Genomic DNA, 57359 nt, shown 5'->3' with positions numbered 1-57359 from the left:
GGGGCCCTGGCAGGCTGTTGCGCTCGTCCTCCATCAGGTCCCGCAGCCGGGCCTCCGCGGCCTGGGAGGCGGCGTTCTGCGCCTGCGCCTCGGCCAGCGTCTGCTCCTGGGCGTCCCTGCCCGGCAGTTTCAGGACCCCGATCAGCCACGGCAGCGACAGGCCCTGCACCACCAGCGTCCCGATGACCGTGGTGAAGGTCAGGAAGAGCACGAGGTTGTGCGCGGGGAAGGGCTCGTCGTGCTCGGTCACCAGCGGGATCGAGAACGCGATCGCCAGCGACACCACACCGCGCATCCCGGCCCAGCCGACGATCAGCGGCCGCCGCCAGTCCAGGTCGCCCTCGCGCTCCCGGATCCGGGCCGACATCGCGCGCGGAAGGTACGTCGCGGGATACGACCACACGAAGCGCACCAGCACGACGCACACGAACACCGCGACGGCGTACCAGACCGCCTGTCCCACGCTGTACTCGCCGAGCTCCCCGAGCACGACCGGCAACTGGAGGCCGATGAGCGCGAACACCGCCGACTCCAGGAGGAACCCCACGACCTTCCACACCGCGGCCTCCTGGAGCCGCGTCTCGAAGTCGACCTGCCAGGAACGGTGCCCCAAGTAGAGGGCCACCACGACCACGGCGAGCACTCCGGAGGCATGCACCTGTTCGGCGGCCGCGTACGCGACGAAGGGGATCAGGAGCGACAGGGTGTTCTGCAGCAGCGCCTCCTTCAGGTGGGTGCGCAGCCAGTGGAGGGGCACCATCAGGAGGAGCCCCACCCCGACCCCGCCCACGGCCGCCACGAGGAACTCCTCGATGCCGCCGGCCCAGCTCGCGCCCTCGCCGACGGCCGCCGCGAGCGCCACCTTGTAGGCGGTGATCGCCGTCGCGTCGTTCACCAGGGACTCGCCCTGGAGGATCGTGGTGATGCGTGAGGGCAGTCCCACGCGGCGCGCGATGGCGGTCGCCGCGACGGCGTCCGGCGGCGCGATCACCGCCCCCAGGACGAGGGCCGCGGTCAGCGGGAGGTCGGGGATCAGCAGATAGGCGAGCCAGCCGACGACCAGCGTCGCGAACAGAACGTAACCGACCGACAGGAGCGCGACGGGCCTGACGTTGGCCCGCAGGTCCAGATACGAGCTCTCCAGGGCGGCCGTGTGCAGCAGCGGCGGCAGGATCAGCGGCAGCACCACGTGCGGGTCGAGGTGGTAGTCCGGCACCCCCGGCACGTACGCGGCGATCAGCCCGGCGCCGACAAGGAGCAGGGGCGCCGGCACCGGAGTGCGCCGCGCGGCACCGGCCACGGCGGCGCTCGCGGCGATCAGCGCCACCAGGGGCAATACGTCCATCGGCAAGGTCCTCCGCCGTCCGCTCTCCCGTCGTAACCTGGCCATCATGAACGAGTGCTCGCACGTCAGCGCGCTGCCCCACCCCGAACCAGCACCCCTGAGCGAAACGTGCCGGGAGTGCCTCGCGGCCGGGAGCCACCCCGTACAACTGCGGTTGTGCCTCAGTTGCGGGCACGTCGGCTGCTGCGACTCCTCGCCCTTCCGGCACGCGACGGCGCACTTCGAGGAGACCGGGCATCCGGTGATGCGAACTTTCGAACCCGGCGAGGACTGGCGTTGGTGTTTTGTCGACGGTTCGATCGTCTGAGGCGTGGGTACGTCAACCCGACGCTCGTTCTTTCCAATTGGGCCCGCAAAACCCCTAGCCACTGTCCGTACCCGTAGGCTTACTATGAGTGACAGCAACGGGGCGGGGTCCCCGGGACACGGAACTGAGCAGCGAGGTAGCGTCACCGCTTGAATACGTGGGGCGTCACCCGTGTGACCCAGTCCGGACCACCGTGACACGGCGGCCGGAGCCCCGAAAATGCTTGTACCACCTTGGAGGTGAGGGTGTCCCAGATCGCAGGCGAGCCCGGGAATCAGGACTTCGTGGAGGTCCGCCTTCCGGCTGCGGGTGCCTACCTGTCGGTGCTGCGTACGGCCACGGCCGGCCTCGCGGCGCGCTTGGACTTCACCCTGGACGAGATCGAGGACCTCCGCATCGCTGTCGACGAGGCCTGCGCGATCCTGCTCCAGCAGGCCGTGCCCGGCTCGGTGCTCAGCTGCGTCTTCCGGCTCGTGGACGACTCCCTGGAGGTGACCGTTTCGGCACCCACCACGGACGGCCGTGCCCCGGAGCGCGACACCTTTGCCTGGACTGTCCTGTCAGCGCTCGCAGGCATGGTCGACTCCTCGGTCGCCGACGACAAGACCGTTTCGATCAGCCTCTACAAAAAGCGCGGCGCGGGACCCGGGCCGGCGTGAGGAACGGGGACGGGCCGGTGCGGGACGACGAGCGCGGCACACGTGACACACACGGTCTGCCCGCCCGCGGCAGGGGCGGCACGCGTCCGGCCACCGGGCGCGGTCCGATGCAGCCGGGGCCTGCCGCCCCGGGCGGCATCCCCGAGCAGCAGGCGAGGCCGCACCCACAGGATCCGGAGCAGCCGGGTCCACCGACGGGCGGGACGATGAGCGAGCACGAGCAGCACAGCCGGCACGATCCACGGGACCGCAGCGGCGCGCGAGCGATGTTCGTGAACCTGCGCTCGCTGAATGACGGCAGCCCGGAGTACGCGGAGCTGCGCAATCAGCTCGTCCGCATGCATCTGCCGCTCGTGGAGCACCTGGCGCGCCGCTTCCGCAACAGAGGCGAGCCTCTGGACGATCTGACCCAGGTCGCCACGATCGGCCTGATCAAGTCGGTGGACCGCTTCGACCCGGACCGTGGCGTGGAGTTCTCCACGTACGCCACCCCGACGGTCGTCGGTGAGATCAAGCGCCACTTCCGCGACAAGGGCTGGGCGGTGCGGGTGCCGCGGCGTCTTCAGGAGCTGCGCCTGGCCCTGACCACGGCGACGGCCGAGCTTTCCCAGTTGCACGGCCGCTCCCCCACGGTGCACGAGCTGGCGGAGAAACTGGCGATCTCCGAAGAGGAGGTCCTGGAGGGCCTGGAGTCGGCCAACGCCTACTCCACGCTGTCGCTCGACGTCCCGGACACGGACGACGAGTCACCGGCCGTCGCGGACACCCTCGGCGCCGAGGACGAGGCCCTGGAGGGCGTCGAGTACCGCGAGTCCCTCAAACCGCTCCTGGAGGACCTGCCGCCGCGCGAGAAGCGGATCCTGCTGCTGCGGTTCTTCGGGAACATGACGCAGTCGCAGATCGCGCAGGAGGTCGGCATCTCGCAGATGCACGTGTCGCGGCTGCTGGCCCGCACCCTCGCGCAGTTGCGCGAGAAGCTCCTTGTGGAGGAGTGAGCGCCTCCCGAGCGGGTCGGCTTCCCGAACAGGTTGCCGCCGCAGAGCGGCGCTGAGGGCGGCGAGGTCTTCCTCGCCGCCCTCAGCCGTTCGTCACCCCCGCACGCGGAGGCGACACCACCGCACGCCTTTTCGATGGGAGCTACTTGCCGCCCTCTTGTGCACTGCCGGGGCCGGTGATGCCGAGCGCCTCGGTCGTCGCGGGGTTGACGAGCAGGACGAGCGTGGCGACCGCGACCCCGGCGAGCGCGATGCCGCCGGGGATCATCGCGCTGTCCGCCTGGAGCAACTGCCAGGCCACGGGCAGCGCCATGATCTGCGTGATGATGGCCGGCCCCCGCGCCCAGCGGCGCAGCCGGAGCAGCCCGCGCGCGGCGAGCAGCGGAAGGAGCGCGAGGACGAGCAGCGTGATGCCGCCCGTCGTCGCCTGCCGCGGGTTGTCGGGTTCGCCCGCGAGGCCCATCACGAGCATGTAGGCACCGCCGACGACGAGGGCCAGGCCCTCCAGCGCGGTGAGCGCCGCGGCGGCCGTGAGGCGCCCGGGGCGGGGGCCCGACGCGGGGGCTTCGGGGGTGGTCTTCGGCTCAGTGCTCACGCATCGAGGGTAGCCCCGGGCATCCGGAGCCCGGCACCTCGGTGGGGTCCGCGCAAGACCTCGGTCTGGGCCAGGTACAGACCGCTAGGTAGTCTGCTGCGCATGCGTGCACTTCTCGTGGTCAACCCGGCGGCTACTACTACCAGTGCGCGCACCCGTGACGTACTGATCCACGCCCTCGCGAGCGAGATGAAGCTGGAAGCGGTCACTACGGAGTACCGCGGTCACGCCCGCGACCTCGGCAGGCAGGCCGCGGAGAGCGAGGACATCGAGCTGGTCGTGGCCCTCGGCGGCGACGGCACCGTCAACGAAGTCGTCAACGGTCTGCTGCACAACGGCCCCTCTCCGGAGAACCTGCCCCGCCTCGCCGTGGTCCCCGGGGGTTCGACCAATGTGTTCGCCCGCGCCCTGGGGCTGCCGAACGACGCCGTCGAGGCGACCGGCGCCATTCTGGACGCGCTGCGTGAGGGAAGCGGACGGACAGTGAGCCTCGGCCGGGTCTCGGGCACCCCGGGCACGGAGGACGAAGCGGTGCCGCCGCGCTGGTTCACGTTCGCGGCGGGGCTGGGATTCGACGCCGGCGTGGTGGGCCGGGTCGAGCAGCACCGGGAGCGCGGCAAGCGCTCGACGCACGCCCTCTACGTGCGCCAGGTAGTACGCCAATTCCTCGGCGAGAGCGACCGCCGGCACGGTTCGATCACGCTGGAGCGGGCAGGCGAACAGCCGGTCACCGACCTCGTGATGTCCATAGTCTGCAACACCTCCCCCTGGTCCTACCTGGGCAATCGTCCGTTGTACGCGTCTCCGAAGGCGTCCTTCGACACGGGCCTGGACGTGCTCGGTCTCAAGCGGCTCTCGACCGCTTCGGTGGCCCGGTACGGCACGCAGTTGCTGCGCTCGACGCCCGAGCGCGGACCGCACGGAAAGAACGCGGTGGCGCTGCACGACCTGACGGACTTCACCTTGCATTCGAAGGTGCCCCTGCCCCTTCAGATGGACGGCGACCACCTGGGGCTGCGGACGAGCGTGACGTTCACAGGCGTACGCCGTGCACTGCGTGTGATTGTGTGAGTGGAAGGGCCTAAAGTCCTTTCACTCGAACGTTTAGGCCAGGATCCACCCCATGGAAGTACGGCTGTGACTCAGTCGACACCGAGGAATCAAAAAAAACTTTCCGGAAGGGGTTGTATCCGTCGCCGAGGTTTGCGAATCTCTACATGGCGATCGGGACGGCCCGCAACACCGGCCTCTACAAATCGCCAGAACCCCTCCTCTCACCACAAGGTCCACACCAGGCAACTGGGAGTCGGCCCTTCCCGCGCGGGGGGATTCGTGAAAGCGTTCACATTCACAAGCAATCTTCATGTATGACCAAGGAGAGGTAGCAGCCATGGACTGGCGTCACAACGCCGTTTGCCGCGAGGAAGACCCCGAGCTGTTCTTCCCCATCGGCAACACCGGTCCTGCGCTGCTGCAGATCGAGGAAGCCAAGGCCGTATGCCGTCGCTGCCCCGTCATGGAGCAGTGCCTGCAGTGGGCGCTCGAGTCCGGCCAGGACTCCGGCGTCTGGGGTGGCCTCAGCGAGGACGAGCGCCGCGCAATGAAGCGCCGCGCCGCCCGCAACCGGGCGCGCCAGGCCAGCGCCTGACGCCCACGCCCCCTTACGAGCCCGAGCTTGGCGGCGCGTGTGCCTGACGGTGTTCATCCGTAGACAGCGCGTACGCAACCCCCGCCCCCGAGCCGCAGCCGCGCAGTACCCCCCGATGCGCATCGCAACGTGAGCAAGAAGCCCCTGACCTACCCGGTCCGGGGCTTCTTGCTGTGCTGACTGCTGCGCTCCCTGTGTGCCTTTCGCAGTGCGTATTGCCGTGGGTTCTACTGCGCGCGTGGCCGGGACGTTCACATACCGTCACCGTGGCGGCCGTTTGCGACCGCCACCATCTGCTCCTCAAAAGGCCCCGAGGGGTCGGTGTCGGCTACTTGTCGCCGCGCACCGGAATGTCGAGAACCACCCGAGTGCCCCGTTCCGGCGCCCTGACCATGTCGAACGTGCCGCCCAGCTCGCCCTCGACGAGGGTGCGCACGATTTGCAGGCCCAGGTTGCCCGAGCGATGCGGGTCGAAGCCGGCGGGCAGGCCGACCCCGTCGTCATGGACGGTGATCAGGAGCCGGGCCTCCTTCGCGGTGCCGCCGCGGACCGCGGAGACCTCGACGCTGCCCGTGTCCCCCTGCGCGAAGCCGTGCTCCAGGGCGTTCTGCAGGATCTCCGTAAGCACCATCGACAGCGGCGTCGCGACTTCGGCGTCGAGAATGCCGAAGCGTCCGGTGCGCCGGCCCGTCACCGTACCGGGCGAGATCTCCGCGACCATGGCGAGGACGCGGTCGGCGATCTCGTCGAACTCCACCCGCTCGTCCAGGTTCTGGGACAGTGTCTCGTGGACGATCGCGATCGAGCCCACCCGGCGCACCGCCTCCTCCAGGGCCTCGCGCCCGGAGACGGAGTCGATGCGGCGCGCCTGAAGCCTCAGCAGTGCCGCGACCGTCTGGAGGTTGTTCTTCACCCGGTGGTGGATCTCCCGGATGGTGGCGTCCTTGGTGATCAACTCACGCTCTCGGCGGCGTAGTTCCGTAACGTCCCGCAGCAGCACCAGCGAACCGATCCGCGGCCCCTTGGGCTTGAGCGGGATGGCACGCAACTGGATCACGCCGTCGCCGCCCTCGATCTCGAACTCGCGGGGTGCCCAGCCGCTGGCGAGCTTGGTCAGGGCCTCGTCCACCGGGCCCCTGGAGGGAGCGAGTTCGGCGGTGGCCGTGCCGAGGTGGTGCCCCACGAGGTCGGCGGCGAGTCCGAGACGGTGGTACGCGGACAGGGCGTTCGGCGATGCGTACTGGACGACGCCGTCCGCGTCCAGGCGCAGCAGACCGTCGCCCACGCGCGGGGACGCGTCCATGTCGACCTGCTGCCCCTCGAACGGAAACGATCCTGCGGCGATCATCTGCGCCAGGTCGGAGGCCGACTGCAAATAGGTGAGTTCGAGCCGCGAAGGGGTGCGCACCGTGAGGAGGTTGGTGTTGCGGGCGATGACTCCGAGGACGCGCCCCTCCCTGCGCACGGGGATGGACTCGACGCGCACCGGGACCTCTTCGCGCCACTCCGGGTCGCCCTCGCGCACGATGCGGCCCTCGTCGAGCGCCGCGTCGAGCAGCGGCCGGCGGCCGCGCGGGACCAGGTGGCCGACCATGTCGTCCTGGTAGGAGGTCGGTCCGGTGTTGGGCCGCATCTGCGCGACGGAGACATAGCGCGTGCCGTCGCGCGTGGGCACCCACAGCACGAGGTCGGCGAAGGAGAGATCGGAGAGCAGTTGCCACTCCGAGACCAGCAGATGCAGCCACTCGAGGTCGGAGTCGCCGAGGGCCGTGTGCTGGCGTACGAGGTCGTTCATGGAGGGCACGTCTGCGAGCGTACCCGGCGTTTCCGGCCGTACCCGGCGGCCCCGACTGTACCTGCCTGCGCTTGGCGGCTCCGCTGTATCCGCCTGTGCCCAGCTCTGCTCGACTGTGCCCGCCCGTCCTGGCTGTGCCTTCATCTACTGGCGGCCCCGGACGGACCTCGCGGCGCCGGACGGACCTGGCAGTCCCGGACGGACCACTGTGGCCCCGGGAGTCCCGACAGGCCGCGGCGCCGGGGCGGGACCCTCAACCCGACCCCAACACCGCAGCCCTTCAGGTGCATCGACGACCGGAATGTGCGGTACCAGCCGCCGATTCGGGAGAACCCGGCGCGGTCAGGGCAGAGAGCGCCGGCTCCTCGATCCGCTCTTCTGTGCGGGAAGAGCGGGGCTTTACTCCCGCATTGTGGACTAGACCATTCTCCCATGTCTATGTGCGGGGAGCGGTTTGTTGTCGGATCTTCCTCCAGTCGGGTTTCCGGTCCCCGCTTCGGGCTGCGCCGCCGCGAAGTCCGTTTTCCGGAGCCGGTCGGCGGCGGTCGGCGGCGACCGGAAGCCGCCCCGAAGCTGCCCCGGGGCCGACTTCTGGGCCAACCCCGTGCCGATCCTGTACTGACCCGAGGGTGACCCGGTCAGACCGTCGGCCAGCCCCGCATCGCCAGGTCGACGACGGCGTCCAGGTCCTGTCTGCTGGCGCCGTCGCGGGACTGCTGCGAGAGCCCTTGGAAGACCGCGCCCACATAGCGGGCCAGGCGCGCGGCGTCCGCGTCCCCGGGCAGTTCCCCGGCGTCGACGCCCTGCTGGATGCGGGCCGCGAAGGTCGCGATGTTCGCGTTGCGCTGCGCGCGCAAGGTCTGCTCGATCTCCGGGGTCGTGCAGTTGGTCGCCGCGTGAATGACCATGCAGCCATGCGGGTGGCCGGGCTCGGTGAAGACCGCGGCGGCCTCGCGCAGGACACGCTCCATCGCGGCACGGGCCGTCGGCTCCTCCGCCAGCGCGCGACCGCCGAAGGCACCGTACGAGCCCGCGTAACGCACCAGGACCTCCTCGAACAAGGTCCGCTTGTCGCCGAAGGCGGCATACAGACTCGGGGCTCCGATGCCCATCTCGCGGGTGAGGTCGGAGACGGTCGTCGCCTCGTACCCGTGCTCCCAGAACTGGCGCAGGGCCTTCTCCAGGGCCGTGTCCCGGTCGAAGGAGCGCGGTCTGCCTCGCTGTTTCGTCGCCATGGAAAAAATTCTATAGCGCCCGCTAGAAAAGCGGGAGCGAGTCGGGTACGGTTTTTGTGTAGCGGACGCTAGAGAAAGACGGAAGACGGGGGGCTGGTCATGAGCGCAGCGGGGACAGGTACGCCGGAGACTCGTGCAGCGGGGACGGGTACGACGAGCATGCGTGCGGCGGACATGGGCGCGGCGGAGACGGGTGCGGCGGCGGTGGCCGGGACGGCCGGTGGACGGCTGGTCGGCAGGACCGCTCTGGTCACGGGCGGCAGCCGGGGCATCGGGCGGGGCATCGCCGAGCGACTGGCGCAGGACGGCGCGCGGGTCGGCGTGCACTACGGAAGCAACGAGGCCGCGGCGAAGGAGACGGTGGCGGCGATCGAGCGGTCCGGCGGCTCCGCGTTCGCGATCGGCGCGGAGCTGGGCGTGCCCGGCGACGCGGCAGCGCTGTGGGCGGCCTTCGACGCCCATGCGGACGGCCTGGACATCCTGGTGAACAACGCAGGGGTCGGTACGTCACGGCCGTTCGCGGACACGGACGAGGCGGAGTACGACCGATTGTTCGCGGTGAACGCCAGAGCTCCGTACTTCATCACCCGTCTCGGCACGGAGCGACTGCGGGACGGCGGACGCATCATCAACATCTCGTCGGGCGTCTCCCACGCGGCCGTGCTGCCGGACATCATGACGTATGCCATGACGAAGGGTGCTCTCGACGTCTTCACGCGGAACCTGTCCAAGGTGCTCGGCCCCCGCGGCATCACGGTCAACGCGGTGGCGCCCGGCATCGTGGACACGGACGTCAACGCCGCCTGGCTGCGCGGTGAGGAGAACAAGGACGCGTGGGCGGGCGCGGCGGCGATGTCGGCCCTGGGCAGAGTCGGAACGACGCAGGACATAGCCGATGTGGTCGCTTTCCTCGCCTCGCCGGACGGACGGTGGGTGACGGGTCAGTGGATCGACGCGACGGGAGGATCACTGGCCTGATCATGGGCCTGATCACTGGCCTGAGCGAACACCCCGGCCGGGCCCGGCCGGGCCCCCGCCCTCGGACCGCTCACCGAGTCTCCGTCACCTTCGCCAGCGCCCGCGGCGCGTCCGGGTCCTGGCCGCGGGCGATCGTGACCTCGTGGGCGAGCAGTTGCAGGGGGATGATCTCCAGGATCGGCTGGACCTCCTCGGGTACGCCCTCCGTGGGCAGGACGAACCCGGCGGACGCCTGCTCGACCTGGCGCTTGGGGCCGATGACCACGAGGTCGGCGCCGCGTCCGCGCAGCCGGTCCAGGACGGGTTGCAGCGCCTCCCCTCCTCTGCCGTCCGGGACTACGGCGATGACAGGCGAGATGTTGTCGACCATGGCGAGGGGGCCGTGCAGAAGGTCGGCGCCGGAGTAGGCGAGGGCGGGGATGTAGCTGGTCTCCATCAGTTTGAGGGCGGCTTCCTTGGCGGTGGGATAGCCGTAGCCGCGGGAGGTGATCACCATGCGTTCGGCGAAGCGGTAACGGGCGGCGAGGGTCCGGACCTCCTGCTGGCGGGCCAGCAGGTCGGCGGCGAGTCCGGGCAGGGGGCGTGCCGCGGCGCCGTCGCCGTCGCACAGGCCCTCGACGAAGAGATAGAGGGCGAGCAGGGACGCCGTGTAGGTCTTCGTGGCGGGCAGGGCCTTCTCCGGGCCCGCGAGGATATCGATGTGGTGCTCGGAGACGGCGGCCAGTGGGGAGTCGGGGTTGTTGGTGACCGCGAGGGTGAGGGCGCCGGCCTCACGGGCGGCCTGAGTGGAGGCCACCAGGTCCGGTGAGCCGCCGGACTGGCTCACGGTGATGACCAGTACGCCCCTGAGGTCGGGTTTGGCGCCGTAGGCCGTGGTCGTGGACATGGAGGTGAGGCCGCAGGGCAGCCCGAGGCGGACTTCGAGAAGGTACTTGGCGTACAGGGCGGCGTTGTCCGAGGTGCCGCGGGCGGTGAGCAGCACGAAGCGGGGGCTGCGGGCGGCGACCCGGGCGGCGGTCTCGCGGATCTTCGGGGCGCCGGTGCCGAGGAGCCGCCGCAGGACATCGGGCTGCTCGGCCATCTCGCGGGACATGATGCGACCGGGCTGCTCACGGTAGGTGGAGGACGACGTCACAGTCATGACTCCCACTGTGCTTGCTCCTGGGCGGGAGCGCTTGCCCACCCGGGAAGTGTGGATTTACCCGAGCGCCACCCCCAGCACCGCCCCAGCACTACTCCAGCACTGCTCAGCCCCAGCACTGCCTGAGCGCCATGGCGCCCTCCCCGGAGCCTCCCGGGCGGGCCCGCGCGCCCGCGCAGGCCACCGCTCCCGCGAGCCGCCGCAATCCAGCCCTCCCGGGGGCCGCGCTTCGTCCTCCCGACCCGATCGGGTGCAGTCCCGGGGAGGGCGCGGTGGGGTGAGGTGCGGTCCCAGGGTGGGGCCTAGTTCGGGGCGCGGGTGGGGCCTGAGGCCTGATACGGGGAGACGGGAGGGACCCGATACGGGGAAACGGACGGGACCCGATACGGGGAGACGGACGGGACCCGATATGGGGGGCGGGAAAGGTGCGGGGCGGGGCGGGGGTGGGGGTGGGGAAGCGTGTGTCGGGGCGAGGGGGCTCTGCTAGATTGGTCTATACCACACTGCGGGCGTACCTCCCCTCCTCCCCTACTCCAGATCGGCAGGCACAGCGTGGAAGTTGTCATCGTCCCGGACGCCAAGGCAGGCGGCGAGCTCATCGCGGAGGCCATGGCCGCCCTGGTTCGCCGCAAGCCCGAGGCCCTGCTCGGTGTCGCCACCGGCTCGACCCCGCTGCCCATCTACGAGGCGCTGGCGGCTAAGGTCCGCGAGGGTGAGGTTGACGCCTCGCGGGCGCGGATCTGTCAGCTCGACGAGTACGTGGGGCTGCCGGTCGGGCACCCGGAGTCGTACCGCTCGGTGGTGCTGCGGGAGGTCGTGGAGCCGCTCGGGCTGAGCGAGTCGGCGTTCATGGGTCCGGACGGGAGCGCGGAGGACGTGCAGGGCGCGTGCGAGGCGTACGACCGGGCGCTCGCGGAGGCGGGCGGGGTCGACCTGCAACTTCTGGGGATCGGTACCGACGGGCACATCGGGTTCAACGAGCCCTGTTCGTCGCTGGCCTCGCGTACGCGGATCAAGACGCTGACCGAGCAGACGCGGGTGGACAACGCGCGGTTCTTCGAGGGTGACATCGAGCAGGTGCCGCACCACGTCATCACGCAGGGCATCGGCACGATCCTGGAGGCGCGGCACCTGGTGCTGCTCGCCACGGGTGAGGGCAAGGCGGACGCGGTGGCGGCGACCGTGGAGGGGCCGGTGGCCTCCGTGGTGCCCGCGTCCGCGCTGCAATTGCACCCGCATGCGACGGTGGTCGTGGACGAGGCGGCCGCGTCCAAGTTGAAGCTGGCGGAATACTTCCGGCACACCTACGCCAACAAGCCTGGTTGGCAGGGGCTCTAGACTTCCGGCCGGTACGCGGCGAACGGCGCCGGGCTCCCCCGCGGGTGGGGAGCCCGGCGCCGTTCTGCGTCGGTGCGTCAGGACCGGTCAGGACCAGTCAGGGCCGATCAGGAGCCGGTCAGGACCTCCGCTGCCGCTTGGCCGCAGACGCGGGCCGCGCCGTGGGTGGCGATGTGGAGGGCGCCGGTCGGCTTGGCCTGGGGTACGCCCATCTCGATGACGACGGTGTCGGGGCGGGCGGTGAGGAGGTGGTCGACGGCGGCTGCCATCCACGGGTGGCGGTGGGCGTCGCGGACGACGGCGACGATGCGCCGCTCCCCCGCCGCGGCAAGCGCGTCGGCGCCCGCGCGGTCACCGGTGAAGGAGCCGGTCTCGGTGCCAGGCAGACGGCGGGTGAGTTCGGCGGCCACGCCCCAGGGGGTCTCGTCGCCGACGGCGATGTTGGCGACGGGAGTGAAGGCGGCGACGTACGGGGTGCCGGTGAGGGGACCCGCGTAGATCTCGGTGTGGGTGACGGTGAGGGCACGGCGGGCCGCGCGCAAGCCGATCTCGGGGTCGGCGGCACCGGCCGGGCCTGACGCCCGGGAGGCGGAGGTCCAGTCGGCGAGCGCGCGCACCCGGGCGGCAGCGTCGGCGAGGCGCTCCTCGGGGAGTTCGCCCGCGCGGACCGCGGCCACGAGGGCGTCGCGCAGCCGCAGGACCGTGAGTTCGTCGTGCAGACCGCCGCCCACGCAGATCGCGTCGCAGCCCGCGGCGACGGCGAGGACGGTGCCGCGCTCGATTCCGTACGCCCCGGAGATGGCCCGCATCTCGATGCCGTCCGTGACGATCAGGCCGTCGAAGCCGAGTTCGCCGCGGAGCAGGTCGGTGAGGACGCGGCGGGACAGGGTGCCCGGCAGGTCCGGGTCGAGGGCCGGGACGCTGATGTGGGCGCTCATCACCGCGCGGGTGCCGGCGGTGATCGCGGCGCGGAACGGGGCGAGTTCGCGGGCGTTCAGGACGTCCGTGTCGGCGTCGATGCGCGGCACCGCGTGATGCGAGTCGACCGCGGTGTCGCCATGACCGGGGAAGTGCTTGGCGCAGGCGGCGACGCCCGCGGACTGCATGCCCTCGATGTAGGCGGCGGTGTGCCGGGCGACCAGGGCGGGGTCGGCGCCGAAGGAGCGTACGCCGATGACCGGGTTGCCCGGGTCGGAGTTGACGTCGGCGGACGGCGCCCAGTTGAAGGTGACGCCGCAGTCCGCGAGGCGGCGGCCGAGTTCGGCGGCGACGCCACGGGTCAGGTCCGGGTCGTCCACGGCGCCGAGGGCGTGGTTGCCGGGGAAGGAGGAGCCGGTGCGCACCTCCAGGCGGGTGACGTCACCGCTCTCCTCGTCGATGGCGACCACGATGTCCTCGCGCTCGGCCCGCAACTGGGCGGTGAGCGCGGCGACCTGCTCGGGGGTCTGGATGTTGCGGCCGAAAAGACCCACGGAGGCGAGGCCCTCGCCGATGCGGCGCAGCACCCAGTCGGGCGCGGTGGTGCCACCGAAGCCGGGCTGGAGCACGGCCAGGGCGTCGCGCGTCAGCGAGTCCTGCGCCCCCGCCGAACGGGAGCCGGACGCCCCCGCGGAACGGGAGCCGAAGCCCGACGAGCCCGCGGAACGGGAGCCGGACGCCCCCGAGGAACGGGAACCCGACGCCCCCGCCGAGTCGGAACCGGCGCCGGGGCCGGAGCCGGACGCCCCCGAGGAACGGGAGCCGGACGTGCCTGCGGAAGTGGAAGTCATGGTGCGTTAACCCTTCACGGCGCCGTCGGTCAGGCCGGCCACGGCCCTGCGCTGGAGGAAGACGAAGAGGATCAGGATCGGGATGGCGAACAGCGAGGCCGCGGCCATGGTGGCGCCCCAGTCGTCGCCGAAGTTGGTCTGGAAGCTGGACAGCCACACCGGCAGGGTCTTGGACCCCGCTTCCTTGTTGAGCACGAGGACCAGCGGGAACTCGTTCCAGGCGGTGATGAAGCCGAACAGCGACGTCGACATCAGGCCCGGCGCGAGCAGCGGCAGGATCACCCGGCGGAAGGCCTGCATCCGGGTGCAGCCGTCGACCATGGCGGACTCCTCCAACTCCCTCGGCACGGCGGCGACGAAGCCGCGCAGCGTGAGGAGCGTGAAGGGCAGGATCATCACCATGTAGAACAGGGTCAGCGGGATCAGGCTGTTCAGCATGTCCGCGTCGCGCACGATGATGTAGATCGCGATGACCATGACTTCCCACGGCGCCATCTGCGCCAGCATGAAGCCGATGATGAAGCCGCGCCGGCCCTTGAAGCGCATCCGGGCGAGGGCGAACGCCGCGGTCACGCCGATGATGAGGGAGAAGACGACCGCGAGAATCGTCACGGTGAGGGAGTTGCCGACCATGGTCCAGAAGTTGTCGGCGTCCATCGCCTTCTTGAAGTGCTCAAGAGTGGCGTCGGCCGGGAACCAGACCGGGTCCTCGGCGATGATGTCGCCGGTCGGCTTGAAGGCCGTCGCGAACATCCAGTACACGGGGAAGACGCAGAAGACGAAGAGTACGACGGCGACCAGGTTGGGCCAGAGACGGCCCATCAGCGAGCGCTTCACAGCTCGTCCTCCTCTTGCTTGAGCACGATCCTCAGGTAGAACGAGGTGATGGCCAGCAGGATGACGATGGTGAGCAGCGCGATGGCGGCACCCATGCCGAAGTGCTGGTTGCCCATGCCCTCGATGTAGGCGTAGACGGGAAGGATCTCGGTGAGCCGGTCCGGGCCGCCCTCATTGATCGTGAAGACCTGCACGAACGCCTTGAAGACCCAGATGATCTCCAGGAAGGTCGTGGCGTAGAGGAAGGGCCGCAGATACGGCAGCGTCACCTGGGTGAACTGCTTCCAGGCCCCGGCGCCGTCCAGCGACGCGGCCTCGTACAGCTCATTGGGGATGGTGGTCGTGGCGGCGTACAGGTTGATCGCCACGAAGGGGATGGACATCCAGACGATGAGCAGCAGGACGACGAAGAAGGTCGAGTACTGCGTGGCCAGCCAGTCGTGGTCGGCCATGGACTCGAAGCCGATCTTGGTGAGCATCCAGTTGACGACGCCGAAGCGCTGTGCGAACAGCCACTGGTAGACCGTGCTCGCCGCGACGACGGGCATCGCCCAGGCGAGTACGAGGCCCACCAGGAGGAAGGTGCGCATCCTCCGGCCGAGGCGCGCGAGGAGGAGTCCGACCAGGGTGCCGATGATCATGATCAGCACGACGTTGAGGGCGGTGAAAGCGACCGAGCGGCCGGTGACCCGCCAGAACTCCTCGCCGGTGAGGACCTCTTTGTAGTTGTCGAATCCGTTCCACTCCGTGAGGTGCAGAATGAACTGCCTCATGTTGAGGTTCTGGAACGACAGGACCCCGTTGTTGACCAACGGCCAGCCGAGCAGCAGCACGGTGACGATGATCGCGGGGGCGAGAAGCAGATAGGGCGTGAGGCCGGCGAGACGCCCTGGGGACCTGCGCGGGCCCCTTGGTCGTGGCCCGCCGTCCGGTGTCTGCACCTCCGTCGGGCCGGAGGGCGGCCGTTCGGTCTTCTGCACGGTCATGCTCGCCATCTCTTTCGTGGGCAACGCGAAGCGCCGGGGGCGGCGCGGGGGCACCTGTGGCAGCCCGGGGGACGCCGCGACCGGCACGGAAGGCGCCGGTCGCATCCCCGGTAACGCGGGGTGGCGCCGATGACGGCGCCGGTGACGCGGGGTGGCGCCAATGACGGCGCCGGTGACGCAGGGCGGCGCCAGGACAGCGCCAGGAACTCGGGGCGGCGCCGATGACAGCGCCGGTAACGCGGGGCCGCGCCGGGAAAGGCGCGAAGAACACGGGTTGCGCCGAAGGACGGCGCGAGGAACCGGATTGCGCCGCAGCGGCACGAGAACGCGGGGCTCACACCGGAGCGGCGCGGGCCACGCGGGCTCGCGCCGGATCGGCGCGGGACACACATGGGTACGCGGGACACACATGGGTACGCCGGGGGCGGCGGGGTCGGTTCACCCGCCGCCCCCGGCGGGGTCTGCGTTGTTACTGCTTCTGCGACAGGCGCTTGTTGAGGTCGCCCTCGACCTGCTCTGCGGCGTCCTCGGGCGACTTACCGTTGAGCACCGCGGTCATGTAGTTCTTGAGCGGGTTCGGCGGGTTCTCGACCGCGCCCCACTCCGGGATCAGCGGGGTGGTGCCGCCGCCGGCGGCGGCGGGAGCGGCGGCCTCGGCGGCCGCGTTGCCCTTGAGGTTGGACTCCAGGGCCTTCTTGTTCGGGATCACGCCGCCTTCCTTGGCGAGCTGGCCCTCGAACTTGTCGGACAGCGCGATCTTGAGGAACTCCTTGGCGAGCTCCTGCTTCTTGCTGGTCGCGGCGATCGCGAGGTTGGAGCCGCCGAGGAAGACGCCCTCGGGCTTGTCCGCGGTGGCGCCGGGGATCGTGAAGAAGCCGATGTCCTTCTCGATCTTCGGGTTGGCCTTGATGGCGGTGGGGGCTTCCCAGCTCATGCCGATGAAGGCGCCGGTCTTGCCCTTGGCGAAGACCTCGGCCTGCTGCGGGGTGGCCTCGTCCTTGTTCTTGGGGGCCTTGGAGAGGTCCGCGAACTGCTTGTAGGTCTTCATGGCCGCGGCGACCTTGGGGTCGCCGAGGTTGGAGACGTACTTGTCGCCGTCCTTCTTGACCAGCTCGGCGCCCTCACCGATGGTCAGGCCGACGAAGTGGTACCAGTTCTGGCCGGGCAGGTAGATCGGCTCGGCGTCGGTCTTCTCGCCGATCTGCTTGAGGTCCTTGAGGAACTGGTCGCGGGTCTTGGGAAGCTCCTTGATGCCGGCTTCGGCCCAGATCTTCTTGTTGTAGACCACGACGCGGTTGAGCACGAACCACGGAGCGGCGTACTGCTTGCCGTCGGTGACCGAGGCCTTGTTCATGGACTCGGCCCAGTCGGCGCCGATGGTCTCCTTGAGGTCACCGAGCTCGGCGAGGCCACCGGTCTTGGCGTACGCGGCGGTCTGGGTGTTGCCGATCTCGAAGACGTCCGGCGGGTTCTCCTCGGAGAGGGCGGTCGTCAGCTTCTGCTGAATGCCGTTCCACTCCTGGACCTCGAACTTCAGCTTCGCGCCGGTCTTCTTCTCGAAGGCGGCAGTAACATCCTTCTGCCACTGGTCCGGCGTCGAGCCGTCCATCGCCCAGAGCGTCAGGGTCTCGCCCTTGAAGCCGTCCGCCCCGGACTTCTTGTCGTCCTTGTCGTCGCCGCCACACGCCGCGACCGAGACCAACATGCCCGCGACACCGATAGCCGCTATGAGCTTGCGCTTCACAGTCATCCTCCTTTGGATGCCAGCCAACCCCCCACCCGCAGCGACCAAGAGGACCGAGAAAGGACCGAAAGACTGCCCGTGGGACTGGACCTGGTCTTTAATGGTGTAGACCAGTACGGGGAGCTTGGCCTAGACCTTTATAGGTGTCAAGGGTGTATAAGAAGGGCAGTCACGTCCGTTATCGGACCGACACCTGAGGGGGTTCGGGCCTTTGTCGTGCCCCGGAATTCCCCCGGGATCACGGCCTCGCGCGACCTTCGCACGAGCGGAGGGAGCCCCTCGCCCCGGACCGTGCCACGATGTGAGCCGCGACAGACGGAGGACCCGGTGACCACAGCACAGGAGCCGGCGACAACAGCAGCACAGGAGCCCGGAAGGCGGAGCATGGGGACAGAGGCGGGCAGCACCCAGGCCGGGGCGGACACGTCCGCGACGGCGTCCGTGAGCGCGACCGTCTCCGCCACGGCGGACGGCTCGGGCCCCGGAAAGTCGGTCCGCCCGGCGCGCGTGCCCAAGTACTACCGCCTGAAGCGGCATCTGCTCGACATGACCGAGACGCTGCCGCCCGGCACCCCGGTCCCGCCCGAGCGCACCCTCGCCGCCGAGTTCGACACCTCCCGCACCACGGTCCGCCAGGCCCTCCAGGAGTTGGTCGTCGAGGGCCGTCTGGAGCGTATCCAGGGCAAGGGCACCTTCGTGGCCAAACCCAAGGTCTCGCAGGCCCTGCAACTCACCTCGTACACCGAGGACATGAAGGCCCAGGGCCTGGAGCCGGCCTCGCAGCTCCTCGACATCGGCTACATCACCGCCGACGACACCCTCGCGGGGCTCCTCGACATCACCGCGGGCGGTCGCGTCCTGCGCATCGAGCGGCTGCGCCTGGCCAGCGGCGAGCCGATGGCCATCGAGACCACGCACCTGTCGGCCAAGCGCTTCCCGGCGCTTCGACGCTCCCTGGTGAAGTACACCTCGCTCTACACGGCGCTCGCGGAGGTGTACGGCGTACACCTCGCGGAGGCCGAGGAGACCATCGAGACCTCCCTGGCCACCCCCCGCGAGGCCGGGCTGCTCGGCACCGACGTGGGCCTGCCGATGCTGATGCTGTCGCGGCACTCGGTGGACGGCGGCGGCCAGCCGGTGGAGTGGGTGCGGTCGGTCTACCGGGGCGACCGCTACAAATTCGTGGCCCGCCTCAAGCGCCCTCAGGACTGACCCCGGTAGCGCAGCCCTCAGGACTGACCCGGTAGCACCGCCCTCAGGACCGACCCCGTAGCGCCGCCCCCAGGACCGCCCCCGTAGCGCCGCCCGAGGACCGACCCCGCGCGGCGCTCGTACGGGCATCGCACGAGCACCCCGCGAGAACCCGTACGGGCACAGTCCCGCCCGCCCCATGGCGCAGATCACATTCCTGCCCTACCGTCCTCCCGTCACCGCATGAACGTGAACGGGAGGACGGCCCGTGCGCACAGCCAACCCCAAGAGCATCGCCCTCTGGACAGTCGTCGGCCTGGTCGGCGCCGCGGGCTGGACCGTACTCGCGCTCTCCCGCGACGAGGAGGTGTCCGCCGCCTGGATGGTGGCCGCCGCCCTCGGCTCGTACGCCATCGCCTACCGCTTCTACGCGAAGTTCATCGCGCACAAGGTCCTGAAGGTCGACAAACGCCGGGCCACCCCCGCCGAGCGGCTCGACAACGGCATCGACTACCACCCCACCGACCGGCGGGTGCTGCTCGGTCACCACTTCGCCGCGATCGCCGGGGCGGGGCCGCTCGTCGGGCCCGTGCTCGCCGCGCAGATGGGCTATCTGCCCGGCACCATCTGGATCATCACGGGCGTGATCTTCGCGGGCGCCGTGCAGGACATGGTGGTGCTGTTCTTCTCCACGCGCCGCGACGGCCGCTCGCTCGGTCAGATGGCGCGCGACGAGATCGGTCCCTTCGGCGGCGCCGCGGCGCTGCTCGCCGCCTTCGCCATCATGATCATCCTGCTCGGGGTGCTCGCCCTCGTCATCGTGAACGCGCTCGCCGAGTCGCCGTGGGGCACGTTCTCCATCGCGATGACGATCCCGATCGCCCTGTTCATGGGGTTCTATCTGCGCGTCCTGCGGCCCGGCAGGGTCAGCGAGGTGTCGCTCATCGGCGTCGCGCTGCTGCTCTTCGCGCTGGTCGCGGGGCGGTGGGTGGCGGAGTCGTCGTGGGCGGACGCGTTCACGCTGGCGCCGTCGACACTGGTGATCTGGCTGGTCGCGTACGGCTTCGTCGCCTCGATCCTGCCGGTGTGGATGCTGCTCGCGCCGCGCGACTATCTGTCGACGTTCATGAAGATCGGCACCATCGTGCTGCTCGCGCTCGGGGTCCTCATCTCCCTGCCTACGTTGAAGATGGACCCGGTCACCGACTTCGCCTCGCGCGGTGACGGCCCGGTCTTCGCGGGCTCGCTCTTCCCGTTCGTCTTCATCACGATCGCATGCGGCGCGCTCTCCGGATTCCACTCCCTGATCGCCTCCGGCACGACGCCGAAGATGATCCAGAAGGAGACGCAGGTCCGGATGATCGGGTACGGCTCCATGCTGATGGAGTCGGCGGTGGCGATCATGGCCCTGGTGGCCGCCAGCATCATCGACCCCGGCCTGTACTTCGCGATGAACGCGCCCGCGGGCGTGGTCGGCGACACCGTGCAGGAGGCGTCGAAGGCGGTCGCGGGGTTCGGATACACCATCTCCCCCGAGGACTTGGCCCAGGCGGCCAAGAACGTCGAGGAGAGTTCGCTGCTCTCGCGCACGGGCGGCGCGCCCACCCTCGCGATCGGCGTGTCCGAGATCTTCTCGAAGGTCACCGGTGACTCGCTGCGGGCGTTCTGGTACCACTTCGCGATCATGTTCGAGGCGCTGTTCATCCTGACCGCGCTCGACGCGGGCACGCGCGTGGGCCGCTTCATGCTCCAGGACATGCTCGGCAACGTCTACAAGCCCTTCAAGAACATCGGTTGGAAGCCGGGCCTCGTCCTCACCAGCGCCGCCGTGACCGGTGCGTGGGGCTACTTCCTGTGGGTCGGCGTGCACGAGCCGCTCGGCGGCATCAACCAGCTCTTCCCGATCTTCGGCATCGCCAACCAACTGCTCGCGGCGGTCGCGCTCGCCGTCTGCACCACCCTGCTCGTGAAGTCCGGACGCCTCAAGTGGGCCTGGATCACCGGGGTGCCGCTGGCCTGGGACGCCACCGTGACGCTCACCGCGAGCTGGCAGAAGGTGTTCTCCAGCGATCCACGGGTGGGCTTCTTCAAGCAGCGCTCGATCTACCAGGACGCCATCGACGACGGCAAGGTCCTGCCGCCCGCCAAGTCGATGGACGACATGCACACCGTCGTCACCAACTCCACGGTGGACGGTGTGCTTTCGGCCGCCCTCGCGCTGCTCATCGTCATCGTCGTCGTGGACGCGCTGCGCATCTGCGTACGACACGTCCGCGACCCGCTGTCCTCGAAGCTGAGCGAGGCGCCGTTCGTGGAGTCGAGGACGGTGGCCCCCGCGGGTCTCTTCCCGACCGCGGAGGAGAAGGCCGAGCTGGCCGCCGCGTCGGCCGCGCCCGCGGCTCCCCGGGACGCGTCATGATCGCTGCGCTGCGCCGCGCGGCGCGCTGGGCCCGTTGGTACGTACGGGAGTTGACGGACGAGTCCGCGTACGAGCGGTACGTGGCGCACGTACGCAAGGACCATCCGGCCGCCACCGTGCCGAGCCGCCGCGTGTTCGAGCGGATGCGGACGGACCGGCAGGAGTCGGACCCCCGGCAAGGGTTCCGCTGCTGCTGAGCGGGCATTTTGATCTGTCCGTTATACGGACAGGGGTTCCGTACCGCGAGACCCGTCGCTTAGATTTCCCGCACGTTAAGCATGGGATAAGTGAGCGAACGGGAGCCACGGTATGCCAGATGCGCCTGAAGTGAGTCCACCGGTGGTCACACCGGTCCGGGTGGTCATCGCCCTGTGCCTCGTCGCACCCTTCGTGGCGATGCTCTGGGTGAGCTCCTACGCGAAGGCCGACCCGACCTTCATCGGCATCCCCTTCTTCTACTGGTACCAGATGCTGTGGGTCCTCATATCGACCGTGCTCACGATGATCGCGTACCAACTGTGGCAGCGTGACCAGCGCGCCCGCAAGGCTCTCCGGGACTCCCAGGACCTCAGCGAAAGGGCGTCCCGGTGAACGACGGCGTCAACGGCGTCGCACTCGCCGTCTTCATCTTCTTCTTCATCGCCGTCACCGTCATGGGCTTCCTCGCGGCCCGCTGGCGCAGGGCCGAGAGCGACAGCCTCGACGAGTGGGGCCTGGGCGGCCGGTCGTTCGGGACCTGGGTGACCTGGTTCCTGCTCGGCGGCGACCTCTACACCGCGTACACCTTCGTGGCCGTCCCCGCGGCGATCTACGCGGCGGGCGCGGCCGGCTTCTTCGCCGTGCCCTACACCATCCTGGTCTACCCGCTGATCTTCACCTTCCTGCCCCGTCTGTGGTCCGTCTCGCACAAGCACGGGTACGTCACCACCTCGGACTTCGTCCGCGGGCGCTTCGGCTCCAAGGGGCTCTCCCTCGCCGTGGCGATCACCGGCATCCTCGCGACCATGCCGTACATCGCGCTCCAACTGGTCGGCATCCAGGCCGTCCTGGACGTGATGGGCGTCGGCGGCGGCGAGGACACCAACTGGTTCATCAAGGACCTGCCGCTGCTCATCGCCTTCGGCGTGCTCGCCGCGTACACGTACTCGTCAGGACTGCGGGCACCCGCGCTGATCGCGTTCGTGAAGGACACCCTGATCTACATCGTGATCGCGGTGGCCATCATCTACATCCCGATCAAGCTCGGCGGCTTCGACGAGATCTTCCAGGCGGCCAACGAGAAGTTCTCCGCGACGAACGAGGCCACCGGGAAGCCGGTCGGGGCTCTGGTGCCGGGTGACGCGGGCACCTGGACCTACGCCACCCTGGCGCTCGGCTCCGCGCTCGCCCTTTTCATGTACCCGCACTCGATCACCGCGACGCTCTCCTCGCGCAGCCGCGACGTGATCCGCCGCAACACCACCATCCTGCCGCTGTACTCCCTGATGCTCGGCCTGCTCGCACTGCTCGGCTTCATGGCGATCGCCGCCGGAGTCAAGGTCGAGAACGGGCAGTTGGCCATTCCGCAGCTCTTCGAGGACATGTTCCCGGACTGGTTCACCGGGGTCGCCTTCGCGGCGATCGGCATCGGCGCGCTCGTGCCCGCCGCCATCATGTCCATCGCGGCAGCGAATCTCTTCACCCGCAACATCTACCGGGACTTCATCCGCCCCGACGCGACCCCGGCACAGGAGACCAAGGTCTCCAAGCTGGTCTCGCTCCTGGTGAAGGTGGGCGCGCTCGCCTTCGTGCTCACCATGGACAAGACCGTCGCGATCAACTTCCAGTTGCTCGGCGGCATCTGGATCCTGCAGACCATGCCCGCGCTCGTCGGCGGCCTGTTCACCCGCTGGTTCCACCGGTGGGCGCTGCTCGCGGGCTGGGCGGTCGGCATGATCTACGGAACGGTCGCCGCGTACGGGGTGGCCTCGCCGACGCAAGCGCACTTCGGCGGCTCGTCCAAGGAGATCCCGGGCATCGGTGAGATCGGCTACATCGGCCTGACGGCCTTCGTCCTGAACGTGGTCGTGACCGTGGTCCTCACCTTCGTCCTGAAGGCTCTCAAGGCCCCCGAGGGCATCGACGAGACCTCCCCCGAGGACTACACCGCCGACGCCGGGGACAAGGGCGTGAAGGTCGAGCTGCCCACCATGGGGGCGGGTTCGGGGCACTGATCCGGTACTGGCCCGAGCCACTGAGCCAGTAGTCTTTTCCCACCCCTTCCGTAGGGGATTCCCGTACGTGACACGGGCCGCCGATTCGTTCGGCGGCCCGTTTGTCGTGTCTGCCCTGGGGTGGCGGGCAACACACCCGACACAAGATGTGGGCATGCCCCGCACCACCGGACACAAGATGTATGCTCGTGCTCGCTGTCGCCGCAGGGGAATCCGGTGCAAGTCCGGAACTGTCCCGCAACGGTGTACTGGTACGCATTTGGGCGCTCGCGCCACACCCTGTGCCAGTGAGTCCGACGACCTGCCGACGGCGTACCCGGATCGTCCGGTCCGGGTACCGAGACGTCCGGGCCTCGTGGAATGGGTTGGTGGACGCGGAGTCGCCCCTGCGCGGGCGCACGCGTGCCCTTCCCCTCCCCGAAGGCCCAGAGCCGAGCGAGGGAGAGCACCACGTGACCATCGCGCCCGCCGAGCCAGCGTCAGCGCAGGCCGAGCAGAAGCCCGCCGAGACCGGCCACCAGGCCCCGGCAGGACAGGCCGAGCCCGGACAGGCCGTACCCGGACAGGCCGCGCCCGGCACTGAAGGACCCGGACAGGCCGCGCCCGGACAGGCCGTACCCGGCACCGAAGGACCCGGCGCCGTCCTGCTGCGCACCCTGACCGACCTCACCGCCGACCTCCCCGACGCCGACCCCGGCCGGGTCGCCGCCGCCGCCCTGCGGGGCCGCTCGGTGAAGGCCGACGAGCAGGAGCTGCGGGAGCTGGCCACCGAGGCCGCCGCCGGACTCATCTCCGAGGACCCCGCCTACTCCCGGCTCGCCGCCCGGCTCCTGAGCATCGGCATCCGCGAGGAAGCCGCTTCCCAGGGCGTCACGTCGTTCTCCGACTCGGTCGCCGTCGGCCACCGCGAAGGCCTGATCGCGGACCGCACCGCCGAGTTCACCCTCCGGCACACCGCCCGCCTGGACGCGCTCGTGGACGCCGCGCTCGCCGACGGCGCCGACCGCCGCTTCGGCTACTTCGGCCTGCGCACGCTGCACAGCCGCTACCTCCTGCGGCACCCGATCACCCGCAAGGTCATCGAGACGCCGCAGCACTTCATGCTGCGCGTGGCCGCGGGTCTCGCCGAGAACGAGAGCGAGCGGGCGCTCGACGAGGTCGCCTCCCTGTACGGCCTGATGAGCCGCCTGGACTATCTGCCGTCCTCGCCCACGCTCTTCAACTCCGGCACCCGGCACCCGCAGATGTCGAGCTGCTACCTGCTCGACTCGCCGCTCGACGAGCTGGACTCCATCTACGACCGGTACCACCAGGTGGCGCGGCTCTCCAAGCACGCGGGCGGCATCGGGCTCTCGTACTCCCGCATCCGCTCGCGCGGCTCGCTGATCCGCGGCACCAACGGGCACTCCAACGGCATCGTGCCGTTCCTGAAGACCCTCGACGCCTCCGTCGCCGCGGTGAACCAGGGCGGCAGGCGCAAGGGCGCCGCCGCCGTCTACCTGGAGACCTGGCACTCCGACATCGAGGAGTTCCTGGAGCTGCGGGACAACACCGGCGAGGACGCCCGGCGCACCCACAACCTGAACCTGGCGCACTGGATCCCGGACGAGTTCATGCGCCGCGTCGCCGCCGACAAGCCGTGGTCGCTGTTCTCCCCCGCCGACGTGCCCGAGCTGGTCGACCTGTGGGGCGAGGAGTTCGACGCCGCGTACCGGAAGGCGGAGGCGGCGGGTCTCGCGCGGAAGACCATCCCCGCGCGCGACCTGTACGGCCGGATGATGCGCACCCTCGCGCAGACCGGCAACGGCTGGATGACCTTCAAGGACACCGCCAACCGCACCGCCAACCAGACCGCGGAGCCCGGCCACACCGTCCACTCCTCCAACCTCTGCACGGAGATCCTGGAGGTCACGGACGACGATGAGACGGCCGTGTGCAACCTGGGCTCGGTGAACCTCGGCGCGTTCGTGGACATCGCGGCGGGCGACATCGACTGGGAGCGGCTCGACGCCACCGTGCGCACCGCCGTCACCTTCCTCGACCGGGTCGTCGACATCAACTTCTACCCCACCGAGCAGGCCGAGCGCTCGAACAGCAAGTGGCGTCCGGTGGGCCTCGGCGCCATGGGCCTCCAGGACGTCTTCTTCCAGTTGAAGCTGCCCTTCGACGCGCCCGAGGCGCGCGCCCTCTCCACCCGGATCGCCGAGCGCGTGATGCTCTCCGCGTACGAGGCGTCCGCCGACCTCGCCGAGCGCAACGGCCCCCTCCCCGCCTGGGAGAAGACCCGCACCGCGCGCGGTGTCCTGCACCCCGACCACTACGGCGTGCGGCTCACCTGGCCCGAGCGGTGGGCGGCGCTGCGGGAGCGCGTCGCCGCCACGGGCATGCGCAACTCGCTGCTCCTGGCCATCGCGCCGACCGCCACCATCGCGTCCATCGCGGGTGTGTACGAGTGCATCGAGCCGCAGGTCTCCAACCTGTTCAAGCGCGAGACGTTGTCCGGCGAGTTCCTCCAGGTCAACACCTACCTGGTGGAGGAGCTCAAGCGGCTCGGCGTGTGGGACGCGCAGACCAGGGAGGCGCTGCGCGAGGCCAACGGCTCGGTGCAGGGCTTCGACCGGGTGCCCGAGGAGGTCCGGACGCTGTACCGCACGGCCTGGGAGATCCCGCAGCGGGGGCTCATCGACATGGCCGCCGACCGCACGCCGTTCCTGGACCAGGCGCAGTCCCTGAACCTGTTCCTGGAGACGCCGACCATCGGCAAGCTCTCCTCGATGTACGCCTACGCCTGGCAGCGCGGCCTGAAGACCACGTACTACCTGCGCTCGCGCCCGGCGACGCGCATCGCCCGCGCGGCCGGGGGCTCCGCCGCCACGGCCACCCCCGCCCCCGCCCCCGTCCCCCAGCAGGCGAGCGACCCCGAGGCGGTCGCCTGCTCCCTGGAAAACCCCGAGTCCTGCGAGGCCTGCCAGTGACGTCCCAGTCCGAACTGCACACCACGAACACCAGTGGTGAGAAGAACCTGCTCGACCCCGGCTTCGAGCTGACGCTGCGCCCGATGCGCTACCCGGACTTCTACGAGCGCTACCGCGACGCGATCAAGAACACCTGGACCGTCGAGGAGGTCGACCTCCACTCGGACGTGACCGACCTGGCGAAGATGACGCCCGAGGAGCAGCACCTGATCGGCCGCCTGGTCGCGTTCTTCGCGACCGGCGACTCGATCGTGGCGAACAACCTCGTCCTCACCCTGTACAAGCACATCAACTCCCCCGAGGCGCGGCTCTATCTGAGCCGGCAGCTCTTCGAGGAGGCCGTGCACGTCCAGTTCTATCTGACGCTGCTCGACACCTATCTGCCCGACCCCGAGGACCGCAACGCGGCCTTCGCGGCGGTGGAGAACATCCCCTCCATCCGGGAGAAGGCCGAGTTCTGCTTCCGGTGGATGGACTCGGTGGAGAAGCTGGACCGCCTGGAGACCCAGGCCGACCGGCGCCGCTTCCTGCTGAACCTGATCTGCTTCGCGGCGTGCATCGAGGGCCTGTTCTTCTACGGTGCCTTCGCCTACGTCTACTGGTTCCGCAGCCGGGGCCTGCTGCACGGCCTGGCCACCGGCACCAACTGGGTGTTCCGTGACGAGACGATGCACATGAGCTTCGCCTTCGACGTCGTGGACACCGTGCGCAAGGAGGAGCCGGAGCTCTTCGACGACGCGCTTGAGCAGCAGGTCACGGACATGCTGAAGGAGGCGGTCGACGCCGAGCTGCAGTTCGCGCGCGACCTGTGCGGTGACGGTCTGCCCGGCATGAACACCGATTCGATGCGCGAGTACCTGCAGTGCGTCGCCGACCAGCGCCTCCAGCGCCTGGGCTTCGCGCCGGTCTACGGCTCCGAGAACCCGTTCTCGTTCATGGAGCTTCAGGGCGTGCAGGAGCTGACCAACTTCTTCGAGCGGCGCCCGTCGGCGTACCAGGTCGCCGTGGAGGGCTCGGTCTCCTTCGACGACGAGTTCTGAGGCCCGGGCGAGTTCTGGGCCCTGGGCGAGTTCTGAGGCCTTGGGCTCCCTCGCTCCGCGTCCCGGAGCTGGCGGTCGATCCGCCGGTCGTGCGCGTGGCCGATGAGTGAGGGCAGCGCCATGAGCAGGAAGACTCCGAGGACGGCCGCCGTGTCGAGTACGTCATGTGCGTTCATGACGTCCACTCTCGCGGCGGCCGTCCGCGTACGGCAGTGGCAGTACTGCCGTACAGCCTCGATTTCCTGCCAGAGCTGCGGCACACTGACGGCATGCTGACCAACGTGGCCGCCGTGGTGCTCGACGGTGTGCATCCCTTCGAACTCGGCGTGGTGTCCGAGGTCTTCGGGCTCGACCGCAGCGACGAGGGGCTGCCGGTGTACGACTTCGCCGTCGCATCCGCCGAGGGCCCGGTGCTCTCCACCCACGCCGGTTACGCGATCATCACCGCGTACGGCCTCGAACGGCTCGAAGAGGCCGACCTCATCACCGTCCCGGCAGGTGACTCCTACGTCACCAGGGACTTCCCGCCCGAGCTGCTCGACTCCCTGCGCCGCGCCGCCGACCGCGGCACCCGGGTGCTCAGCGTCTGCACCGGTGTCTTCGTGCTCGGCGCGGCCGGTCTTCTCGACGGGCGGCGCTGCGCGGTGCACTGGCGGCACGCCGAGGAACTGATGCGCCGCTTTCCGCGTGCCGTCGTCGAACCGGACGTGCTGTACGTCGACGAGGACCCGGTCATCACCTCCGCGGGCACCGCCGCGGGCATCGACGCCTGTCTGCACCTGGTCCGCAGGGAGAACGGCGTGGAGGTCGCCAACGCCATCGCCCGCCGCATGATCGTGCCGCCGCACCGCGACGGCGGCCAGGCGCAGTACATCGAGCGGCCGCTGCCCCGCACCCGGTGCGACACCGTCGGCGAGGTCCTGGCCTGGATGGAGCGCCACCTCGACCAGGAGGTGACCGTCGACCGGCTGGCCGCCCGCGCGCACATGTCCCCGCGCACCTTCGCCCGCCGCTTCCAGCAGGAGACCGGCACCACGCCCTACCGCTGGCTGCTGCGCCAGCGTCTGCTGCGCGCCCAGGAGCTCCTGGAGACGACCGACGAGACCGTGGACACGATCGCTTACCGGTCGGGGTTCGGGAACGCGGCCGCCCTGCGCCACCAGTTCGTGCGCGCCCTCGGCACCACACCGAACAGCTACCGGCGTACGTTCCGCGGCCCGGGCACCGGCTCCGCCGCCTGAAAGAGGGGGCGGTCCTGCGCCCGGGCCGGGGCGGGCGTCAGCGGCGCTCGGCCCGCAGGACCAGCTTCCTCGGGTGCAGCGTGATGCCCACCTTGGTGTCCGTGTCGGTCCGCCCGACCCGCCGGAGCCGCCACCTCGGCGCGACGGTGGCCAGGATGATGGTCAGCTCCGCCAGGCTGAAGTGATCGCCCGGGCACTTCCGGTTGCCGACACTGAACGGCATCATCGCGAACTCCGGTACGTCGGCCGCGCGTTCCGGATTCCAGCGGTCCGGGTCGAACTCCAGGTGCCGCTCGAAGGAACGCGGATCACGCTGCATCGCGTACACGCTGTAGACGATGTCCGCGCCGGCCGGAATCGAAAAGCCGCCGAGGCTGGTCCCTGCCACCGAGCGGCGCGTGAAAATCCACGCGGCCGGCCGTATACGCATCGCCTCCGTGACGACATTGCGTGTGTGCCGCAGCTCCTTGAGATCGGCGAAGGCGACCGGGCGCCCCCGCGTCACGGCATTTACTTCTTCAACCAACCGCCTTTCCTGCTCGGGGTGTTCGGTGAGCAGATGGAACGCCCACGCCAAGGTGGACGCGACATTCTCCGCGCCCGCCACGACGAGCGAGACCACGTGGTCGTGGATCTCCCGGTCCGTCAGCGGCTGCCCGGATTCGTCGTGCGCCGCGAGCAATACGGCGAGGAGGTCCTGTTCGCTGCCGTTCCCGCGGGCACGGCGTTCGGCGATGATCTCGTCGACGAGTGCGTGCAGATCGGCGAGCGCGCGGGCGAAGCGCCGGTTGGCGGGGGTCGGCACCCGGTAGAGGGGTCCGACGGAGAGCACCATGCGGCGGTAGAGACCTTCGAAGACGGTGTGCAGCGAATCGCTGATCCGGTCCGCCTTCTCACCGATCGACTCGACCTCCAGGAGCGAGCGGGACACGATGCGCACGGCGGTGCGGAACATCTCCGCGCCGACGTCCACCGTGCTGCCGTCCTCCCAGCGCGCGGCCGTCGCCTGTGCCTCCTCCGCCATCACGCGGGCGTAGTCGGCGATGCGCTCGGGCCGGAACGCGGGCTGCATCATCCGGCGCTGACGACGGTGCAGCGGGCCGTTGCTGGTCGCGACGCCCTTGCCGAGCAGGACCTCCAAGGTGTCCCACAGCGGCCCGCCCACGATGTACTCGGGGCTCTTGAGCATCTCGCCGACGAGTTCGGGTGCGCACACCGCGTAGGCGGTCCTGGGCCCGAGCCGGATGCGGACGAGATCCCCATGGTCACGCAGGGCCGCGAGGAAGCCGAGCGGGTCGCGTACGAGGTTCCAGGCGTGGCCGAGAAGCGGTGCTCCGCCCGGGACCACGGGTGGGGTGCGGAGCCCTTTCGGGGCAGCGGGAGCGGGTATCGCGGACGCGGCTGATTCGACGGTCATCATTCACCACCGGAGGGATCGGTTTCTGCCAGTGCGGTGCCGGATATTCCTGTCGCCATGGTGCCCGGGAATTCGGGCGCGCCGGTGTCCGAGACATACGGCGGGAGGGTTTGGTCGTCCCAACTCTCGACGCGATATCTGCCGGACTCGTGGTGGAACCAGTACACGGAACTGAACCAGTTCCGCATATTGAAGAGACAGGATTGCAGCGCGGCGCTCAGCTTCCTTCCGGAGACGCTGCCGTCCTTCAGATCGGCGGCAAGCCGGAGGACTTCCGGCTCTGCCGCAAGGAAATCACGGACGCAGTCGCTCACTCTCCTGTGGACTTCCGCGACCGCCTCCTGGAGCGAGAGTCCCTGGTGCTGGATGAGGGATATCCCGAGGTTGTGCACCTCGTCGCCCGCCAATTCCTTGGGGAGCGAGCAGAGGTCGTTGTACCAGGCGGAGAAATCCTGGGTCGCGAGCGCCGCCGCGCGATAGGCCGGGTTTTTCCGCACCGCGTCCGGTAATTCGCAGCGAGCGGTGGGTTCGAGCAGATCGATCCACACCCAGTGCGCGAAGGTGAGGCGGCGCAGTTCCACGTACGCCGCGACGTCGGGGACGGTCCCGGTGCACCGGTTGCCGAACTCGTGGTCGTAGGCGTCGATCACCGGGTGGAAGTGCCGGGCGAAGCGCGCGTTCCAGCGCGGCCCGAGATGCCCGTAGAGCCGCAGGACACAGTCCGCGAAGCCCGCGACCAGTGGGTCCGGGTGGTCCAGTTGCTCCCGCGGGTGCTCCAGGGCCCGATGGAGGCCCTGGCACAGCCGCCGCCACTGCGCCGTCCTGCCGTGCACCGCGTCGCGGTCGTGCCGGTCGTCCCAGCCGAAGAACCAGGAGCTCAAGTCAGCTATGGCGTCCAGCAGTTCATCCGGGGCACCGATGTAGTAGCCGGCCACGAGGTCGGTGTAGCAAAGACCGTCGGCATATGCGGCGACCTTGTCGGGGGGCATGAGTCGCTTTTCCAGGAGCCATGCCCGCGAGTTCTCCTGAAGCTTTGGCCAATGCGGATGCAGATGTCGCGGAAACTCCGTCTCCACCACCGGCAGAGCCAGTGCGGGTGGTACGGATACCACCCGCCGGCGAACGTCCGGACGCGCCGCCCCGGCCGGCTTCCGGCGTTGCCGCGGGACGCGTTCCGCTGCATATGCCGCAAGCCCTGCCGGTACCCGTGTCGCCCGGTTGGACTGGGAAGTGCTGTGTGAGGAAGCTGGCACGAACAAACCCCTCTCGACCGCCTGAGGACCCACGCCCCTCCCGCCGTGCCGGGCGCGCGCCGTTGCGTATCCCCGCGCTTTCCATTCAGCACCACAACTGACCGTTCAGGGAACACATTTGCGCCATTCACTACCCCAGCATGCCGAGAACATCCCCTTACGTGACTGAATATGGATCAGTGGCGGCTGATCGTGAACCAGTCCTGTCTGGTTTTGCACGGGTACGCCAACGGCCCCTGGTCAGTGGGGTGTTCCCGACCAGGGGCCGCTGTCGTCACGCGTTTCCCGCGCGCCTCAGTCGTCGCGCAGTTCAGTCATTCGGCGCGACGGGGTAGCGCGGGGTGCCCTCTTCCATCTGCCGCAGCGCGTCCTTGCGCTCCCGCTTGGAGAGGCGGTCGATGTACAGATAGCCGTACAGGTGGTCCGTCTCGTGCTGGAGGCAGCGCGCGAAGTAGCCGGTGCCGCGCACCTTGACGGGGTTGCCCTTCTCGTCCTGCCCGGTCACGACCGCGTAGTCGGGGCGGGCGAGGGGCGCGTACGCCGTCGGCACGGACAGGCAGCCCTCACCCGAGTCGTCCAGGCGGCGCTGGTCCGCGGGCAGCTCCTGCAGGACCGGGTTGCAGACGACGCCCACGTGCCGCACGCCCTCGTCGTCCTGGCAGTCGTACACGAACACCTTCAGGTCGACGCCGACCTGGTTCGCGGCTACGCCGACGCCCTGCGCGACGCGCTGGGTGGCGAACATGTCGTCGATCAGCTTCGCCAGGTCGTCGTCGAAGGCGGTGACGTCCTTGCACTCCTTGTGCAGGACCGGGTTGCCGACGACCGTGATCGGACGGGACGTGCCGCGCTCCCGGTAGGCCGTCTCGCGCGCCTCGCAGTCCTCCGTGTCGATGACGAAGCCCTCGTCGTCGACCGGGAGCACTCCGCCCGGCCGCTGCTGCTCAGTGTCCTGCGCCATGTCCGCCGTATGCCTTCTTCCTGGGAACCGCTGCGTGTGGTGCCCGTACAGGGTACGGCGTCCTCCTCCGCCGGGCAGGCGCTGCGTTTACTCCCACCCACCCACCCTTTTCCCGCCGGGGGCCTGGCCCACCCGGAGCCTGCGGGCGAGCGCACAGCGCAACATCCAGCCCGCCCGGCACCCGAGGACGAGCCCGCAGGTCAACACTCAGCTCGCCCGGCACCCGAGGACGAGCCCGCAGAGCAACATTCCAGCTCGCCCGGCACCCGAGGACGAGCCCGCAGGTCAACACTCAGCTCGCCCGGCGCCCGAGGACGAGCGCGCAGGTCAACACTCAGCTCGCCCGGCGCCCGAGGACGAGCGCGCAGGTCAACACTCAGCTCGCCCGGCACCCGAGGACGAGCCCGCAGAGTGACATTTCAGCCCGTCCGGCGCTTGAGGACGAGCGCGCAGCGCGAAAAAGAGCCCGTCCGGCGATTGAGGACGAGCGCGCCAGCGCGACAACCCACCCACGCGCCCGCAGGCAAGCAATCCGGCTCAGCCCTGCGCCAGCAGCCCGCAGGCAAGCAACCCAGCCCAGGCCCTGCGCCAGCAGCCCGCAGGCAAGCAACCCAGCCCAGCCCTGCGCTAGCAGACCTCTTCCAGGTCCCGCCAGTCCCGGGAGTCAGGACTGTCGGCAACCCACCCGTCGAGGAGCCCCCGGACGAGCCCGGCAGGGGCAGCGATCCCACACTCGCGCTCAGGCACCCACAACGCACCGGGACTCCGGTGCCCAAGCGGCCCCGGATGCCCGGGCTCACTGTGATCGTGGGGATCCAGATGCTCCCCGTCCCCCTCATCACTGGGCATCCGCGACTCCGAGCACATCCGGCACAGCAACCGCACGGACGACGACCAGTCCTCCGCGGCGAAGCCGGCGTCGGCCGCGAGCCGCTCCAGGGAGTCCCTGTCCTCCTCCGTGGCGGCCTCCAGGAGCACCACCCAGGTGGGCACCGGCGAGGGCGCCCACAGCTCGATCTCGTCGAAGACGGGGTAGGAGTGCCCGGCGCCCGTGGTGCGCTCGCCGTGCGGCACCCCGTCGTGCAGAACCACCTCGCCCCAGCGGCGCCCGGAGGACGGCAGCGGAATGGAGAGCACCTCCATCCGCGCCGGATCCAGCCTGCGGCCCCACACGACCTCCGCCTCACCCTCCGGCGAGAGCCGCACGGCCGCGCTGCCGAGCTCCATGCCCGTGGGCTCACCCGTGGCCGCGACCCCGCCCGGCACCTTCAGGCCGTACGCCTGCCAGGACCTGCGGGCGAGCGGCCAGTCCTGGAGGGCCGTCGCGGCGATGCCCACGTTCCACCAGTCCGGGGCGCCCGCCGACCGGTCCAGGAGCGCCACGGCCCGCAGCCCCGCGGCCCGCGCCTGATCCCAGTCGTGTCGGAACTTGTGCAGGAGGGCGAGGTTGAACCAGGACTCGGACAGCCAGGGCTCAAGGTCGGCGGCGCGTGTCAGGAGCGCGCCCGCGTCCTCGTAGCGGCCGTCGCCGATGAGCGTGAACGCCCGGTCGGTGGCCTGCCGCCAGGAGGCGGAGGGCCGGTGTCGTCCCTTGCCGAAGATCCTCACGATTCCCGCCTGCCAGCTCTTGTCGGGGTTTCCCCGCTTCCGTGCTGCCGCGCTCGCGCGCTTCCTTCGCATCCAACCACGGACCGTCGGACGACCGCTCATTACCCATGGGTTACCCAGGTGGACGCAGGGTCAGACGGACTTTCCCCACACCCTCGGCGAGGTCACCCGCGCTCCGCCGCCCGCCCGGTGCGCGCCCCCCGGTCCGGGGCCGCCCCCGGCCGCCGTTCCCCGGGCCGCCCCCGCGCCCGCGCAAGCACCCGTGCGAGTGCTTCCACGACTTCCGGCTGGTGGTCGCGGCCGGTGGCCAGGCGCAGGCGCTCCAGGGCGCCGAGAGGCCCGTGCGGTCCTTCTGCCCGTGCCATTTCGTCGTATGCGTTCGCCGTGCGCACGATGCGGGCGGTGAGCGGCTGCTCGCGGTACGGGTCGGCCTGGCGCTCCACCACCACCGCCACGGCGGCCGCGACCCCCGTCCTGCGTACGACGGCGCCGCCGAGCAGGGCGATGCGGCGCTGCTCGGCCTCGGGCAGGGCGGCGGTGGCCCCCTCGGGCACGGGGTCGACGAGGGAGAGCTGGCCGATGTCGTGCATCAGGGCGGCGTACTCGAGGACACCCAGGTCGGGACCCGCGAGGCCGAGCTCGCGCCCCATGGCCCTGCTGAGGTCGGCGACGCGGCGGGCGTGCCCGGTGGGGGTGCATCCTGCGATCTCGGTGGCGCGGGCCAGCGAGGCGATGGTCTGCCGGTAGGTGGTCCGTACGGCGGCGTACCTGCGGAAGGCAAGCTGGGTGAGGAGCAGCGGGAGACTGAGGACCGGCAGCGCCCACAGCCCCGCCACGGCGACGGCGAGGGCCATCACGGCCCCCGTCGCGCACACCGCGGGCCCGATGCCGGACATGCCCCGCAGTTCCTCCCTGAGCAGCGGCCCGAACGGCCACCCCGACCGGACGTGCGCCATGGCGGCGGCGAGCACGGCGTCGCACAGCGCGGTGAGCGCGAGGAGCGTGAGGATGACGACGGCGTACGCCGGTCCGTGGCCGGTGGCCGCCGTCAACCGGCCCGAGTTGTACAGGGGCTGGAAGCACAGCGCGGCGAAGCCGACGGTGAGGACCCGACGGGCGATGTGGTCCAGGCAGGGGCCGCGGCCGAGCGCCACATGCGGTACGGCGCCGATCAGGCCAGCCGCCACGACGACGGCGAGGACCTGGAGGACGCCGTGGTGACTGGGGCGGCCCGCGCACTCCCCCACGAGGGCGTACGCCAGGGCACCGGCTGCCCCCAGGGGCGCCGGTTCGCGCCCTTTGCCGCTCCCCCAGCGCGCCAGCTCCCCCACGGCTATGAGCACTCCGAAGGCCAGCGCGATGCCCGGGTCCTCGACACCGCGCCAGAGGGTCGCGCCGAGCGCACCGAGGGCGAGGAGGGCGGCGGCGGCCCGGACCGCGGCCGTCAGGGCCGCGGGGAGGCGCACCGCGGGGCGCGCGGTCATCGGCGGGCCGAACGCGGGCGGCCACCCGCGGCCCCGGACGCCGCGCCGCCCTCGCCCCCGCCCCGCAGACGCTCGCCTTCGACGCCCTCGCCCCCGAGACCTACGCTCCCGGCCTCGCCCCCAAGCCCCTCGCCCCCGAGGCCTGCGTTCCCGCCCTCGCCCCCAAGCCCATCGACCCCGGAACCGGGCTCACCCCCCGCCGTGACCTCCGAGTCCCACCCGTGCCGCTCCAGAGCCCGCACGAGCGCCCCTACCATCGTCGCGTCGAACTGGGCTCCCGCGCAGCGCTCCAGTTCGGCGAGGGCGGCCGGGACGGGGCGGGCGCGGCGGTAGGAGCGGGTCGATGTCATCGCGTCGAAGGCGTCGGCGACGGCCACCACCCGTGCGGCCTCGGGGATCTGGGCCCCCGAGAGGCCGTAGGGGTAGCCGCTGCCGTCGATGCGTTCGTGGTGGTGCAGGACGGCGGCCCGTGCCTCGCCGAGGAAGCCGATGCCCCGGACCATCTCGTGCCCGTACTCGGGATGCAGCTCGATCACCCGGCGCTCCTCGGCGGTCAGCGGCCCTTCCTTGCGCAGCAGCCGGGTGGGGACCCCGAGCTTGCCCACGTCGTGCAGGATTCCGGCGAAGCGCAGCAGTTCCACGCGGTCGTCGGCCATGCCGAGTTCGCGCGCGATGAGCACGGAGGCGCGGCCCACCCGCTCGCTGTGCCCGCGCGTGTACCGGTCCTTGAGGTCGACGGCCTGCACGAGGGCGCGGATGGTGGCCCGGTGCGCCGACCGCTCGCGGTGGTACTGCGCGAACACCCAGCAGGAAACGCCCATGGGCAACAGGACGAGCAGTGCCGCAGGCGGGCCGTAGGGGCTGGACCAGAGCACGGCCATCATCAGCCCGGCGAGCCCGTGCACGGCGACGGGCGGGAACGACCTGGGCAGCAGGCCCCGCCAGGCCGTCCTGGCGGGCACACGCTCCGCCGTCAGCAGGATCCCGCCGTCGAGTGCGGTCAGGACCAGGGCGAAGGCGAGCACGGCGGCCGACGCGGGAAGGAACACGTACGGGAAGTCGGGCGCGGAGGCGGCGGCGGGCCCGTCGAGCGCGGCGTACGCGTGCCCGGCGGCCCAGGCGGCCAGGACCGGCTGCGTCGCGCGCCAGAGCCGCCGGAGCCCGCGCGGCCGCCGTTCGACGCGGGCGCACAGCGCCCCGGGGACGGCGACGAGCCCCGCCGCGGCGGGCGGCAGCAGGAAGACCCCGGCGAGCAGCACCGGGAAGAACGTGGGGGCGGCGACGTCGCGTCGCACGGCGTGCTCGCCCCCGGCGTACAGGACGGCGAGCAGGGCGAGCACGGACCAGCGCGTGTGCGGGCCGAGCGCGGGCGCGACACAGGCCGCGCCGCCCAGGGCGGCGCACAGGACGTACCCACGGGCCCGTGGTGGAGCCGGGCTCATGGCGACCTCCTCCCCGATCCAGGTCCGGAGACTAGAACGGGGGTCGGGCACGCCACGGCTCACGGCCGCGAATTAGCACCTTCGAGTGAGAAAGCGCGGAGCAAGCCCGTAGAAAACGCGGCAGAAAGCACGGAGAAAACGCAGAAAGAGGACAGAAAGCGGCGGCAGAGAGAAGCGGCGGCGAGGGGGCACCGGAACGGGAACGGCCGCCCGGCTCAGGCCTCCGTGGCCCGAACGGCCGCGCTGTCGCCGGGCGCCGCCGTCAGGTCGTGCTCGGGCACGGCCTGGCCCGAGCGGATCAGCTCGATCCGTCCCATCACCTTGGCGCGCAGGTCGGACGGCACGTCGTCGTGGCCGCAGCAACGCTTGACCAGCTTCTTCACCGCCTGCTCGAGGCCGTACTTCTCCAGGCAGGGAGAGCACTCCTCGAAGTGCGTCTCGAACTTGGTGCAGTCACTGTCCGGCATCTCGTGGTCCAGGAACTCATAGAGATGGTCCAGGACTTCACTGCAATCAGTCTCGTGCGGCTCTCCGCAGCTCATGAGCCCGAGCCTTTCGCTTCGTTCGACTCTCCGGCACCGGCCGGGACCAGTCCGCGGTCGCGCGCGTAGTCCTCGAGCATGCCGCGGAGTTGGCGGCGGCCCCGGTGAAGACGGGACATCACCGTACCGATGGGTGTACCCATAATGTCCGCGATCTCCTTGTACGCAAAGCCCTCTACGTCCGCGAGATAGACGGCGATGCGGAATTCCTCCGGGATGGCCTGGAGGGCGTTCTTCACATCGGAGTCGGGCAGGTGGTCGAGCGCCTGCGACTCGGCGGAGCGCAGACCGGTGGACATGTGCGACTCGGCCCGCGCGAGCTGCCAGTCCTCGATCTCCTCGGCGGCGCTGCGCTGGGGCTCACGCTGCTTCTTGCGGTACGAGTTGATGAACGTGTTCGTGAGGATGCGGTACAGCCACGCCTTGAGGTTGGTGCCCTCACGGAACTGATGGAACGACGCGTACGCCTTGGCGTAGGTCTCCTGCACCAGGTCCTCGGCGTCCGCCGGGTTGCGCGTCATGCGCAGCGCCGCCGAGTACATCTGGTCGAGGAACGTCAGCGCGTCCCGCTCGAAGCGGGCCGTGCGCTCCGCGGCCGTCTCGGAGCCCCCGGCGGGACGCTCCGGGTGCTCGGAGTGGCCGTGCTCAGTCTCTGCGTCGGTCCCAGTGACCGGACCCACCTCCTCCAACGACGTCGTGGTCCCGTGAGCGGTCCCACTGGTTTCGGAGGATAGACGACGACCCGCTTTGCGCGCCGCCCGAATAGGTGCCGCCTTGGGTGCGCGCAGCACGCTCCACTCCAGGTCAGCGGCGCTGGAGCGGTTCGGGCAGATGGTCGGTCCCATGGGGTGGGCTCCCTCTTTGGCGAACGGCTTGCAAGGTATGTCCGCCACAACAGCACTCATGTGTCCAGCATTCCCGCCCACGCGGCGACGGCGTCCGTGATCCGCTTCACGGCTTCCTCCTGAGAGATGTCCGCGCGCTTGGGCACGGCGAAGGAGTGGTCGCCGTAGGGGATCTCGACGAGTTCGTACGTGTACGGGGTGCCGGTGCCTCCGTACGTGTACGGGGTGCCGGTGCCGTCCGGGAACTCCGCGGGCCTGCCGAAGGGGTCGTTGCCGCCCTGCACGACCAGGGTGGGCACCCCGGCGCCGAGCAGTTCGTCCGCGCGGGACTTCTCCGGCTTGCCCGGCGGGTGCAGAGGGAAACTGAGGGCGAGCACGGCCGCGGCGCCCAGCTCGGTGGCGGTGCGGCAGGCGACGCGGGCTCCGGCACTGCGGCCGCCCGCGATCACGGGCAGGCCCTTGTTCTCCAGCGCGGGCCACAGGCCCCGCCAGCCGGTGTCCAGCGTCTTCGGCGCGGGCGCCAGCTTCTTCCCCGCGACCCGCCAGGGCTGCTCCACCAGGGCCACGGTCACGCCGTGCGCGGGCAGCGCGGCGGCGATGGCCACGAGGTCCCGCGCCTCGATGCCGCCGCCGGCGCCGTGGCTGACGGCGAGCACGTGGTGCGCCTGCGGCGCCGGGTGCCAGGTGATGCGGGCCGCACCCGCGTCGGTGGGGATGATCTCGCTGTTCGGTGCGTCCTCGGTCACATCAGAAGAGTGTGCCCTCTTCCGGCCCCTCCAGCTCCTTCAGGAGTTCCGGCCCGTTGTTGCGGACATTGCTCACCGCCGTGGAGACGGGGTACGCCCGCAGCAGCCCCTCCGGCGGCGGCGCCAGCAAGGGGCGCAGATCCTCGACGTCCGTACGGGAGGGGTCGAGCCAGGCGTCCCAGCGGTCCGGCGTGAGCATCAGCGGCATCCGCGGGTGGATGTCGGCGAGGGAGCGCGGCCCCTCCCCGGGGGCGGCAGCCAGCGGCGCGGTCTCCGCCTCCGTCGTGATCACCGAGCACGTCACCCACCAGGCCAGCGGGTGCTCGTCGGGCAGCGTGCGGTCCCGCCAGAACTCGTACAGACCCGCCATCGCGAACACCGACCCGTCGGCCGGTGTCACGAAGTACGGCTGCTTGCGCGGACGCTTCTTCTTGCCCTCGACCTCGAGCTCGCGCTCCGCCTGCCCGGTCACCCACTCGTAATATCCGTCCGCGGGCAGCACGCACCTGCGGGTGGCGAAGGCCCGCCGGTAGGAGGGCTTCTCGTGCACCGTCTCGGCACGTGCGTTGATCATCCGCGCCCCGCCCTCCGGCGTCTTCGCCCAGGACGGCACGAGTCCCCACTTCAGCTTGCGCAACTGACGAACCGGACGGGGCTCCTCAGCGTCTTTGAGGGGGCGGTCGAGGACGGCGTAGACCTCTTTCGTGGGGGCCACGTTGTAGTCGGGCTCCAGGGCCTCTTCCGGCTCCCACTTCTCCACCTCGAAGATCCCCGCGAGATCCTCGGGCCCACGACTGGCCGCATATCGTCCGCACATACGTGCCACACTGCCATGCCGTGGCCGACAATATGGAGCCGACCGAGCAATGCACACAACCGCTTCCGCCAGCCTCGGCGACCTCTGGGACCGCCTGACGGGGACGCAGTCCGCACCCGAGCAGTGGCTGGTGATCGTCACCGGCGTCGTCGCCCTGTGCGTCGTCGTCCCGCACGGCTTCTGGCGCGTGGCCCGCAACGCCGTCACCATCGCCCACGAGGGCGGCCACGGCCTGGTGGCCCTGCTCACCGGGCGCCGTCTGGACGGGATCCGGCTGCACTCCGACACCAGCGGCCTGACCGTCAGCCGCGGCAAGCCCACCGGCCTCGGCATGATCCTCACCGCGGCCGCCGGGTACACCGCACCCCCGCTGCTCGGCCTCGGCGGTGCCGCGCTGCTCGGCGAGGGCCGCATCACGGCGCTGCTGTGGATCGCCACGGGACTGCTCGTCGCGATGCTGGTGATGATCCGCAACGCCTACGGCGCGGTGACCGTGATCGTCGCGGGCGGTCTGTTCCTCGGCGTGTCCTGGCTCGCGAACACCGACGTGCAGGCCGCCTTCGCCTACACCGTGGTGTGGTTCCTGCTCCTCGGCGGCGTACGGCCCGCCTTCGAGCTACAGGCCAAGCGCAGGCACGGCGGGGCGGGCGACTCCGACGCGGACCAGCTCGCGCGGCTCACGCACGTCCCGGCGGGGATGTGGCTGTTCCTGTTCCACGCCGTGTCCCTGTGCGCGCTGATAGGCGGAGGCCGCTGGTTGCTGGCGGTGTGACACCGGACGGCCGCCGGACGACGTGCCGGAGGCGGTTCGGTGCCCGCTGCCGTCCCGGCACCGCTCCCGCACCGGTCCTCGTACGCGTTCGCGCACCAGTTCTGTCGGCGCCTTCTCTGTTTCGCCTGGGTTTCGCCACTTTTGATCAAGATTCGCTCTCGGCGTCAACCACTAAAGTGTGGGCATGACCGTGAACCCGACAGACACCGCCCTCTGGCCAGCCCCGTACGCGAGCGGAGCCGTCGCCGCGACGGTCCACGTGCCGGGCTCGAAGTCGGTCACCAACCGTGGCCTCGTCCTCGCCGCGCTCGCCGCCGAGCCGGGCTGGCTGCGCCGCCCGCTGCGCTCGCGCGACACCCTCCTGATGGTGGCCGCGCTGCGTGCCATGGGCGTCGGCATCGAGGAGACGGTGTCCTCCAGCTCCGCGGGCGCCGGTGACTCCGGCGAGGCCTGGCGCGTGATCCCCTCGGGCCTCCAGGGCCCGGCCACGGTCGACGTCGGCAACGCGGGCACGGTCATGCGTTTCCTGCCGCCCGTCGCCACGCTCGCCGACGGCCCCATCCGCTTCGACGGCGACCCCCGTTCGTACGAGCGCCCGCTGGGCGCCGTGATCGACGCGCTGCGCACCCTCGGCGCCCGCGTCGACGACGAGAACCGCGGCGCCCTGCCCCTGACGGTGCACGGCGGCGGCGCCCTGGACGGCGGCCAGGTCGAGATCGACGCCTCCTCCTCGTCCCAGTTCGTGAGCGCGCTGCTGCTCTCGGCACCGCGCTTCAACCAGGGCGTGGAGGTGCGGCACGTGGGCAGCGCCCTGCCCTCCATGCCGCACATCCGGATGACCGTCGACATGCTGCGCGCCGCCGGCGCCCAGGTCGACACCCCCGAGGCGGGCGGCGAGCCGAACGTCTGGCGGGTCACTCCCGGCGCCCTGCTCGGCCGCGATCTGACGGTCGAGCCCGACCTGTCCAACGCCCAGCCGTTCCTGGCCGCGGCGCTGGTCACCGGCGGCCGCGTCACCGTCCCCGACTGGCCCGCGCACACCACCCAGCCCGGCGACGCGCTGCGCCGCATCTTCACCGAGATGGGTGGTTCCTGCGAGCTGACCGAGCAGGGCCTGACGTTCACGGGCTCCGGCTCGATCCACGGCCTCGACGTGGACCTGAGCGAGGTCGGCGAGCTCACGCCGGGCATCGCCGCCGTCGCCGCCCTCGCCGACTCGCCGTCCACCCTGCGCGGCGTCGCCCATCTGCGGCTGCACGAGACGGACCGGCTCGCCGCGCTCACCAAGGAGATCAACGAACTCGGCGGCGACGTCACCGAGACCGCCGACGGCCTCCACATCCGCCCGCGCCCGCTGCACGGCGGCGTCTTCCACACCTACGACGACCACCGCATGGCCACGGCAGGCGCGGTCATCGGCCTCGCCGTCCCCGGCGTACAGATCGAGAACGTCGCGACGACGGCCAAGACGCTGCCCGACTTCCCCGAACTGTGGGCCGGGATGCTCGGGAACTGACGGGCGAGACACGATCATGCGCCGCTACGGGAAGAACCCGGACGAGGACGACATCCGCGTCCGCCCCAACCGCAAGGGCAACCGCCCGCGCACGCACATCCGTCCCAAGCACGAGGACGCCGCGGAGGGCATGGTCCTCACCGTCGACAGGGGCCGTCTCACCTGCCTCGTCGACGGCCGGACCGTGATGGCGATGAAGGCCCGCGAGCTGGGCCGCAAGGCCGCCGTCGTCGGTGACCGCGTCGCCGTCGTCGGCGACCTCTCCGGCGCGAAGGACACCCTCGCGCGCATCGTGCGCATCGAGAAGCGCACCTCCGTGCTGCGCCGCACGGCCGACGACGACGACCCGTACGAGCGCGTGGTCGTCGCCAACGCCGACCAGCTCGCCATCGTCACCGCCCTGGCCGACCCCGAACCACGCCCGCGCATGATCGACCGCTGTCTGGTCGCCGCCTTCGACGGCGGCCTGACGCCGCTGCTCGTCCTGACCAAGTCCGACCTCGCGCCCCCGGACAAGCTCCTTGAGCTGTACGGGGACCTGCACATCCCCTACGTCGTCACCAGCCGCGGCGAGCTGGAGGACGGCGACGCCGCCGACGTGGTGCGCGCCGAACTCGCCGGGAAGGTCACGGCGTTCGTGGGCCACTCCGGCGTCGGCAAGACCACCCTGGTGAACGCGCTCGTGCCGCCGGAGCGGCGGCGCACCGTGGGCCATGTGAACGCCGTGACAGGGCGCGGCCGGCACACCACCACCTCCGCCCTCGCGCTGCCGCTGCCCGACGACGAGGGCTGGGTGGTCGACACTCCGGGCGTGCGCTCCTTCGGCCTGCACCACGTCGACCCGTCGCGCGTCATCCACGCCTTCCCCGACCTGGAGTCCGGCACGGAGAACTGCCCGCGCGCGTGCAGCCACGACGAGCCGGACTGCGGGCTCGACGCGTGGGTGGCGGCGGGGCACTCCGACCCCGCGCGGCTGTACTCTCTGCGACGGCTTCTCGCCACGCGGGAGCGGCACGAGGGTGACTGACCAGGCCTCACCTCGCCCTGATCTCCGCGTTGTTTACACCCCCGCCGCGCCGGTAAGTGCATAATCGCACCAAGATTGACTCAAGCTTTGGTGAAGCGGTCACGGAACGTACGGACGTGGGAGGCACAACCATGGCGTGGCTGCTGGTCATTGTCGCCGGAATCCTAGAGACGGGCTTCGCGGTCTGCCTGAAGCTCTCGCACGGCTTCACCCGGCTCTGGCCGACCATCGCCTTCGCGTCCTTCGCCCTCGGCAGCTTCGGCCTGCTCACGCTCGCCCTGAAGAAGCTGGACGTCGGGCCCGCGTACGCGGTCTGGACAGGCATCGGGGCGGCGGGCACGGCGATCTACGGCATGATCTTCCTGGGCGACCTCGTCTCCACGCTGAAGATCGTCTCGATCTCGCTGGTGATCGTGGGCGTCATCGGGCTGCAGTTGTCGGGGTCGGCGCACTGACACCCTCGGGCCTGTCGGGCTGACCCCAGGGAGCGCGGGACGGGGGGCTACCGCCCCGCCGCCCCCGCGATCACCCGTCGCACCAGCCGTGCCGGGTCCTCCTCCCGGCCCGCAGGCGCCACCACGTACGACAGTGCGACGCGCACCGCGCTCTCGCAGGCCCGCGCCAGGTTCTCCGTCTCGGACGGGCGGCCCCGCTCCGTCAGCGCGGCCATCGCCCGGTCCCGCACCTGGGCGAGGAGTTCGCCGGGGGCGGGCACGCCCGCGTCCGCCCGGCGCTGCGCGGGCACCGGTGAGCTGGACACGGCCGCCCGGCTCGGCGCCGGGAGCCGTTCGCTCCAGCAGCCGGTGAGCACCGCACGCACCAGGACGTTGTCGCGCGCGGCACCGATCGTCCACGCGCTCACCGCCGCGAGCCGGTCCACCGGGTCCCGGGCTTGTGCGAGGGCCCGCTCCACCCCGCGCAGATAGGTGTCCGTCTCGCGCCGCAGGAGCGCCCGCGCGAGGCCGTCCTTGCTGCCGAACTCGTTGTAGAGCGTCTGCCGGGACACCCCGGCCACCGACGCCACGTCGGTCATCCGCACACCGGCCCACGGCCTGCGGGCCAGCGCGGTGTAGGCCGCGTCGAGCAGTGACTCCCGCGCTGCCGGCATCGTCGCCTCCCGCTGCCCAGGCCCCGGGCCCGGGCGGCCCCTGCGGCCCTGCTCGTCAGAGTTGACGCGCCCGCGGGCACTGTCAAGGGGTCCCGCGGGCACCGCCGCCCACGCGCTGTGGCCCGTGCGAAACGAGATCGATACTGTTCACCCATGCCCGACTACCACGATGATCTGCGCCTCGCCCACGTCCTCGCGGACGCCGCCGACGCCGCGACCATGGACCGGTTCAAGGCCCTCGACCTCAAGGTGGAGACCAAGCCGGACATGACACCGGTGACCGAGGCCGACAAGGCCGCCGAGGAGCTGATCCGCGGCCAGTTGCAGCGGGCCAGGCCGCGGGACGCGATCCTCGGCGAGGAGTACGGCATCGAGGGCACGGGCCCCCGCCGCTGGGTGATCGACCCGATCGACGGCACCAAGAACTACGTACGCGGTGTGCCCGTCTGGGCCACGCTGATCTCCCTCATGGAGGCGGGCGAGACCGGGTTCCAGCCGGTGGTCGGCGTCGTCTCGGCGCCCGCGCTCGGCCGTCGCTGGTGGGCGGCGAAGGGCGGCGGCGCGTACACCGGGCGCAGCCTGACCTCCGCGAGCCGGCTGCGGGTCTCCAAGGTCTCCCGGCTCCAGGACGCCTCGCTCGGGTACTCGTCGCTGAGCGGCTGGGAGGACCAGGGCCGCCTCGACGGCTTCCTCGACCTCACCCGCGCCTGCTGGCGCACGCGCGGCTACGGCGACTTCTGGCCGTACATGATGGTGGCGGAGGGCTCCGTCGACCTGTGCGCGGAGCCGGAGCTCTCGCTGTGGGACATGGCGGCGACCGCGATCGTCGTGACCGAGGCGGGCGGCAGCTTCACCGGCCTCGACGGCACCCCGGGCCCGCACAGCGGCAACGCGGCCGCCTCGAACGGGCTGCTCCACGAGGAACTGCTCGGCTATCTGAACCAGCGCTACTGAAGCACGCGCGCGCACTCCCGGCACCCGAGCGCCCCTGAACTTCCCCCCTCCGCCCTCTTGTTGAGACCCCGCGCGCCTGCGACTCTATGAGTCCCCCCACTTGTGAACTTGTGAAACCCTTCTCCAAGTCGATGCCTGAGATCCCCTTGCACCGCTGCCAAGCGGAGGCAATCCTTCGGCCTCGCGCGGACCACGGTTTCACCAAGGAGGTGGCTCAAGCCCATGCTCGTCCGTGACGCCATGAGCACTGTGGTCCTCACCATCGGTCCCGCCCACACGCTTCGGCAGGCCGCCCACCTGATGGCGGCCCGTCGCGTCGGCGCGGCCGTCGTCCTCGACACCGACACCTACGGCCTCGGCATCCTGACCGAGCGCGACGTCCTGAACTCCCTCGGCCTCGGCCAGGACCCGGACCTCGAGACCGCGGGCACGCACACGACGACCGACGTCGTCTTCGCGGGACCGACCTGGACCCTGGAGGACGCCGCCGACGCGATGGCACACGGCGGGTTCCGGCATCTCATCGTGCTCGACGACGACGAACCGGCCGGCATCGTCTCCGTACGCGACATCATCCGCTGCTGGGCACCGGTGCGGCGGCAGACGGCCACGGTCGCCTGAGCGCGGCAGGCGTTTCCCGGACCGAGCACAGCCACGGTCTCCGGACCGAGCACGGCAGACGGGCCGGACCCCCGGGGGGATCCGGCCCGTCACCCACGACAAGGGGCTGGGGTCTCAGCCGCGCAGGGCCTGGACCGCGGCCTCCAGCCGCTTGCCGAAGTCTCCGTCCGCCTGACGGAAGTTGTTGATCGCGCGCTCGGCGATCTCGTCACGGGTCACGCCCGCGAGCGCCCCGGAGAGGTTGTCGACGAGGCGCTGCTTCTCGTCCTCCGACATCAGCCGGTAGAGGTTGCCCGCCTGCACGAAGTCGTTGTCCTCCGCGTGCGAGGGCGTCTCGTGGTTGCCGGTTCCACCGGACACCGCCGTGGGCGCCCACAGCGGGCGGTCGGTCTGGTGCGGGCCGTCGAAGCTGTTCGGCTCGTAGTTCTTCGCGCCCTTGTGGCGGCCGTCGTACAGGAAGCCGTCACGGGAGTGGGTGCGCGCCTCGGTGGCGTGCGGGCGGTTCACCGGCAGGTGGTCGGCGTTGATGCCGACGCGGTAGCGGTGCGCGTCGCCGTACGCGAACAGGCGGCCCTGGAGCATCTTGTCCGGGGACGGGCCGATGCCCGGCACGAAGTGGGCGGGGCTGAAGATGGCCTGCTCGACCTCGGCGAAGACGTTCTCCGGGTTGCGGTTGAGCTCCAGCTTGCCGAACTCGATGACCGGGTAGTCGGCGTGCGGCCACACCTTGGTCAGGTCGAACGGGTTGAAGCGGTACTCCGCCGCCTCGGCCGCCGGCATGATCTGCACACCCACGGTCCAGGTCGGGAACTCGCCGCGCTCGATGGCCTCACGGAGGTCGCGCTGGTGGGAGTCGGGGTCCTTGCCCGCGAGGACCTCGGCCTCCTGAGCGGTGAGGTTCTTGATCCCCTGGTCGGTCTTGAAGTGGTACTTGACCCAGAAGATCTCACCGAACTCGTTGGTCCACTGGTACGTGTGCGAACCGAAACCGTCCATGTGGCGGTACGACGCGGGGATGCCGCGGTCGCCGAACAGCCACGTCACCTGGTGCGTGGACTCCGGGCTCAGGCCCCAGAAGTCGAAGACGTTGTCGGCCTCCTGGGAGCCCGTGTACGGGTCGCGCTTCTGGGTGTGGATGAAGTCCGGGAACTTGATGGCGTCCCTGATGAAGAACACCGGGGTGTTGTTGCCGACGAGGTCGTAGTTGCCCTCCTCGGTGTAGAACTTCAGCGCGAAGCCGCGCGGGTCGCGCACGGCGTCCGCGGCACCGAGGTTGCCCGCGACCGTCGAGAAGCGCAGGAAGGTCTCGGTCTGCTTGCCGACCTCGGAGAGGAACGCGGCACGCGTGTACCGGGTGACGTCCGCGGTCACCGTGAAGGTGCCGTAGGCACCCGCGCCGCGTGCGTGCACGACGCGCTCCGGGATGCGCTCGCGGTTGAAGTGCGCGAGCTTCTCCAGGAGCAGTTGGTCCTGGACCAGGACCGGACCGCCCGCACCCGCCGTCTCGCTCTGCTGGTTGTCCGCGACCGGTGCGCCGGCCTCCGTGGTGAGGGGTCCCTGCGTCACGTGCGCCTCCTGCGTCAATTCGTGCAATTCGTGCACTTCCTGTCCCTTGGCCTGAGCCGTTTCCGATCCTACAATAGACTTTGTCTAAGTCAAGTAAACATCCAAAGTCACACCCATTCGGGACCTGGTCCCTGTGCTGTTAGGCTGGTTTTCATGAGCGACCTGTTGGAACGACTGCGCGGACGCGGCTGGCGCATGACCGCGCAGCGGCGCGTCGTGGTCGAGGTCCTCGACGGAGAGCACGTGCATCTGACGGCGGACGAGGTCCATGCCCGCGCCGTCGTCAAGCTGCCGGAGATCTCCCGGGCGACCGTCTACAACACGCTGGGCGAGCTGGTGTCGCTCGGCGAGGTGATCGAGGTCGCGACGGACCGCAGAGCCAAGCGGTACGACCCGAACGCGCACCGGCCCCATCAGCACCTGGTGTGCGCCCGCTGCGGCGCCATCCGCGATGTGCACCCGACGGGCAACCCGCTGGCCTCGCTCCCCGACTCGGAGCGCTTCGGCTTCACGATCTCGGACGTGGAGGTCACGTACCGGGGCGTGTGCCCGAACTGCGCATGACGCTGCGCTGACTGAACACGCGAGGGCCCGGCACCGCACGGCGGTGCCGGGCCCTCGCGTTTGCGTGACTCACGGCGTTCCGGGCGCCGCCCGCGGCCTCTTTTGGGGCACACACGTTTCGGGGCACACACATTTCGGAGCACACACGCCGAAGGCCCGGATCCTTTGAGGATCCGGGCCTTCGTCTTGAGTAGCGGGGACAGGATTTGAACCTGCGACCTCTGGGTTATGAGCCCAGCGAGCTACCGAGCTGCTCCACCCCGCGCCGTTGTGTTGCAACCATACGTCAGGCCCACGACCAGCGCAAATCGCTTCCCACGCGGCCGACGTCGCCCTACGCCGTCAGTTCCTGGCGCAGCGCCTCGCGCAGCCGGCCCGCCCGCTCGGCGACCTCCGCGGGACCGAGCTCCACGGCCCGCGAGGCCCATCGCTGCCCCTCGGCGAGCTGCCCCCGCCGCGCGTACAGCAGGGCGAGCCGCAGCGCCGCCCTGCCGTGCCCGGCGTCGGCGGCCCGCGTCCACCACAGCGCCGCCTCCGGCTCGCTGCCCTCCCTGGCCAGGAGCAGGCCGAGGTTGAACGCCCCGTTGCGGCTTCCGGCCTCCGCCGCGGACCGGTACCAGCGCGCGGCCTCGACCACGTCGCCGCGCGCCGCGGCGAGCATCCCGACGCGGACCTGCGCCCGCCGGTGGCCCTGCTCGGCCGCGCGCTCGTACCACTCCTCGCACTCCGTCTTCTGTACCGCGGGCTCGCCGAGCGCGGGCGGCCCGGGAGGCGGGCGGCGCGCGTCGAGCACGGTGCCGAGCCGGTAGGCCGCCTCCGCGCTGCCCCCGCCGGCCGCGCACCGCAGGTGCCGTTCGGCGTCCCGCTCGTCGCCCTCGCGCAGCCGTGCGGTGCCGACCTGGAGAGCGGCCTGGGTGTGTCCGGCCGCGGCGGCCCGCTCGTACCACTTCAGGGCCGCGGCGTCGTCGCCCCGGCTCGCGTACAGGATTCCGAGGTTGAACGCGGCGTCGACGCTGCCGGCCTCCGCGGCCTTGGAGAACCACGGCTCGGCACCGGCCGCGTCACCGCCCTGGAGGAGCAGCACGGCGAGCGCGTTGGCCGCCTCGCGATGCCCGGCGTAGGCGGCGCGGCGGTACCACTGGTCGGCCTGGGCGGTGCGCTTCTGCTCGGCGCAGAGCAGGCCGAGGTTGTACGCGCCGTTGTTGTCGCCCGCGTCCATCGCCGCGCGGTACCAGCGCTCGGCGGTCTGGGTCTCGCCGCGCTCGGCGTGCAGCGCGCCGAGCGCGTTCGCGGCGTTCCCGTCGCCGTCCTGGGCGGCTCTGAGCCACCACACGGCGGCGTTCTCCTCGTCGCCCGCGTCACGCAGCAGGAAGCCGAGCGCGCACGCGGCGCGGGCCTCGCCGTCCTTGGCGGACGTCAGATACCAGCGCCCCGCCTCCTTCAGCTCGCCGCGCCGCTCCAGGATCGCGCCGAGGTGCAGGGCGGCACGGCGGTGTCCGCGCGCGGCCGCCTGCCGGTACCACTGCTCGGCCTCGTCGGCGAGCGACAAGCTGCCGCCGTCGGCGCGCCTTGCCTCGGGGGCCGCGGGTCGGACACCTGCTTTGCGTGCGTTGTCAGAGCGCGCGTCACCGGGGCGCGCGGCAGTCGTGGGGCGCGTGACCTTCACACGCGCCCCGTCACCAGCACCCGCGCCTGCGCCTGCGCCCTTCGCCCCCTCACCCTTCGCCCCTCTGACCTTCACTCCGTCAGGCCGCGCCCCGACGGTCCGCGCGACGTCGGCCCGCCAACCGTCGGCCCGCGCGCCCACGCCGAGTCCCGCCGGGGCGCCGAGTCGTCCACCGGTGCCGGTCCGCGGCCCCGTCGCCTCCCCCGGGCCCGGGGCCTCGTCCTCCGCCCGCTTGTCAAGCGCTCTGGCCAAGCGGTACGCCGCCTCACGGTGGCCGCGCTCGGCCGCCGTGCGCATCCAGCGCTCGGCGCCGACGTCGCCACGGTGCTCCAGGAGGTCGGCGAGGGCGTACGCCCCCAGGGTGTGGCCCTGCTCGGCGGACTGCCGGAGCCAGTACTCGGCGGCGGGCTCGTCGCCGCGCTCGCGGTGGTACCGGCCGAGCGCGTGCGCCGCCGCCGAGGAACCCGCGACGGCGGCGACGCGCCACCATCCGGCCGCTTCGTCGACATATCCACGTTGATGCAGGAGGACACCGAGATTGTTGGCCGCGGCCCGGTCACCGGCCGCGGTCGCTCCGCGCAGCAAGGATTCGGCCCCGTCGAGATCCCCGCGGCGCAGCAGCAGGCTGCCGAGAACGCTCATCGCGTCCACATCTCCGGCCTCGGCGGCGAGCCGGTGCCGCAACTCGTCCGCGGCCGTCCCGGGATCCTCCCGGTCGGCCGGCTGCGCAAACCGCCCCATCTCCAACAGAGTTGCCTTGTCCCCCATAACGTCCATCGTCGCACCACCTGCAACCTGGGTACACCTGGTATACCGCAGCCAGTGAGGTCACTTCAGCGTTTTGTCGACATGCCCACAGAGAGATAAGTGAAACACAAGTCTGCTCAACTCCCCCCGCCCAAACCACTCTTCGCACGAACCCCACACCGATGGCACGGGACACCGGTATAGGCACCCGGGCGATGCCCGGCCGGGCATGACGAAGGCCCGGATCCTGTTGAGGATCCGGGCCTTCGTCTTCAGTAGCGGGGACAGGATTTGAACCTGCGACCTCTGGGTTATGAGCCCAGCGAGCTACCGAGCTGCTCCACCCCGCGCCGTTGTGTTGCAACCGTACCACGGCGCGGGGGGCCTCCCGCACGCTGCTCGCGCGCTAGGAGCAGGCAGGCGGGCTAACCGCCGCCGCCCTTGTCGGGCTTCTCAGGATCACCCGACTCCTCGGTCTTGTCGGACCCCTTCCCGTCGCCGTCTCCCGACGGCTCGGCCTGGGCGTCCTCGGCCCGCTGCAGGGCGTCCTGGAGCTTCTTCTGGGCCTTGCCGTAGGCCTCCCAGTCCTGCTCCTTCAGCGCCGTGTTGCCTTCTTCGATCGCCGCCTGGGCGTCGTCGATGGCCTTCTGGAGCTCGGGGTTGTCGGAGTCGCCGGTCGCCGGTGGCTTCTCCTTGTCGGGGTCGGGTTTGTCACCCTTGTCCGGTGGCTCGACCGGAGTCGCGCTCTCGGCTCCGAAGACCACGTTCAACGCCTTGTCCAAGGTGTCCTCGAACGCGATCTTGTTGCCGTAGGTGACAAGGACCTTCTTCAGGAGTGGGTACTTCAGCCCGCCGCCCTTGACGTAGACGGGCTCCACATAGAGCAGGCCTCCGTCCAGCGGCACCGTCAGCAGGTTTCCGTAGTCGACCTCGGAGTCGCCGCCCTTGAGCAATCGGATCTGCTCGGCGATCGCCTCGTTGGAGTTGAACTTGCTCTGCACCTGTTTGGGTCCGTCGACCGTCGTGCTCGACGGCATCTTCAGGATTCTGATCTTGCCGTAGTCATCGGTGCCCGGCTCGGCGTTCACCGACATGAAGGCACTCAGGTTGTCCCGGCCGTTGGGATTGAAGGACGTCGTCAGGGAGAAGTCCTGCTTCTTCTGGCCGGGCATCTTCATGCTCAGGTAGTACGGCGGGACCGCGCTCGACGTCTGGTTCGTCGGGTCGTCCGGCACCTGCCACACCTCGCTGCCGCTGAGGAACGTCTCGGCGTCCTTCACGTGGTAGCGGGTGAGCAGCTCGCGCTGCACCTTGAAGAGGTCCTGCGGATAGCGCAGGTGGTCCATCAGGTCGGCGGAGATCTCGCTCTTGTCCTTGACGGTGCCCGGGAACGCCTTGCGCCACGTCTTCAGTATGGGGTCCTTGGTGTCCCACTCGTAGAGCTTGACGTCTCCGGTGTAGGCGTCGACGGTCGCCTTCACGGAGTTGCGGATGTAGTTGACCTGGTTCTGCTGGGCCACCACCCGCTGGTTGTTCTTCGCGGTCAGCGAGTCGGCCGTGGTGTCGCCGAGCGTGGTACGCGACGCGTACGGATAGCCGTTCGTGGTGGTGTACGCGTCGACGATCCACTGGATCTTGTTGCCGACGACCGCCGGGTAGGCGTCACCGTCGATGGTGAGCCAGGGGGCCACCGCTTCGACGCGCTCCTTGGGCGTGCGGTTGTACATGATCCGCGAGCCTTCTCCGATCGCTCCGGAGTACAGCATCTGCGGTTCGCCGAACGACACCGCGTACGCGGCCCGGTTGAGCGGATTGGAGAGGTTGACGCCGCTCTTGCCCCTGTAGCTCGTCGTCTTCTCGCCGTCGTCGTCGGAGTAGTCGATCTCCTTCTGGGGACCGCCGACGATGGAGTACTGCTTGGTCTTCTCGCCGTAGTAGATCCGCTGCTCGTACTTGCCGAGGCTGCCCTTGGACGGCAGGTCGGACTCGGTGAACTTCGGTCGCCCCTGGTCGTCGGCCTCGGTGCCCTTGGCCGCGACCACGCCGTACCCGTGGGTGTAACGGAAGTGGTCGTTGATCCAGTTGTTCTTCGGGATGCCGTCCAGGTTCAGCTCGCGCAGACCGATGACGGTGTCCTGGGCCTTGCCGTCCTTCGTCTTGTACCGGTCGACGTCCAGGTTCGACGGGAAGCCGTAGTAGTTCTTCATCTGCTGCAACTGCTGGAACGTCGGCGAGACGATGTTCGGGTCGAGCAGACGCAGGCTCGCGGCGCCGGCGACGTCGTCGCGCAGCTTCGTCTTGTCCTGGGTCTTGCTGACGCCGGGGTACTCCGTGACGTCCGTGCCGCCGATGCCGTACGCCTTGCGGGTCGCCTCTAGGTTCTTCTCGACGTACGGGGACTCCTTGGCCTGCTCGTTCGGCTGGACCTGGAACTTCTGCACGATGGCCGGGTACAGACCGCCGATGAGGATCGCGGAGAGGACCATCAGGCCGAAGCCGATGACCGGCAACTGCCAGGTGCGCCGCCACAGCGTCGCGAAGAACAGCAGCGCGCAGATGACGGCGATGCAGAACAGGATGGTCTTCGCCGGCAGATAGGCGTTCGCGTCGACGTAGCGCAGGCCCGTCCAGTTGCCCGTGGCCTTGAAGTCACTGGACTTCACCGCGAGGCCGTACCGGTCGAGCCAGTAGGCGACCGCCTTGAGGGCGACGAAGATGCCGATGAGCACCGACAGATGACCGGTCGCGGCGGCCGTGGCCCGCCCGCCGGGGCTGGTGATGCGCAGACCGCCGTACAGGTAGTGGGTCAGGGCGGCGGCGATCACCGAGAGCACCGTGGCCGCGAAGCCGAAGCCGAGCAGGAAGCGGTACCAGGGCAGGTCGAAGGCGAAGAAGGCCACGTCCAGGTGGAACTGGGGGTCCTTCTGGTGGAAGGGGACGCCGTTGACCCACATCAGCCAGGTGCGCCACTGGCCGGAGGCGGACGCACCCGCGATCAGGCCGACGAGGGCTGTGATGCCGATCAGCAGCCACTTCTTGTAGGGCGCGATCGCCATGCGGTACCGGTCGAGGCTCTGTTGCTCCATCGACATGGCGCTGAGCGGCGGGCGCAGCCGGTGCGCCAGCCAGATGTTCACGCCGACCGCGGCCGCCATGAGGAGGCCGAAGACGAAGAACAAGCCGATCTTGGTCGTCAGGGTGGTGGTGAAGACCGATGAATAGTGGACCGAGCGGTACCAGAGCCAGTCCGTCCAGAATCCCGCGAACATGACGAACGCCATGGCAAGGACGGCCAGGACGCCGAGCGTCATGAGCAGGGTCCGGACACGACGGGACGGTCGGCCCACTCTGATCCGTGGCCCCGTCGGGCCTCCGCCGCGGTCCGGCATCTGGAAAGCCAAGGTGCGCACCTCGAAGTTCGCTGTAGCTGTGGCTGGCTGAAACGGGCCCCGCGATCGTAGAGCCCACTCATGCAACTTACCGATGCTTTACTCAGTTCCCGTTCCCGGGTCCGAACGAGGCAGGATATTGGGCATGCCCAACGTTTCCCCCTCCGGCCCACCGATGGCCGCGAGCCCCTTGACCGTTGCCGTGCTCGAGATCGACGACTATGTCGGCGGGCTCGGCTGGGATCAGCCCGCCCGTCTCTTCGCCCTCGTCGACACCGCACGGCTGCGTACGCAGGAGCCGACCCTGGCCGACCGCCTGGGTCTGTCCGAAGACGCCTCCGCTGCTCCGCTCACCCCGATCGAGCAGGACGAACTGCCCGCGGGCTCGCCCCTCGACGAGTTCCTCGGCACCATCGCCTGGCCCGACTCGGTCGTCGGCTGTGCCCTCAGTGTGGAGCGGCTCATGCTGCCGCCGTCCGCGGAGGCTTCCGTTCCGGAAGGCATGAGCGAGAAGCAGCTCGCCAAGTGGGTGGCCAAGCACCCGGAGCGGCAGGAGGTCCGCATGACCGTCGCGGTGCTGCGTGACGGCGCCCGTGAGTCGGCGCTGCGGCTGCGCGAGAAGGATTCGCCGACGGAGGTGCTCACGGGCTCCGACCTGGTGCCGGGCCTCGCGGAGGCGCTGGCGGCGACGTTCGCGGAGTAGCCGCCGGGCAATTTCTCGGCCGGGGCCGCTGTCGGCCTCGGCCGGGTCGTACCGGGGTGTGCCGGGGCGTGTCGGGGCGTGTCGTACCGGACCGTCAGCTCGTGGTGCACTTCGGCAGGTCGGCGGTGTCGCCCTTGCTGATGGCCTTGAGGGACTTCACCGCGTCGGCGATGGTGTTCACCTTGACGAGCGTGAGCCCGTCGGGGACGTCGCTCGCCGCTGAGGCGCAGTTGTCCTTCGGCGTCAGGAAGTACTCGGCGCCCTTGTCGCGCGCGCCGACGGTCTTCATCTCGATGCCGCCGATCGGGCCGACCTTGCCGTCCTCCTCGATGGTGCCGGTGCCCGCGACGAACTTGCCGCCGGTGAGGTCGCCGGGCGTGAGCTTGTCGACGATGCCGAGGGCGAACATCAGGCCCGCGCTCGGCCCGCCCACGTCGGCCAGCTTGATGTCGATGGTGAACGGGTACGTGTGGTCGGTCCCGGCCTTGATGCCGACGACCGCGCGCCCGTCGTCCTCGGCCTTCTCCGTGGTGATCTTCACGGTCTCGGTGGCCGTCGGCTTCTTGTCGGCCTTCTCGGCGGCGGCGGCCTCCTTGACGGGGACGATGCCGAACACGACGGGCTCGCCCGCCTTGTGCTTCGTGACGAGCTCGGCGACGTCCGTGAACCGCTTCACGGGCTTCCCGTCGACGCTTCTGATCACGTCACCCGCGTGCAGCTTGCCCTCGGCGGGGCTGTCCTTGTAGACGGTGGAGACGACCACCTGCGACTTCACCGGGAGCTTCAGTTCCTTCAGGGCGGCGACCTTCGCGCTCTCCTGGGACTGGCTGAACTCCTCGGCGTTCTCCTGGCTGGACTGCTGCTCCGTCTTGCCGTCCGGGTACAGGGTGTCGTGCGGCACCACGATGTTGTCGTGCGCCAGCCAGCCGTACACGGCCTCCGCGAGGTTCATCTTGTAGTCGGCGCTGGTCACCCTGACCGTCGTCATGTTCAGGTGGCCGCTCGTGGGGTACGTCTTGTGGCCCGAGATCTGCAGCACCGGCTCGCCGCCGTGATCGCCCAGGGTGTTCACCGTGGGCCCCGGGGACATCTCCGAGTACGGCACCTTGATGAGCACTCCGGCGCAGAGCAGCGCGATCAGCATCAGGGTGGAGGCGAGCATCGTCGCAGTGCGGCGTGGCATGGAACGACAGTACGGGACGGCCCTGTGCGTGCATCCCTGGGGCGTCCGTACGAGACCGCCGCGGGCTTCCCGTACGAGACCGCCGCGCGCGTCCCTACGAGACCGCCACGGGCGTCCGTACGAGACCGCCGCGGGCCCGCAGCAGGGTCAGGCGGCGGTGTCGGTGCCCGAGCGGGACTTCTCCATCGCCTCACGGAACGCCGCGTAGCCGTTCAGCTCGCTGTTGTCACCCGTCCTGCCGCTCTTGCGGGCCCGGTTGGCCCACGCGGCCCACAGACCGGCACCGACGGCCGCGAGAACCGGAATCAGCAGCCAGGCGAGCGATGCCATGTCGACCTCCTGACCCCTTGAGCGACCACGACTGACCGCAACTGACTGATCAGCAGATTAACCATCAGCTCCGACAACGCTCACAGCAGGGGTCCGGTTACGCAACCGGAGCCCTTCAGGGTGGCCGGGTCTGTCTAGGCCCCGACCCACTCCTCCTGGCCGTCGGAGAACCGCTGGTGCTTCCAGATGGGCACCTCGTGCTTGAGGTCGTCGATCAGCCTGCGGCAGGCCGCGAACGCCTCGGCGCGGTGCGGGCAGGACACGGCGACCACGACCGCGAGATCGCCCACGGAGAGGTCCCCCACGCGGTGCACGGCGGCCAGGGCGCGCACCGGGAAGTCGGCGACGACCTTCTCCGCGACGCGACGCAGCTCCGCCTCGGCGCTCGGGTGGCTGGAGTACCCGAGCTCGTCGACGTCCGCGCCCCCGTCGTGGTTGCGCACCGTCCCGACGAACAGCGCCGTGCCCCCAGCGGCGTCGTCACCGACGGCACGGAAGACCTCGTCGAGCGAGAGCGGGGTGTCCCGGATCGCAAGCAGCCGAACCGGCTCGGCACCGGGCTGCTCCCCGGGGTGGTCCATCGGATTACGTGCCATACGGCCATCGTGCCGCACACCACTGACAACCCGAAATAGCGCTTTCCTACAGCGAGAGCAGCACCCCTGTGGGCAATCGTCCCGCAGGGCGAGTGGGGTCTGTCCCGCTCGAGCGGAGCCGAGAGCTTGGGGATGGGTGGGCACAGCCCCCGACGCCGGGCAACCGTCCTGTCGGCCCCGGCCCCGGCCCCGTACCCAGCCAGACCAGGCGGGGCCAGGCCGAAGCCGGGCCACGCCTACATCCGCCTCCGCGCCTTCCGCGCCCGCCGCACCAGCGCAGCCGTACCCAGCAGAGCCACCGTCGCCCCCGCGGCCCCCGCGGCGGTCGCGTCCTTGCGCCCGAGCCGCCGCCCGGCAACAGTGCGCCGCCCGGCCACCTCGTCGAGCAGCTCCGCGAGCACCTCCTCGTTGGTCCACTGCGGCCGCCACCCCGCGTCGTGCAGCCTGCTGACACTGACGACCCAGGGGTACATCGTGTAGGCGAGGTCGCCCGCCGGGGACGGCGTGAGCCCGATCCGGTGGAGCCGCGCCGCCGCGCCGAGAGCGACCGTGGAGGGCAGCTCCATGCGCCGGATGCCGCTCAGCTCCTCGACCTCCTCCTGCTCCAGCCAGCCGTCGCACCCGACGGCAAGGTCGCCGTCGACCTTCTCCACGACGGCGTACTCCAGCGCGCTGCACAGGTCGTCGACGTGGCAGAACTGCCACGCGGGCCGCGAACCGGCCACCACAAGAAGCCGCGGCGACTCGAAGTACCTGGTCAGCGCGGTGTCGGTGCCGCCGACGAGGATGGCGGGCCGCACCACGGTGACGTTCAGGCCGGGGTGCGCGCGCGGGGCCCGTCGGGCGAGCCGCTCGATCTCCAGGAGGTCACCGACACCGGTGGCCTCGGCAGTCGCCCGCAGTTCGGCGTCTTCGGAGAGGGGCAGTTCGTTGTCGGACAGCGCTCCGTAGACCATCGCCGACGTGCACAGCACGACACGGTGCACACCGGCGGCGGCCGCAGCCGTCAGGACGGTCTGGGTGCCGCGCACGTTGTACGCGGTGCGGGCGG

General features: G+C 70.3%; 50 protein-coding genes, 2 tRNA genes and 1 riboswitch (2 of these 53 cut by a window edge). Of the genes, 23 read left to right on the top strand and 29 right to left on the bottom strand.

Going from position 1 to position 57359, the window contains the following annotated elements:
• Positions 1-1345, bottom strand: the 5' portion of a protein-coding gene (locus IG78_RS0107950; protein WP_030560677.1) for a Na+/H+ antiporter. The gene continues 254 nt to the left of window position 1, outside the view; 1345 of the gene's 1599 nt are visible here — the first part of the coding sequence; it begins with the start codon at positions 1343-1345; the stop codon falls past the left edge of the window.
• 46 nt (positions 1346-1391) lie between these two features.
• Here IG78_RS0107950 and IG78_RS0107945 point away from each other — a divergent pair, with 46 nt between their 5' ends.
• The 3 genes from IG78_RS0107945 to IG78_RS0107935 all read left to right on the top strand — a co-directional run bounded on the left by IG78_RS0107945 (position 1392) and on the right by IG78_RS0107935 (position 3306).
• Positions 1392-1652 (top strand): UBP-type zinc finger domain-containing protein, encoded by a 261-nt coding sequence (locus IG78_RS0107945; RefSeq protein ID WP_030560676.1) that lies wholly within the window; start codon positions 1392-1394, stop codon positions 1650-1652.
• A gap of 245 nt (positions 1653-1897) precedes the next feature.
• A complete protein-coding gene (locus tag IG78_RS0107940) occupies positions 1898-2311 on the top strand; it encodes an ATP-binding protein (protein WP_030560675.1) in 414 nt (137 codons plus the stop codon).
• A complete protein-coding gene (locus IG78_RS0107935) occupies positions 2308-3306 on the top strand; it encodes an RNA polymerase sigma factor SigF (RefSeq protein WP_037687887.1) in 999 nt (332 codons plus the stop codon). Before IG78_RS0107940 ends, IG78_RS0107935 begins: the two co-directional genes overlap by 4 nt.
• A gap of 142 nt (positions 3307-3448) precedes the next feature.
• On the opposite strand, the gene IG78_RS0107930 is transcribed toward IG78_RS0107935, so the two are convergent.
• Positions 3449-3901, bottom strand: coding sequence for a hypothetical protein (locus IG78_RS0107930; protein ID WP_030560673.1), 453 nt, complete (start codon positions 3899-3901; stop codon positions 3449-3451).
• 102 nt (positions 3902-4003) lie between these two features.
• Between IG78_RS0107930 and IG78_RS0107925 the strand changes: the two genes are divergently transcribed.
• Together IG78_RS0107925 and IG78_RS0107920 are read left to right on the top strand one after the other, a co-directional pair.
• The gene (locus IG78_RS0107925) at positions 4004-4972 is read left to right on the top strand and encodes a diacylglycerol/lipid kinase family protein (RefSeq protein WP_030560672.1); all 969 of its coding nucleotides are present in this window, start codon (positions 4004-4006) and stop codon (positions 4970-4972) included.
• Between the two features lie 319 nt (positions 4973-5291).
• Entirely contained in the window at positions 5292-5549 is a 258-nt protein-coding gene (locus IG78_RS0107920) for a WhiB family transcriptional regulator (protein ID WP_016639615.1), read from the top strand.
• A gap of 328 nt (positions 5550-5877) precedes the next feature.
• On the opposite strand, the gene IG78_RS0107915 is transcribed toward IG78_RS0107920, so the two are convergent.
• Together IG78_RS0107915 and IG78_RS0107910 are read right to left on the bottom strand one after the other, a co-directional pair.
• On the bottom strand, positions 5878-7344 hold the full coding sequence (locus IG78_RS0107915; RefSeq protein ID WP_030560671.1) for a PAS domain-containing sensor histidine kinase: 1467 nt from the start codon (positions 7342-7344) through the stop codon (positions 5878-5880).
• A gap of 638 nt (positions 7345-7982) precedes the next feature.
• Positions 7983-8579, bottom strand: coding sequence for a TetR/AcrR family transcriptional regulator (locus tag IG78_RS0107910; protein WP_030560670.1), 597 nt, complete (start codon positions 8577-8579; stop codon positions 7983-7985).
• A gap of 174 nt (positions 8580-8753) precedes the next feature.
• Here IG78_RS0107910 and IG78_RS0107905 point away from each other — a divergent pair, with 174 nt between their 5' ends.
• A complete protein-coding gene (locus IG78_RS0107905; RefSeq protein ID WP_051852436.1) occupies positions 8754-9557 on the top strand; it encodes an SDR family oxidoreductase in 804 nt (267 codons plus the stop codon).
• 70 nt (positions 9558-9627) lie between these two features.
• On the opposite strand, the gene IG78_RS0107900 is transcribed toward IG78_RS0107905, so the two are convergent.
• On the bottom strand, positions 9628-10698 hold the full coding sequence (locus IG78_RS0107900) for an SIS domain-containing protein (protein ID WP_030560668.1): 1071 nt from the start codon (positions 10696-10698) through the stop codon (positions 9628-9630).
• Positions 10699-11250: 552 nt separating this feature from the next.
• Between IG78_RS0107900 and nagB the strand changes: the two genes are divergently transcribed.
• On the top strand, positions 11251-12036 hold the full coding sequence (nagB, locus tag IG78_RS0107895) for a glucosamine-6-phosphate deaminase (protein WP_030560667.1): 786 nt from the start codon (positions 11251-11253) through the stop codon (positions 12034-12036).
• A 107-nt stretch (positions 12037-12143) separates the two neighbouring features.
• On the opposite strand, the gene IG78_RS0107890 is transcribed toward nagB, so the two are convergent.
• From IG78_RS0107890 to IG78_RS0107875, 4 genes are all read right to left on the bottom strand, one after another.
• Entirely contained in the window at positions 12144-13805 is a 1662-nt protein-coding gene (locus IG78_RS0107890; RefSeq protein ID WP_225882452.1) for a glycoside hydrolase family 3 protein, read from the bottom strand.
• A 6-nt stretch (positions 13806-13811) separates the two neighbouring features.
• Complete coding sequence (locus IG78_RS0107885) at positions 13812-14642, bottom strand: carbohydrate ABC transporter permease (protein ID WP_030560665.1); 831 nt, start codon at positions 14640-14642, stop codon at positions 13812-13814.
• A complete protein-coding gene (locus tag IG78_RS0107880; RefSeq protein ID WP_030560664.1) occupies positions 14639-15628 on the bottom strand; it encodes a carbohydrate ABC transporter permease in 990 nt (329 codons plus the stop codon). The genes IG78_RS0107885 and IG78_RS0107880 overlap by 4 nt, the downstream gene beginning before the upstream one ends.
• A 469-nt stretch (positions 15629-16097) precedes the next feature.
• The gene (locus IG78_RS0107875) at positions 16098-17372 is read right to left on the bottom strand and encodes an extracellular solute-binding protein (RefSeq protein WP_030560663.1); all 1275 of its coding nucleotides are present in this window, start codon (positions 17370-17372) and stop codon (positions 16098-16100) included.
• Positions 17373-17756: 384 nt separating this feature from the next.
• On the opposite strand from IG78_RS0107875, the gene IG78_RS0107870 reads away from it, so the two are divergent.
• From IG78_RS0107870 to IG78_RS0107835, 8 genes are all read left to right on the top strand, one after another.
• Positions 17757-18584: a GntR family transcriptional regulator gene (locus IG78_RS0107870; protein WP_225882451.1), complete on the top strand. Its 828-nt coding sequence runs from the start codon at positions 17757-17759 to the stop codon at positions 18582-18584.
• A 247-nt stretch (positions 18585-18831) separates the two neighbouring features.
• Positions 18832-20982 carry a carbon starvation CstA family protein gene (locus tag IG78_RS0107865; RefSeq protein ID WP_030560661.1) on the top strand — a complete coding sequence of 717 codons (2151 nt, stop codon included), beginning with the start codon at positions 18832-18834 and terminating at the stop codon, positions 20980-20982.
• Entirely contained in the window at positions 20979-21179 is a 201-nt protein-coding gene (locus IG78_RS0107860; RefSeq protein ID WP_030560660.1) for a YbdD/YjiX family protein, read from the top strand. Before IG78_RS0107865 ends, IG78_RS0107860 begins: the two co-directional genes overlap by 4 nt.
• Before the next feature lie 112 nt (positions 21180-21291).
• The gene (locus IG78_RS0107855) at positions 21292-21573 is read left to right on the top strand and encodes a DUF3311 domain-containing protein (RefSeq protein WP_078965981.1); all 282 of its coding nucleotides are present in this window, start codon (positions 21292-21294) and stop codon (positions 21571-21573) included.
• Positions 21570-23195 (top strand): monocarboxylate uptake permease MctP, encoded by a 1626-nt coding sequence (mctP, locus tag IG78_RS0107850; protein WP_030560658.1) that lies wholly within the window; start codon positions 21570-21572, stop codon positions 23193-23195. Before IG78_RS0107855 ends, mctP begins: the two co-directional genes overlap by 4 nt.
• Positions 23196-23377: 182 nt before the next feature.
• Positions 23378-23518: riboswitch (cobalamin riboswitch) on the top strand.
• Positions 23519-23647: 129 nt separating this feature from the next.
• Positions 23648-26170 carry a ribonucleoside-diphosphate reductase subunit alpha gene (locus IG78_RS0107845; RefSeq protein WP_030560657.1) on the top strand — a complete coding sequence of 841 codons (2523 nt, stop codon included), beginning with the start codon at positions 23648-23650 and terminating at the stop codon, positions 26168-26170.
• Positions 26171-26253: 83 nt separating this feature from the next.
• Positions 26254-27210: a ribonucleotide-diphosphate reductase subunit beta gene (locus IG78_RS0107840; protein WP_225882453.1), complete on the top strand. Its 957-nt coding sequence runs from the start codon at positions 26254-26256 to the stop codon at positions 27208-27210.
• Positions 27211-27479: 269 nt separating this feature from the next.
• Complete coding sequence (locus tag IG78_RS0107835; RefSeq protein ID WP_030560655.1) at positions 27480-28451, top strand: GlxA family transcriptional regulator; 972 nt, start codon at positions 27480-27482, stop codon at positions 28449-28451.
• Between the two features lie 37 nt (positions 28452-28488).
• Here IG78_RS0107835 and IG78_RS0107830 read toward each other — a convergent pair whose 3' ends face one another.
• The 10 genes from IG78_RS0107830 to IG78_RS0107785 all read right to left on the bottom strand — a co-directional run bounded on the left by IG78_RS0107830 (position 28489) and on the right by IG78_RS0107785 (position 39566).
• Complete coding sequence (locus tag IG78_RS0107830) at positions 28489-29868, bottom strand: bifunctional albaflavenone monooxygenase/terpene synthase (protein WP_030560654.1); 1380 nt, start codon at positions 29866-29868, stop codon at positions 28489-28491.
• Positions 29868-30857, bottom strand: a complete 990-nt coding sequence (locus tag IG78_RS0107825; RefSeq protein ID WP_430738989.1) for a terpene synthase family protein — start codon at positions 30855-30857, stop codon at positions 29868-29870. Before IG78_RS0107825 ends, IG78_RS0107830 begins: the two co-directional genes overlap by 1 nt.
• Before the next feature lie 574 nt (positions 30858-31431).
• Entirely contained in the window at positions 31432-32082 is a 651-nt protein-coding gene (gene def / locus IG78_RS0107820; protein WP_030560652.1) for a peptide deformylase, read from the bottom strand.
• Between the two features lie 627 nt (positions 32083-32709).
• Complete coding sequence (locus IG78_RS0107815; RefSeq protein ID WP_030560651.1) at positions 32710-33690, bottom strand: tetratricopeptide repeat protein; 981 nt, start codon at positions 33688-33690, stop codon at positions 32710-32712.
• A gap of 164 nt (positions 33691-33854) precedes the next feature.
• Positions 33855-35174, bottom strand: a complete 1320-nt coding sequence (locus tag IG78_RS0107810; RefSeq protein ID WP_051852433.1) for an HD-GYP domain-containing protein — start codon at positions 35172-35174, stop codon at positions 33855-33857.
• Positions 35171-36616, bottom strand: coding sequence for an HD-GYP domain-containing protein (locus IG78_RS0107805; RefSeq protein ID WP_078965667.1), 1446 nt, complete (start codon positions 36614-36616; stop codon positions 35171-35173). Before IG78_RS0107805 ends, IG78_RS0107810 begins: the two co-directional genes overlap by 4 nt.
• A 215-nt stretch (positions 36617-36831) precedes the next feature.
• Positions 36832-37158, bottom strand: coding sequence for a mycothiol system anti-sigma-R factor (gene rsrA / locus IG78_RS0107800; protein ID WP_030560648.1), 327 nt, complete (start codon positions 37156-37158; stop codon positions 36832-36834).
• Positions 37155-37838 carry a sigma-70 family RNA polymerase sigma factor gene (locus IG78_RS0107795; protein WP_030560647.1) on the bottom strand — a complete coding sequence of 228 codons (684 nt, stop codon included), beginning with the start codon at positions 37836-37838 and terminating at the stop codon, positions 37155-37157. The genes rsrA and IG78_RS0107795 overlap by 4 nt, the downstream gene beginning before the upstream one ends.
• 221 nt (positions 37839-38059) lie before the next feature.
• Positions 38060-38749 (bottom strand): alpha/beta hydrolase family protein, encoded by a 690-nt coding sequence (locus IG78_RS0107790; RefSeq protein WP_030560646.1) that lies wholly within the window; start codon positions 38747-38749, stop codon positions 38060-38062.
• Position 38750: 1 nt separating this feature from the next.
• Positions 38751-39566 carry an SOS response-associated peptidase gene (locus IG78_RS0107785; protein ID WP_030560645.1) on the bottom strand — a complete coding sequence of 272 codons (816 nt, stop codon included), beginning with the start codon at positions 39564-39566 and terminating at the stop codon, positions 38751-38753.
• Positions 39567-39615: 49 nt separating this feature from the next.
• Here IG78_RS0107785 and IG78_RS0107780 point away from each other — a divergent pair, with 49 nt between their 5' ends.
• The 4 genes from IG78_RS0107780 (at position 39616) to IG78_RS0107765 (ending at position 43336) form a co-directional block, all read left to right on the top strand.
• A complete protein-coding gene (locus tag IG78_RS0107780; protein WP_030560644.1) occupies positions 39616-40338 on the top strand; it encodes a M50 family metallopeptidase in 723 nt (240 codons plus the stop codon).
• A 184-nt stretch (positions 40339-40522) separates the two neighbouring features.
• Positions 40523-41854 carry a 3-phosphoshikimate 1-carboxyvinyltransferase gene (aroA, locus tag IG78_RS0107775; RefSeq protein WP_030560643.1) on the top strand — a complete coding sequence of 444 codons (1332 nt, stop codon included), beginning with the start codon at positions 40523-40525 and terminating at the stop codon, positions 41852-41854.
• Positions 41855-41870: 16 nt separating this feature from the next.
• Positions 41871-42881, top strand: a complete 1011-nt coding sequence (rsgA, locus tag IG78_RS0107770) for a ribosome small subunit-dependent GTPase A (protein WP_030560642.1) — start codon at positions 41871-41873, stop codon at positions 42879-42881.
• 131 nt (positions 42882-43012) lie between these two features.
• Positions 43013-43336: a DMT family transporter gene (locus IG78_RS0107765; protein WP_016645400.1), complete on the top strand. Its 324-nt coding sequence runs from the start codon at positions 43013-43015 to the stop codon at positions 43334-43336.
• Between the two features lie 47 nt (positions 43337-43383).
• Here the strand turns inward: IG78_RS0107765 and IG78_RS0107760 are convergent, their stop codons facing one another.
• A complete protein-coding gene (locus IG78_RS0107760) occupies positions 43384-43989 on the bottom strand; it encodes a TetR/AcrR family transcriptional regulator (RefSeq protein WP_030560641.1) in 606 nt (201 codons plus the stop codon).
• Between the two features lie 153 nt (positions 43990-44142).
• Here IG78_RS0107760 and hisN point away from each other — a divergent pair, with 153 nt between their 5' ends.
• Both hisN and IG78_RS0107750 read left to right on the top strand, forming a co-directional pair.
• Positions 44143-44943 carry a histidinol-phosphatase gene (gene hisN, locus IG78_RS0107755; protein ID WP_030560640.1) on the top strand — a complete coding sequence of 267 codons (801 nt, stop codon included), beginning with the start codon at positions 44143-44145 and terminating at the stop codon, positions 44941-44943.
• A 222-nt stretch (positions 44944-45165) separates the two neighbouring features.
• Positions 45166-45564 carry a CBS domain-containing protein gene (locus tag IG78_RS0107750; protein WP_030560639.1) on the top strand — a complete coding sequence of 133 codons (399 nt, stop codon included), beginning with the start codon at positions 45166-45168 and terminating at the stop codon, positions 45562-45564.
• Positions 45565-45678: 114 nt separating this feature from the next.
• Here IG78_RS0107750 and IG78_RS0107745 read toward each other — a convergent pair whose 3' ends face one another.
• Positions 45679-47130: a catalase gene (locus IG78_RS0107745; protein ID WP_030560638.1), complete on the bottom strand. Its 1452-nt coding sequence runs from the start codon at positions 47128-47130 to the stop codon at positions 45679-45681.
• A 153-nt stretch (positions 47131-47283) separates the two neighbouring features.
• Between IG78_RS0107745 and IG78_RS0107740 the strand changes: the two genes are divergently transcribed.
• Positions 47284-47694 carry a Fur family transcriptional regulator gene (locus tag IG78_RS0107740; RefSeq protein ID WP_030560637.1) on the top strand — a complete coding sequence of 137 codons (411 nt, stop codon included), beginning with the start codon at positions 47284-47286 and terminating at the stop codon, positions 47692-47694.
• A gap of 191 nt (positions 47695-47885) precedes the next feature.
• On the opposite strand, the gene IG78_RS0107735 is transcribed toward IG78_RS0107740, so the two are convergent.
• The 4 genes from IG78_RS0107735 to IG78_RS0107715 form a co-directional block, all read right to left on the bottom strand.
• Positions 47886-47959, bottom strand: a tRNA-Met gene (locus IG78_RS0107735).
• Between the two features lie 69 nt (positions 47960-48028).
• On the bottom strand, positions 48029-50101 hold the full coding sequence (locus IG78_RS0107730; RefSeq protein ID WP_037686589.1) for a tetratricopeptide repeat protein: 2073 nt from the start codon (positions 50099-50101) through the stop codon (positions 48029-48031).
• 282 nt (positions 50102-50383) lie between these two features.
• Positions 50384-50457, bottom strand: a tRNA-Met gene (locus tag IG78_RS0107725).
• A gap of 75 nt (positions 50458-50532) precedes the next feature.
• Complete coding sequence (locus IG78_RS0107715; RefSeq protein ID WP_225882261.1) at positions 50533-53496, bottom strand: UPF0182 family membrane protein; 2964 nt, start codon at positions 53494-53496, stop codon at positions 50533-50535.
• 145 nt (positions 53497-53641) lie between these two features.
• Between IG78_RS0107715 and IG78_RS0107710 the strand changes: the two genes are divergently transcribed.
• Positions 53642-54199 carry a PPA1309 family protein gene (locus IG78_RS0107710; RefSeq protein WP_249926090.1) on the top strand — a complete coding sequence of 186 codons (558 nt, stop codon included), beginning with the start codon at positions 53642-53644 and terminating at the stop codon, positions 54197-54199.
• Positions 54200-54293: 94 nt separating this feature from the next.
• Here the strand turns inward: IG78_RS0107710 and IG78_RS0107705 are convergent, their stop codons facing one another.
• From IG78_RS0107705 to IG78_RS0107690, 4 genes are all read right to left on the bottom strand, one after another.
• Entirely contained in the window at positions 54294-55382 is a 1089-nt protein-coding gene (locus tag IG78_RS0107705; protein ID WP_030560633.1) for a YlbL family protein, read from the bottom strand.
• A 147-nt stretch (positions 55383-55529) separates the two neighbouring features.
• Positions 55530-55712, bottom strand: coding sequence for a hypothetical protein (locus tag IG78_RS0107700; RefSeq protein ID WP_030560632.1), 183 nt, complete (start codon positions 55710-55712; stop codon positions 55530-55532).
• A 134-nt stretch (positions 55713-55846) separates the two neighbouring features.
• Positions 55847-56308 carry a molybdenum cofactor biosynthesis protein MoaE gene (locus IG78_RS0107695; protein WP_030560631.1) on the bottom strand — a complete coding sequence of 154 codons (462 nt, stop codon included), beginning with the start codon at positions 56306-56308 and terminating at the stop codon, positions 55847-55849.
• Between the two features lie 236 nt (positions 56309-56544).
• Positions 56545-57359: the 3' portion of an SDR family oxidoreductase gene (locus tag IG78_RS0107690; RefSeq protein ID WP_030560630.1), read on the bottom strand. Its footprint extends 277 nt past the window's final position; the window shows 815 of its 1092 coding nt (coding positions 278-1092); its start codon lies beyond the right edge, outside the window; the stop codon is at positions 56545-56547.

The sequence above is a fragment of the Streptomyces aureocirculatus genome, from assembly GCF_000720475.1.
Lineage (GTDB): Bacteria > Actinomycetota > Actinomycetes > Streptomycetales > Streptomycetaceae > Streptomyces > Streptomyces aureocirculatus.
This window is presented reverse-complemented; position numbering and strand designations above follow the sequence as displayed.

Coding starts and splice junctions, on each gene's coding strand:
- IG78_RS0107945 (WP_030560676.1), top strand. CDS start 1,392: ATGAACGAGTGCTCGCACGTCAGCGCGCTGCCCCACCCCGAACCAGCA.
- IG78_RS0107925 (WP_030560672.1), top strand. CDS start 4,004: ATGCGTGCACTTCTCGTGGTCAACCCGGCGGCTACTACTACCAGTGCG.
- IG78_RS0107920 (WP_016639615.1), top strand. CDS start 5,292: ATGGACTGGCGTCACAACGCCGTTTGCCGCGAGGAAGACCCCGAGCTG.
- IG78_RS0107915 (WP_030560671.1), bottom strand. CDS start 7,344: ATGAACGACCTCGTACGCCAGCACACGGCCCTCGGCGACTCCGACCTC.
- IG78_RS0107910 (WP_030560670.1), bottom strand. CDS start 8,579: ATGGCGACGAAACAGCGAGGCAGACCGCGCTCCTTCGACCGGGACACG.
- IG78_RS0107905 (WP_051852436.1), top strand. CDS start 8,754: ATGGGCGCGGCGGAGACGGGTGCGGCGGCGGTGGCCGGGACGGCCGGT.
- IG78_RS0107900 (WP_030560668.1), bottom strand. CDS start 10,698: ATGACTGTGACGTCGTCCTCCACCTACCGTGAGCAGCCCGGTCGCATC.
- IG78_RS0107890 (WP_225882452.1), bottom strand. CDS start 13,805: ATGACTTCCACTTCCGCAGGCACGTCCGGCTCCCGTTCCTCGGGGGCG.
- IG78_RS0107880 (WP_030560664.1), bottom strand. CDS start 15,628: ATGACCGTGCAGAAGACCGAACGGCCGCCCTCCGGCCCGACGGAGGTG.
- IG78_RS0107870 (WP_225882451.1), top strand. CDS start 17,757: ATGGGGACAGAGGCGGGCAGCACCCAGGCCGGGGCGGACACGTCCGCG.
- IG78_RS0107860 (WP_030560660.1), top strand. CDS start 20,979: ATGATCGCTGCGCTGCGCCGCGCGGCGCGCTGGGCCCGTTGGTACGTA.
- IG78_RS0107855 (WP_078965981.1), top strand. CDS start 21,292: ATGCCAGATGCGCCTGAAGTGAGTCCACCGGTGGTCACACCGGTCCGG.
- IG78_RS0107840 (WP_225882453.1), top strand. CDS start 26,254: ATGCGCTACCCGGACTTCTACGAGCGCTACCGCGACGCGATCAAGAAC.
- IG78_RS0107835 (WP_030560655.1), top strand. CDS start 27,480: ATGCTGACCAACGTGGCCGCCGTGGTGCTCGACGGTGTGCATCCCTTC.
- IG78_RS0107830 (WP_030560654.1), bottom strand. CDS start 29,868: ATGACCGTCGAATCAGCCGCGTCCGCGATACCCGCTCCCGCTGCCCCG.
- IG78_RS0107825 (WP_430738989.1), bottom strand. CDS start 30,857: ATGCCCCCCGACAAGGTCGCCGCATATGCCGACGGTCTTTGCTACACC.
- def (WP_030560652.1), bottom strand. CDS start 32,082: ATGGCGCAGGACACTGAGCAGCAGCGGCCGGGCGGAGTGCTCCCGGTC.
- IG78_RS0107810 (WP_051852433.1), bottom strand. CDS start 35,174: ATGACCGCGCGCCCCGCGGTGCGCCTCCCCGCGGCCCTGACGGCCGCG.
- IG78_RS0107805 (WP_078965667.1), bottom strand. CDS start 36,616: ATGAGCCCGGCTCCACCACGGGCCCGTGGGTACGTCCTGTGCGCCGCC.
- rsrA (WP_030560648.1), bottom strand. CDS start 37,158: ATGAGCTGCGGAGAGCCGCACGAGACTGATTGCAGTGAAGTCCTGGAC.
- IG78_RS0107785 (WP_030560645.1), bottom strand. CDS start 39,566: ATGTGCGGACGATATGCGGCCAGTCGTGGGCCCGAGGATCTCGCGGGG.
- IG78_RS0107780 (WP_030560644.1), top strand. CDS start 39,616: ATGCACACAACCGCTTCCGCCAGCCTCGGCGACCTCTGGGACCGCCTG.
- aroA (WP_030560643.1), top strand. CDS start 40,523: ATGACCGTGAACCCGACAGACACCGCCCTCTGGCCAGCCCCGTACGCG.
- rsgA (WP_030560642.1), top strand. CDS start 41,871: ATGCGCCGCTACGGGAAGAACCCGGACGAGGACGACATCCGCGTCCGC.
- IG78_RS0107765 (WP_016645400.1), top strand. CDS start 43,013: ATGGCGTGGCTGCTGGTCATTGTCGCCGGAATCCTAGAGACGGGCTTC.
- IG78_RS0107760 (WP_030560641.1), bottom strand. CDS start 43,989: ATGCCGGCAGCGCGGGAGTCACTGCTCGACGCGGCCTACACCGCGCTG.
- hisN (WP_030560640.1), top strand. CDS start 44,143: ATGCCCGACTACCACGATGATCTGCGCCTCGCCCACGTCCTCGCGGAC.
- IG78_RS0107750 (WP_030560639.1), top strand. CDS start 45,166: ATGCTCGTCCGTGACGCCATGAGCACTGTGGTCCTCACCATCGGTCCC.
- IG78_RS0107740 (WP_030560637.1), top strand. CDS start 47,284: ATGAGCGACCTGTTGGAACGACTGCGCGGACGCGGCTGGCGCATGACC.
- IG78_RS0107730 (WP_037686589.1), bottom strand. CDS start 50,101: ATGGGGCGGTTTGCGCAGCCGGCCGACCGGGAGGATCCCGGGACGGCC.
- IG78_RS0107715 (WP_225882261.1), bottom strand. CDS start 53,496: ATGCCGGACCGCGGCGGAGGCCCGACGGGGCCACGGATCAGAGTGGGC.
- IG78_RS0107710 (WP_249926090.1), top strand. CDS start 53,642: ATGCCCAACGTTTCCCCCTCCGGCCCACCGATGGCCGCGAGCCCCTTG.
- IG78_RS0107705 (WP_030560633.1), bottom strand. CDS start 55,382: ATGCCACGCCGCACTGCGACGATGCTCGCCTCCACCCTGATGCTGATC.
- IG78_RS0107700 (WP_030560632.1), bottom strand. CDS start 55,712: ATGGCATCGCTCGCCTGGCTGCTGATTCCGGTTCTCGCGGCCGTCGGT.
- IG78_RS0107695 (WP_030560631.1), bottom strand. CDS start 56,308: ATGGCACGTAATCCGATGGACCACCCCGGGGAGCAGCCCGGTGCCGAG.